A 57,239-nucleotide genomic window follows, 5' to 3' on the forward strand; every position below is an offset into this window, starting at 1 on the left:
TTGGAGGATTAGCTCAGCTGGGAGAGCATCTGCCTTACAAGCAGGAGGTCACAGGTTCGATCCCTGTATCCTCCATATTGAGCCGTTAGCTCAGTTGGTAGAGCATCTGACTTTTAATCAGAGGGTCGGCGGTTCGAACCCGCCACGGCTCATTATTTATATAAATAGCATGTATGCCGACTTAGCTCAGTTGGCAGAGCACCTGTCTTGTAAACAGGGGGTCGGAGGTTCGAATCCTCTAGTCGGCATTTATGCGGAAGTAGTTCAGTGGTAGAACGCCACCTTGCCATGGTGGAGGTCGCGGGTTCGAATCCCGTCTTCCGCTTATGTCAATTTATAATGCCGGGGTGGCGGAATTGGCAGACGCACAGGACTTAAAATCCTGCGGTCAGTGATGACCGTACCGGTTCGATCCCGGTCCTCGGCATATTATTATGCACCTATAGCGCAATTGGATAGAGTGTCTGACTACGAATCAGAAGGTTGTAGGTTCGACTCCTACTAGGTGCATTCATCGGGAAGTAGCTCAGCTTGGTAGAGCACCTGGTTTGGGACCAGGGGGTCGCAGGTTCGAATCCTGTCTTCCCGATTAGATACTTTTATGTATCTTAAATCGCGGTGTAGCTCAGCTGGCTAGAGCGTCCGGTTCATACCCGGGAGGTCGGGGGTTCGATCCCCTCTGCCGCGATTAGGTCTTGGACCTTTAGCTCAGTTGGTTAGAGCAGACGGCTCATAACCGTCCGGTCGTAGGTTCGAGTCCTACAAGGTCCATCCGAACGCTGTTTGGTGGGCGTTGAGGTTTATTGACTTATATGTTACAATTACTTTGTTGTTTTTGGAGGATTACCCAAGTCTGGCTGAAGGGAACGGTCTTGAAAACCGTCAGGCGAGTCAAATCGCGCGAGAGTTCGAATCTCTCATCCTCCTTTATATTATCGCGGGATAGAGCAGTCTGGTAGCTCGTCGGGCTCATAACCCGGAGGTCGTTGGTTCAAATCCAGCTCCCGCAATTTTGGTTCGTTGGTCTAGTTGGTTCAGGACGCCTGCCTGTCACGCAGGAGATCACGAGTTCGAGTCTCGTACGAACCGCTTAAATGGCTCGGTAGCTCAGTTGGTAGAGCAACGGATTGAAGCTCCGTGTGTCGGCAGTTCGATTCTGTCCCGCGCCACTTAATTTAATATTTTTATGCGGGTGTAGTTTAGTGGTAAAACCGTAGCCTTCCAAGCTACTGTCGCGAGTCCGATTCTCGTCACCCGCTTTTATTTGTTTTATTTGGGTCTATAGCTCAGTCGGTTTAGAGCGCACGCCTGATAAGCGTGAGGTCGATGGTTCGAGTCCACCTAGACCCATTGGAGAAGTACTCAAGTGGCTGAAGAGGCGCCCCTGCTAAGGGTGTAGGTCGCGCAAGCGGCGCGAGAGTTCGAATCTCTCCTTCTCCGTTTATTATGACCCGTTGGTCAAGTGGTTTAAGACACTGCCCTTTCACGGCAGTAACATGGGTTCGAATCCCGTACGGGTCATCATTATTTTTACTATATAATTATCGCGGGATAGAGCAGTCTGGTAGCTCGTCGGGCTCATAACCCGGAGGTCGTTGGTTCAAATCCAGCTCCCGCAATTTTGGTTCGTTGGTCTAGTTGGTTCAGGACGCCTGCCTGTCACGCAGGAGATCACGAGTTCGAGTCTCGTACGAACCGTATCATTATCATATAAAAAAAGAGATGAATTATTCATCTCTTTTTTTATATCTATTAATTATTTGTTGGTGCAACCCGTTGATAACTGGCTGAGCGGTAATCAATGTTAGGATCGTTTTTAAATTTAGAAACAATACTTTCAGGACGATTAGCCCAATCATTGTATGCGTATGCTCCACGCCATAAAGTGAGAATAATACGCTTAGTATGATCCTTTGAATCTGACATATAATACCCCGAAAACATTCCGCTTGGTAATTCAGGACTGCTCATGAAGGTGTTCATGTTTGCATCTAAAACTTTACGTTGGTCATCTGATGGTGAAAGTTCTACATAATTAATGAAATAACTCCAGTTGTCTTCGCCAACATGTGAAAGGACGTCATAAGTGATGGGACTTTTGAAAATTGATTCCTTTCCACTGTAATCTAGGAGCTGGAGGCCTGAATCATTATTGTTGGTGGAGAATAGTGCTAAATCCCTTTCAGGATTACTTTTCATGATGTGCACTAATACATTCTTCGTGCCAAATGTTACAGAAATTTGTCTTATCATATTATTAACTTCCTTTTGATGTAAATTGCTTCATAATTAGTTTAGAATAAATCCTAATGAGTTAAAAGGAAAATGTCCTAATTTTTGGAAATGGGGGATAAAAATGAAACTTACGGTTTTAGGTGATTATGGTGGTTATCCTTATGATGGAATTGGTACTAGTGGATATTTAGTTACTAGCGGTAACTTTAATTTGTTAATTGACTGTGGGAGCGGAGTAATGCTTTCATTAGAAAGGGTTTTAGATCCACTAAAATTAAATGCAGTTATCTTGTCACATTATCATGCAGATCACATCGCTGATGTTGGGGTGTTACAGTATTATTGGCAGTTAAGTGATAAACGTTATGACACCGATGTTTTGCCAATTTACGGAAACACAGCTGATCAGATTCATTACAACCAGTTAGATTGGCCCAATTCGACTGAAAAAGAACCCTTTAGTGTCGATAGTGAACTTGAAGTGGGACCATTTACAGTCACATTTTTAAAGACAATCCATCCCGTGCCAGCCTTTGCGATGAAGATTGTTGAACGATCATCTGGAAAAGTATTGAGTTATACAGCTGATACACGTTATTTTGATGGTCTAATTAATTTTGTTAAGAACTCTGATATGTTAATATCAGATACGAATTTCTTTGAGGACGTGGATGGTAAGTTGTGGCATATGACCTCTAAACAATCTGGTCACTTAGCTCGATTGTCTGATAGTAAGAACCTGTTAATAAGTCATCTCCCTCAAAGTGGTAGTCACGTAAAATTGTTACAGCAAGCACAAAAAGCCGCTGGCAAAAAGGTTAATGTTGAATTGCCTAGAATAAGAAAGGCAATTAGGATTTAGGAGGCGATTCATTTTATGAAATTCCATCGTGTTAACAAAGATACAATCCGTGTACTGATTAACAAGGAAGACTTAAAAAAACATGGAATTGGAATGCTTGATCTTTTAGGAAATCGAGAAAAATGTGAACAATTTTTCTATAGCATTCTTGATGAAGCTGACGTTGAAAAAGACTTTACGGATACAGATACGGTTTTGTTTCAAATTCTTCCTAGCCAAGATGGATTAGAGTTATTTATTAGTAAAGATAAGAATATTTCGAATCAAATTGGCGATAATGGTGGGATGTTACCTCCATTAAATGAAAAAGGAAAACAAAGAACCAGCAAAAACGTTAATGAAATTCGCAAGATGTATGATATCTTTGATAAAAAGACTGGTAAACGACTAATTCCAATCAAATTCAATTCATTTGATGATTTAATTGGTCTTGCCAATAAATGGAAGGAAGTTACTCCCCGCCATTCAGTAGAATTAAAAACTGATTTGTATCAATATCAAAATTCGTATATTATTATGTTTAGATACTATTTGAATGGTCAATACGATAGTGAGGGTAATTCTAATCTTGATGACCTTAATCATATGATTAATGATGAAATGGGAATTGTTTATGAGTATGGGAAAATTGCGCCGCTGACTGAAGACAAATTAAAGAAGTATGGTAAGCAAATTACGGTTGGTGATGCACTTGAAACAATTGCATATTATTTTAAGTAAAAAGATTCGCATTTAGCGAATCTTTTTTCGTATATTGCGAAGGGTCTTTTTTATGTTAATGGCTTTAGAAAATGGAAAGCTTGTTATGGCACGAGATGCCAAAAAGAATCATAAATATTATTGCTGTGATTGTGGTGAATTGGTAGTTTTGAGAAAGGGTATTAATAAAATTCCACATTTTGCTCATCAAGCAAATTCGAAGTGTAAAACGGGAGCCGGTGAATCTTATGCGCATACACTTGGCAAAGACATCATATTAAACTCGTTACCATGTGATGCTGATGTAGAGGTATATTTACCAGCTTTAAAGCAACGAGCAGATATTCTTTTGAGTAATATGGCAATTGAGTATCAATGCAGTCCTATTAGCTTTCAACAGTTGAGTAAGCGGGTAGCTGGTTACCATTCAATTGGTCTGGAATCTTCTTGGATCTTGGGAATGAAATATTATAAAAAGAAGGTTTCGAGTCCTTCGGTACTTCAATTCATTAGATATCATAAAAACACGGGGTACTATCTTGTTTATATGAATTCTTTTAGATCACGATATTTTATCCGCTACCAAATTCATCAAGTTGATGGGGTCTATCGTTACCGAGAGAAGTCATTTAAACGCTGGTATTCAATGTTTGAATTTTTTAACAAAAAGCAATCTGATAAATTAAAGCAGCCTAATTTAATCAAAGTATGTAAACAAATTGAGAAGAAAGTTCGCTATCGTGATCAGGGGATGATGGCTTTACAGGAATACTGTTACCTAAATGGAAAAACGGTGACTGGATGTCCACTTATTTGTCATCATTATCGGATGTTGCCTCCAATTTTCGGTCACCAGTGGTTGACTTGGGAAATAATTTTCATCTGTGAACTAAAAAAGTGGGTTGGTAAAAGTATTTTTCAATTTATGGATAAAGTATATCAAGAAAGCCATTTTGCTGATCCAAATGATCAATTTGTTTTTCTAACCAATGTTGAAAATGTAAGGAAGGCTTATATTCAAAGGTTTGTGGCTTGTTTGATTCATAATAAGCTGTTGGTGATTGATGATGGAAAGATTGAACGAGTTGAAGAATTTACGTGGTATAGAGATGTTTATGCTAAGATAAGCATGATTAAGAAACGTTCATGAAATGGAGATTGTAAAATGTCAAAGATAAATGATTTGCCAAATCGAAACGAGGTTCCAAAAGAATTAACTTGGGATTTGACTACTGTGTATAAGGATCATGCGGAGTTCGAACGAGCATATAGTGAAGCTAATGATTTAGTTGGAAAGGTTAGTCAATTAAAGGGGCAACTTGGCTTAAATAGTGAGTCGCTTTTAAATGTAATTAGGCAAGTATTGGACTTGAATCGAAAATATGAAAAATTATATGTTTATGCTCAGTCAGCTAGTGATGTTGATACTACTAATAATGAATTACAGAGTGACATGGATCGGGTTGAAAAACTAGGAAGTAAGGTGGGACAATCACAGTCTTGGTTAGAGCCCGAAATCATTTCCTTAGGGTCTGAAAGCATCGAACAGTTTATTAAGGAAAATCCAAAGTTAAAAGAATATCGAAGACTTTTTGATAAGATTTTAGTTAATCAGGATCATGTCTTACCTGAGGACCAAGAAAAGTTGATGGCTAGGGCTTCAACAATTTTTGAGGCACCCGAAAAGACATTTGGAATCTTAGATAGTTCTGACCTTAAATTTCCTCAGGTGGATGATGGGTCAGGTAAAAACGTACGACTTTCTAACGGTATTTATAGTTTACTCTTGGAGTCGCAAGATCGAAAAGTGAGAAAGAATGCTTTCAAATCCTTTTACTCAACCTTTGATCAATTTCAAAACACACTTGCTTCAACTTTGTCAGCCGAAGTGTCTGTTCATAACTTTGAAGCACAGACGAGAAAATATGATTCAGCAAGACAAATGGCAATGAATGAAAATGAGATTCCTGAAACTGTCTATACAACCTTAGTAAAAAGTGTTCATGAACACTTACCGTTATTTCATCGGTACGTTGCGCTTAGAAAAAAAGCTTTAAATGTTTCTGAATTACACATGTATGATATGTACGTGCCATTAAGTGGAAAACCAAGTCTTAAGTATTCCTTTGGTCAAGCCAAGGATGAAGCTTTAAAAGCACTAAGTGTTTACGGTCCGGACTACGTTAAACATGTTAAAGAAGAATTTAATAATCGCTGGATTGATGTAGTTGAAAATAAAGGAAAACGCACGGGAGCATACTCATCTGGGATGTATGATACGAATCCATTTGTTTTGCTTAATTGGCAAGATAATCTTGATAATTTATACACTTTGGTGCACGAGACAGGACATAGTATGCATAGTTACTATACTTCTCATAACCAACCATACCAGTACGGCGATTATTCAATCTTCGTAGCTGAAATTGCGTCAACAACTAATGAAAACATCCTGACGGATTATTTACTTAAGAATAATTCAGATCCAGAGGTTCGCAAATACATCCTTAATTCCTATTTAGATGGAGTAAAGGGAACAATTTTTCGGCAAACCCAGTTTGCTGAATTTGAAGAGTTTATCCATCAATCAGAACAAGAAGGAAAGTCGTTAACTGCGGACTTTATGAACAAATATTACTTTAATTTGAACCAAGAATATTATGGAAAAGACGTTGTTTCTGATCCTGAGATTCGACTTGAATGGTCCAGAATTCCTCATTTTTACTATGATTTCTACGTTTATCAATACGCAACTGGTTTTGCGGCTGCTTCCGCATTAGCGGATCGAGTTATGAGTGGAGATCCTAAAAAGATTGATTCGTATCTGAACTATTTAAAATCAGGAAGTAGTAAGAATCCTATTACTATTATGAAAGCAGCTGGAGTTGATATGACTAAACCGGATTATTTAAATCAAGCCTTTGATAAGTTTGAAAAACGCTTAGATGAACTGGAAAAAATGCTTTAGATTTACTATAAGCACAATGTTTGAAATATTATGTGAGAGGAATATGCTGTACTTGTAATTAATTGAGGAGGGGTGTTTGCATGACAGCTAGAGATGAAACATTTACATTAAACAATGGGATTAAGATTCCCAAGATTTTTTTTGGAACCTATGAAATTCCAGCTAGAGAGACGGAAAAGAGTGTCGATCAAGCATTAAAAGATGGTTATCCTGGGATCGATACTGCACGTGATTATGGAAATGAACGTGAAGTTGGAAATGCAATCAAGAACAGTGATGTTAACCGTGATGATATTTTTCTGACCACTAAGATTGAAAGCCCAGAATCTTATGATGAAGCAACTAAAATGATTGATGAAGCATTGGAAAAATTACAAACTGACTATATTGATTTAATGTTGTATCATTGGCCTGCAGGTGATTTAACGGAAACTTACAGAGCAATGGAAGATGCCGTTAAGGCTGGTAAACTAAAGAGCATCGGTTTGTCCAACTTTTATGGTGATGATCTCAGTACCATTTTGAAGAGTGCAACCATTAAACCAGTTGTCGATCAAGTTGAGACTAACGTATTTCGGCAACAAAGGGACTTTTTGCCGGTTGCTAAAAAAGATGATTTACGACTGGAAGCTTGGTCACCATTTGCACGAGGTCGTAACGGCTTCTTTACCAATGAAACGTTGGGAAAGATTGCTCAAGCTCACGATAAGACCATTGGTCAGGTGGGCCTTCGCTTCTTAATTCAAAATGGAATTATTGTTTTACCACGATCCACTAAACCAGATCGGATTAAGAGTAATTTGGATATTTTCAATTTTGAGTTAACACCCGATGAAATGAAAGAAATTAATAAGCTAGATACTGAAAAGAGCCAGTTTGGTTGGCTTTAGTAATAAAAAAGTGGTCTCGCACTATTAGGTGCGAAACCACTTTTTTTTATTCTAGAGAACCCTTAGATTATTTGTTTGTTTAATTTTACCATCAAGTTCTCGTGATTCCTTTTGAATTATGTGATTACAAATATCAAATAACTCTTGGTAGTCAACTTTATCAATTAGTAAACCGTTGTCTGAAGAATCACAGTCGAATATTACTAGATTACCATGATTTGAGATATTCATTTCTGAAATCATTTGTTGATCAGATTGAAAGGTGCTCTCAGTTAATTTTGAACGACGGTCTTCTTTAAACATTTCCAAGTCTAGATTAGCTTTTTGGGCAATGTCGTAAACTAAGCTATCACAGTAAGTCATGTTTCTTTTTAGAATGTCGTGCTGTAGTGCAAATAAAAATGTTCGACCTTTTTTTGCTCCTTGAAATAGGGCTGCTTTATAATCAAGGATTAGTTTATATGGAAGAAGTTGTGAGTGAGCTTCCTTATTACCAGATATAACGCTAAGGTTCATGATCGGAATGATTCGAAATGATGTCTTACAGGGTAATTGCTTTGATAAACGATCAATAGTTCGTTCAGACTCAGCACAATCACTGCAAGTTGGGTCTACAAATAAATATAGTTCAATCATAACTTTTTCCTTTCCTAGTTTGTTATCTTTCTCTTCTATAACGACGCACTTACTAGATTATCATTTTTTTATAAAAATTCAATAAATTTGTTTTAGTACTCTTATTATACTGGGATGATAATTAAGTGTGGTATTATGTTTCTGGAACAATATGACAGACTGGAGATTGTTGTTTTATGGTAAAGAATTGGGATGACTTTTTATTTCCATATCAAGAAGCTTCAAAGGAATTAAAATTAAAATTACGTGGGATTCGCTCAGAGTACTTAGAACGCGGCGAACGCTCACCAATTGAGTTTGTTACTAGTAGAATTAAACCAATTGATAGTATCAAAGAAAAAATGCAGCGACGTCACATTGAGGAAGCGCGCTTGTCTGAAGACATGGAAGATATTTGTGGATTGCGCATTATGTGTGAATTTCTTGATGATATTTACACAGTAGTAGACATTCTTAGAAAACGAAATGACATTAATATTTTAGAAGAACGGGATTACGTTAATAATGAGAAAGCCAGTGGCTACCGTTCATACCACATTGTATTTAGTTATCCCTTGCAGTTAGTCGATGGGCAAAGGGATATTCTGGCTGAAATTCAAATTAGAACTTTAGCAATGAACTTTTGGGCTACCATTGAACATTCTTTAAATTATAAGCATCCTGATGTTTTTCCTCCTGAAGTTCATAAGAGGTTACAGGGGGCATCGGAAACCGCTTATAAGTTGGATGAAGAAATGTTAGAGATTAAACAAGAGTTAGATCGAGATCTTAAGGCTCAAAACGATAAACACGATAAACACGAATCGAGGGACCAAAAATGAAAATTGCAATTTATAGTAACGATGGTGAGACCTCGAGTCGAATTGCATCGGAATTATCAAAAGAGATTGAAAATGCAAAAGATTTAGAAATTGATGAACTTAATCCTGAAATTGTAATTTCCGTTGGTGGAGATGGTACGTTACTTTCTGCTTTTCATCATTACGATGATTTGACTGACAAGATTAGGTTCGTTGGAATTCACACGGGTCATTTGGGATTTTATACTGACTGGCGTGATACTGAAGTGACCCAGTTGGTTGAAAGTTTGAAGCATGATAATGGTCAAAGTGTTAGCTATCCCTTATTAGATATCGAAGTAGATTATGCTGATGGTGGCCAACCAGATTATATGATTGCGCTAAATGAAGCGACGTTTAAAAAATTATTTGGAACGATGGTGGCCAAAGTCTTCATCAAAGGAGAACTTTTTGAAAACTTTCGTGGCGATGGATTATGTATTTCAACTCCCACTGGATCAACCGCATACAATAAATCAGTAGGGGGAGCAATTATTTCGCCTAAGTTCAATTCAATTCAAGTGGCTGAGATGGCTTCAATTAATAACCGGGTTTTTCGAACGATTGGTTCACCGATCATTATTCCACCAACTGAATCTATTACGATTGTGCCAGAGGTATCACTCCATAACGTTCTAACATACGACCAGTTATTAATTAAAGATCGTCCAATTAAGTCCATTAAATTCAAAATTTCCAAACGAAGAATTTATTTTGCCAAATATCGTCACACTCATTTTTGGCAGCGGGTAAGTAATTCATTCATTGGGGAAACCCTTGACGATGATTAGTTTTGATTGGATTTATGATGAATATAAACCCATGAAAGTCAGAACGTTTGTGATGAAAAATGGGGTTACCAGATCGCTACTTAAAAGTATTCGTTATCATGGTGGTCACTTGATGGTGAATAGCAGGGATGTCTATACTAGTTTTGAATTATCACGTGGTGATCGAGTTAAGGTTATTTTGCCACCTGAAGAACAAAATGATTTTTTGCAGGTTTCAAATTCACCGATTAAGATTTTATTTGAAAATGATAATTTTTTGGTAATTGATAAGCCGGTCGGAGTTGCTTCAGTTCCTTCACATATTTATCCTAATGACACAATTTTAAATCGTGTTTTAGGTTATTATGTTCGTAATGATTATCCAAGTAAGAAGGTTCACATCGTTAATCGGCTTGATCGTGATACGAGTGGTCCGGTTATTTTTGCTAAGAATCATTTAGCTCATTCGGTACTTGATAAGCAACTGAAAGACCGACAGGTAAAAAAATATTATGTTGCCGTTGTGTTAGGTGAACTTAACATCAAGCACGGGCAGATTGTGCTCCCAATTGGTAGAAAACCAGGATCGTTTATCGAACGAGAAGTCAGAAATGACGGCAAATATTGTCGAACTGAATTTTGGACATTGAAGATTAATAATGGAATGTCATTGGTCAAAATTAGGTTGCATACGGGGCGAACACATCAAATTCGGGTTCATTTTGCAAGAATTGGATATCCGCTTGTGGGAGACTGGCTATACAATCCTTACGAACACAGCAATAAACGGCAAAAATTACATTGTTATCAGACAATTTTTTTTGATCCGTTTGAAAAAAAAGACGTCAAAGTCGAATCCCAAATTCCTAGTGATTTTAAAGAGTTGTTGAATTAAGATTTATTGATTTTTATAATATTTGGTTAGCTAAAACGTATAATTCTAGGACACCAGTGTCCTAGAATTTTATTTTTTCATGAGTTAAAGATGAGCCAAAATAAATAATTAAGTAAATTGGGGTAGACATTTTTAAGATTTCACTTTAGAATAATTACTATTAATATTGTTTATATTTTTATTAATTTTTGATCGTTAGATGTTATACTTAATTATGATGTTACAGTTTTGAAAAGGAGAGATAATTGATGAAGAAGCTCATTAAGAAGCACAACCAAATGGCTCTTAGTACTGGAGAGACTAAACGCCGTAACAAATTGGTGAAAACCAAAAAGGGCTGGATGAAAGTAGCTATGGGTACGGTCTTTGCCAGTGCGGCATTGTTCACGTTTAACTTAAATAGTTCAGTAAATGCTGATAAGGTAAGTACTGTCCCAGTTTCTGAAAGTGAACCGGCTTCAAATGTTCAACCAAAGAAGGAAATTGTTCAAGAACAACCAACAGTTGCAAACACTAATCAAACCCAAAACGATAGTGGTTCAACCCAAGTGGAAAACACTAATAAGACTGCCACACAGTTACAACAAGCAGGATCAGTAAATGGTGAGACAAATACAGAAGTTAAGAATTCTTCTGAAACAAATGTACATACACCAACATTACAATCAAGTGATTCTAAACAATCTCAGAACGAAAATGAAGTTACTACTGATAATCAACAACCAACTAAGACTGATCAATCAGTTCAAACTAACTCATTAAATGATAGTAATGCTGTTTCAAAATCGACCGAGACTAATAATGTCAAAGATCAGAATAATTCTAATGAACGGCAACAATCACCAAAAGTTTCAGAGACTAGTGATCAAAAGCAAGTAACTAAAACTCCTAAGGCTGATGATAGTCAACAATCAGTACAGAATTCTGAAGTTGCTCTCAAGGCAGCTGATAATGCTGAAAACGAGAACAAAGTTTCTGAAAATAATAATGAGCATCAACAGAATGCAGATCAAAATCAAAACGTTAACTTAAAGGCTGACGTTGCCACTCCAGATAAGCAGATTGGTCCTGGTTATTATGATTCAAGCGTTGAAAACAACGTAAATCAAAACGTGCAACGCCCATCACAATATACTAATTTTAATGTTTCAAATAACACTAATTTTGCCAGTTATACTCAGGACTTTATTAATAAGGTGACTCCTGGTGCAATTGCTGGATGGAAGAAATATGGTGTTTTACCATCAATTTCAATCGCTCAGGCCATCATTGAAAGTGGTTGGGGGAGATCTGGATTAGCCGTTAAGGGTAACAATTTATTTGGAATCAAAGGTTCTTATAACGGTCAATCAATTTACTTTCCAACTCAAGAATACATCAATGGACACTGGGTTACTGTTCAAGCAGCCTTTAGATTATACCCAAGCTGGGCTGCAAGCATTGAAGACCATGGTGCTTTCTTAAGAGACAACCCACGTTACAGCAACTTACTTGGCGTACGAGATTACGTGAGTGTAGCCTATGCTTTACAAAATGATGGATATGCGACTGATCCTAGTTATGCTCAGACACTTATTAACTGTGTCCGTAACTATAATTTAACTAGCATCGATCAAATCGCCTTTCAAGATGAAGGTAATCCACTACCAGCTCCTGATGTTAAGCCAGCTTCTGGTACTTATACCTTCAGTCAAACCACCAATATTAGAACTTCACCAAGCCTAAGTGCTCCAGTTGTAGGACAATATAAGGCTGGAGAAAGTGTCATTTACAATGGGACTGTTGATGCTGATGGATATACATGGTTAAGATACAAATCATATTCTGGTGATGATTTGTATGTTGCTAAGGTAAGCGACGTACCAGCCTCAAATCCAGAGTCAAATGTCACACCAGCTTCTGGAACCTATACATTCGGTCAAACTACTAACATTAGAACTGCTCCAAGTACTAGTTCTCAGATTGTAGGTCAATACGATGCCGGTGAACGAGTTGTTTATGATGGTACTATCCAAGCCGATGGATACACATGGCTAAGATATCGTGGTGGATCAGGTGCCTATCGTTATGTTGTTAAATTAAGCAATACTTCCACTCCCGCACCTAATCCAGATGCAAACGTTAAGCAAGAATCAGGGATGTATACCTTTAATCAAACTACCAACATTAGAACTGCTCCAAGTACTAGTGCACAAATTGTGGGACAGTACGATGCCGGTGAGCGAGTTGTTTATGATGGTACTGTTAATGCCGATGGATACACATGGTTAAGATATAAGGCAGCTTCAGGTGCCTACCGTTACGTTGCTAAACTAGATAACAATACTTCAACTCCAAATAACCAACCAAATGTCACTGAAACTTCAGGTACTTATACATTTGGTCAAACTACAAACGTCAGAACTGCTCCAAATACTAATTCACAGGTCGTAGGCCAATATAATGCTGGTGAACGAGTAGTGTACGATGGCAAAGTAATTGCTAATGGATACACATGGTTAAGATATCGTGGTGGATCAGGTGCCTACCGTTATGTTGCTGAATTAGGAAATGGTTCTGTTTCTGGTAACAACCAATCAGACGTTACTCCCACTTCTGGCCGATTTACTTTCAGACACGCTACTAACATTAGAACTTCACCAAGTACTAGTTCACAAGTTGTGGGACAATATGATGCTGGAGAAAGCGTTGTTTATGATGGCAAAGTAATTGCTAATGGATACACATGGTTAAGATACCGAGCAGCTTCAGGTGCATATCGTTACGTTGCCGACTTGAACTAAAATTAATTAGGTGAAAATAATTTTTAGAAACACCCTTAAACATTTTCAAATAAATGAAATGGAGTATGGATTATGAACTTAAAGAAAGTAACCTCACTAATTTTAATTAGTTTTGCAGTGGTCACCATTGGAGTGTTTGTGCCTAATGTGGGACATGTTAATGCGCAAACTACTCAATTTGCGCAGGGTAATAGTGGTCAAGGGGAGATTGTAGTTCACTACGTTGATCAAAATGGTCACGTAATTCGTCCTGCAACCACCGCCATGGGAGCAACTGGTAGTACCTATATTGCGTCGATTCCTAACATTCCTGGATACAAGTATTCTAGTATTCAAAATGGACAAAATAATAGTAATGGTCCCCAAATGACATTTGGTGGTAGTGATAGTTCGACAGATATTATGGAAATGACGATTATTTATTCATCAACTGGTAACAGTACGGCAAATAATAAACAACCTAACCGTGCTAATGCTGGTGTGAGTTCCAATGGTAGTCAGACTAATGGTAAAAATAATAACGGGACTAGTGATAGTTCAGCTACTGGCACCCAGAAAAATGCTACTAGTAATAATCAGACGAATGAAAAAAAGCAAAATGAAAAAGCCAAGGATCAATCAAAGGCCAAAGGTAATTCCCAAAAACCCAATGCTGATAAGAATGCCAAGGATAAAAAGAATCAATCTGATAAGAAGAATCAGAAAAACAAAAAGGCAAAAAAAGATCATGACAAAAATGATGCTAAGCACGAGAAAAAAGATGGGAGCATTACTCCCTGGGTAGTTGGAGGAATTATTGTGGTGGTAGTTGCTGGAGTTGGTGCTTTTCTATGGCACAAGTTCAGAGGACCACGTCATTTTGAACATTAAGAAAGTTCATTGATTGGAGAAAAACAAATAATCCCGTAACGCTAGTTTTTAGCGTTACGGGATTATTTTTATAGCTGAAGCTATTTTTTGTTAATTATAATATTGGGATCAGCAATCTTTTGGACCTTATCCAATTCATCTTTGGACTCTACGAGTGGAATTAACTGAAGATTCTGATAATTTTTTATTTTTGCAGATAAACTTTCTATTCTGGTTGATGCAACTACTCCAGCAAAGTTATTGTTATCAATCCAGTTCAGAGTATCAGTCCAATTTTTTTCAATTATTTGATCAAATACAGGTGAAAAATACAGTTGCATGCCGCCTGCGGCCGCCATCAAAATTTCCATGGCCTCTAAGCCGACTTTATTTTGGTCATTTAAAGCACCAATAATGACACCATCAACACCTAACTCTTGGCATTGAAAAAGATCATCTTCCATGATTTTTATCTCAGAATCATTAAAGGTACTAGTATTATTATTTGATGAAATTAAGACGTCGATGCTTCGCTTTTTTTCGTGAGCATATTTACATGTTTCTGCGATAAATCCACGACTGGGGGTCATCATTTCCTGATTAATTGCAATTTTTAATTGAGAACTTTCAAGTTCAGCAGATACCTCTCTAAATTTTGATACAAGTGGTTCAACGATTGTCATATAAACTACCTCCTGCAACAATTATAACTATTATGGATCTGAATTGACATCGATTTTGCGCTTAAATGGAATTAGACGCGTGATATAATTGAAAAAGAAAGTTATTGAACGAATTATTGGAGGATGTAAATGACTAATCATATTGCATTATTTGAACCATTAATGCCAGCTAATACTGGCAATATTGCAAGAACATGTGCGGGAACTGATACCGTTCTTGATTTAATTAAACCGTTGGGTTTTTCGGTTGATGATAAACACTTAAAGAGAGCTGGATTAGATTACTGGGATAAGGTTAAGATCAATTATCACGAAAATCTTCCTGAATTTTTAAAAACCATTCCAGACAAGCAAAGGTTGTTTTTGGTTTCAAAGTTTGGGAAAAAGGTGTATACAGATCCTAATTATAGTGATGATAACGTGGATTATTATTTTTTGTTTGGAAAAGAAACGACGGGATTGCCCGAAAACTTTGAACGTCAGTATTCCAAACAAGCTATTAGAATTCCTCAAGATGATTCTCATATTCGAGCATTGAATTTATCGAACACTTGTGCGATTGTAATATATGAGGCTTTAAGGCAACAGAAATTTGCTGGACTTGAAGTGACTCATACTTATGAGCACGATAAATTAAAATAATGCGAAGGGGTGCCTTAGTTGGCTCAACGAAAAACAAAACGTAAAACTACAAAGCGTAAAATAACGAGAAAACGTCGTCCAAGGAAAAAAAGAAATTCTGTGTGGACCAAATTAAAAAACTTTTGCGGTGAAAAGAAATTAAATATTATTGGTTTGATTTTTCTATTGATAGCCGTTTTAGGATTTTTCAGCTTAGGAATGGCGGGGACCCTGTTTGCTAATGTATTTCGGTTAGTGGTTGGGAACGCCTACCAGGTTTTGACAATTTTTCTAGGTGTTTTTGGCATCTTATTGCTTCTGGGAATTAAGATTCCTCGAATCGATTACCATTATATTTTGGGTTTTTTGATAGCATTTATTGGTTGGATTTTAAACTTATCCATTACCTTTTCGAATTCTTTAAATTCCCATGTTAACTTTGTGTCCACCACCTTCAATGCGTTACTTTCTGATATTACTAACGGTGTCTCTACTAGTAACGTTGGGGGTGGGATGATTGGCGCTACGTTATTATCTTTTTTCGATACCCTTATCTCGTTAGTTGGGACTTTGATCCTTGCTTACAGTTTAATGGTCGTTGGAGCGATCATCTTCTTTAAACTACCAGTTATTAAGTGGCTCAAAGGCTTTTTGACTTGGTCAGCTAAGTGGTTTACTGCGATTATTGCGTCATTTAATCGGGCGCACCTGAATAATCAAGAGCGACGAAATAATCGAAAATTACAAAAGCAGCAATCAGCAAAGACAAATCAGTTTCAAGATTATCTAGGACATCAAAAAGAAAATGAGAAGAACAGTTCGAAGTCTCAAGCATCCGTTAATTCACCAACTGTTCTAGTCAATAAGCCAACGGAACATGTTGGTGTTAAACAAGATGAGAATACTCCTCACATAACGGTTGCAAGTAAGAAGCCTAAACGGAATCATTTTGATAATGAAACCAAAACGAGTTTACCAACTTTTGAAAATAATTCTTCTGGTAACCACTATCAACTTCCTTCAACTAATCTCCTTACTAAAGTGCCAGAGCAAGATCAGACTGCAGAATATAATGCGATCGATAAAAATACGAAAATTCTACAAAAGACTTTAAAGAGTTTCGGGGTTGATGCTGAGGTAAAAAATGTAAGCTTAGGACCATCGGTTACCGAATATGAGTTGCATCCAGCAATTGGTGTAAAAGTTTCTAAAATTGTCAATTTGAGTGATGATATTGCACTTGCATTAGCAGCAAAAGACATCAGGATTGAAGCACCAATTCCAGGCAAATCTTTAATTGGGATCGAAGTTCCTAATAAAGCAATTTCGACCGTTTCGTTTCGGGATGTATTTGAAAATCAGACTGGTAACAACCATGGTATTCTAAATGTTCCTTTGGGTAAAAACGTTAACGGTGACGTTGTTTCTTGCGATATTACCAAGATGCCTCATTTGTTAATTGCGGGATCAACTGGAAGTGGTAAGTCGGTTGCAATTAATTCAATTCTCACTAGTATTCTTTTAAAAGCTACTCCCGACCAGGTTAAATTTATGTTAATTGACCCTAAGAAAGTTGAGTTGGGTGTTTATAATGGGATTCCTCATCTTTTAAGCCCAGTGGTTTCAGATCCTAAGAAAGCCGCTCGCGCTCTTCATAAAGTGGTTGATGAAATGGAACATCGTTATGAGATGTTTGCCCAGACAGGTCAACGTAAAATTAGTGGATATAATAAGTATATTCAAGAAAAGAATCGGACTGAAGGTACGGCTCTTCCAACTCTCCCATACATTGTAGTGGTTGTTGATGAACTAGCTGATTTAATGATGACGGTCTCAAATGAAGTGGAGAGTGCCATCATTAGACTAGCTCAGATGGGAAGAGCAGCTGGGGTTCATATGATTTTGGCAACTCAACGTCCGTCAGTTGATGTTATTACCGGATTGATTAAAGCTAATGTCCCATCAAGAATCGCTTTTGCGGTATCAAGTGGAGTTGATTCAAGAACAATTTTAGATACGAATGGAGCTGAAAAATTACTTGGGAGGGGTGATATGTTGTATCTCCCGATCGATCAAAACATTCCAGCGCGTGTCCAAGGTTCCTTTATTTCTGATAGTGATGTTGAAAACGTGATTGATTTTGTCAAGAAACAAGCTGAGCCAGAATATGATGACTCAATGATGGTTACTGATGCTGAAATTAAAGAAGAAGAAAAAGACGATGATGAGGATGATCTATTTGATGATGCTCTGAAATTTGTTGTAAAAGAACAAAAAGCCAGTACGTCGATGATTCAACGTCAGTTTCGAATTGGTTATAATCGTGCGGCTCGGATTGTTGATGATATGGAACAACGTGGGTATATTGGACCACAGCATGGAAGTAAACCTAGAGACGTCTATAAGAAGCCTTCTTCTGATGATGAAAAATAAAAAGACACTCTGAATTTGCTTCAGAATGCCCTAAAACGATATTATTAATTTACATGCCACCAAAGAAAGCAGCTGCTGATCCAGCAACCACTGATAAAATGGTTGCAATAATCATTAACCAAACAAAGATCATTAAGATCTTTTGAAACGTTGTTTTATCTTTCCATTTATTCAAAGTATCCACCACTTTCAATATTCATACTGTCATAATTCTAACTTTGAACTAAAAATATTGCAAATCACTTATTATACCTAATTTACGAGGTTAAAAATGGTCAATTATATATCTAATCTACATTTATTAGTAGAGTCATTAATTAAGCCTTTATTACTTTTCATTATTATTGGTTTTATTATTATTTTTTTTAAGCGCATTACTAAAAATCGGATGTTTCAACGGCTGAGTGTTCTTGATTCATTTCCAATCATTGGAATTTGGTTAGTTCATGTCATTACTATGACGAGTCATGGATTTTCGTTTTTGCCATTATTCATTTTGGCTTGGATGATAATTGGGATTATCTTTTTGTTTTACCGAGTGATCGATGAAGGACAGTTGTTGCCAAAACAATTTTTAGTTAATTTTTGGCGAATAAGTGACATTTATTGGATAATTATTTTTATATTTTCTTTGATTGTAAAAATTATTATAATACACTGATATAAAAGCATTCCTGGGATTTGTTTTCCGGAGTGCTTTTATTTTTTGTGGATTTTTATGGAGGCAAAGTGGTAGGAAGTGGTTTATTGTGGTAAACTAAATTTATATTTAGGGGAGAAGGGAATGATGAATTATGTTCATGGGCGAATATCGACATAACATCGATGCCAAGGGACGTCTCATCATTCCCGCTAAATTTAGAGATTTATTAGGAGATAAATTTGTCATTACTCGTGGTTTAGATGGCTGTCTTTTTGGGTATACCGAGAATGAATGGCAAAAAGTTCAGGATAAGATTAATGAACTGCCCTTTAACAAAAAAGATGCGCGAATGTTTGCACGTTTTTTCTTTTCTGCGGCCACTGAATGTGATATTGATAAACAAGGCCGAGTCAATATCCCGACCGCGCTTTGTAAGTATGCCGACCTGACCAAAAGCTGTGTTTTGGCTGGGGTATCGACTAGGTTTGAAATTTGGGATGCTTCTAAGTGGGATAGTTATACGGATGAGGCTGCGAGTGAGTTCAGCGATATTGCTGAAAATTTACTTGATGTCTAACTTGAGGTGAATTTTAATGTCTACGTTTAAACATCAAACGGTTTTATTAAATGAGGCTATTCGTGGTTTGGATGTTAAGCCCAATGGAATCTATGTTGATTGTACTCTTGGAGGTGGAGGCCATAGTTCTAAGATCTTGTCGGAACTAAAAAATGGCCATTTATACGCTTTTGATCAAGATCAAGTTGCCATCGATTATAATCAAACCCATTTAGAAAAGTTCTTAAAAGATAATGAAATCACTTTTATTCATGATAATTTTAGAAATTTTAAACGTGACTTGAAACGTTATGATGTCGTTGGAATTGATGGGGTTGTCTATGATTTAGGAGTTTCTTCACCACAATTGGATGATGCCAAGCGGGGCTTTAGTTATCAAAAGGATGCTCGTCTTGATATGCGGATGGATCAAAGAAATGATCTAGATGCTTGGGAAGTTATTAATCACTGGTCGTATGAAAAGTTAGTGAAAATTTTTTATCGTTATGGTGAGGAAAAATTTTCTAAGCAAATTGCTCGTAGTATTGAAAAAAATAGAGCTGATCATCCAATTGATACTACAAGTCAGTTAGCTGAAATCATTAAGAATGCCATTCCAGCTCCAGCACGAAGACATGGTGGTAACCCAGCTAAGCGTGTTTTTCAAGCCGTACGAATTGCCGTTAATGATGAGTTAGGCGCTTTAGAAGATTCACTTGAGCAGGCGTTAGACATGTTAAATGTTCATGGTCGGATTAGTGTAATCACATTTCAATCGCTTGAAGATCGTTTGGTAAAGGGGATTTTTAAAGAAAAAACCACCATTCAAGATTTACCCCATGATTTACCGGTCATACCGGATTCAATGCAACCAAAGTTTAAAATGGTCCAAAGAAAACCAATTTTACCCAGTGCTGATGAACTTAGTCAAAATCATCGATCGCACAGTGCCAAACTCAGAATCATTGAGAAAATTAAATAGGAGGTGGGAACTTTGGCACAAAATGGTCTAGCAAAAAAAGAATATTCAAATGGAAACGCGTATGAAACATATCGAAGAAATCAGATCAATTCAAAGCGAGTTACTACTCCCCAAAGAGAACATAAGTTCAGTCCTAAGCTGGAAATTACAATTTTAGTAGTTGGATGTGCGATGATATTCTTAATGTCGGTCGCATTGGTTTGGACAAGAATTTCACTTTCAGGGGCCGAGCAAACGTTGCAAGATACTGAGAGTCGATCAACAAGAATACATAATACCAATACCGGACTTAAGCAACAGATTGATGAACTTCAAAGTAGTTCACGTTTAGATAAGGTTGCTAAAGGATCGGGATTAAAACTTTCAAATGATCAAATAAGGAACGTCACAAAATGAATAAAAAACAAGAGCAGATAAAAAATCGGAAAAATGCGATTGCTAATCGAAAAAAATTTGGGATGTATTTTCGGATTTTAGTAATTGTAGTTTTCCTGTTGATTTTCGGCTTTTTTTTTAAAAAAGCAATTTTCAAAAGTGCGAATCACGTTAATTTGGCACAGCAAACAAAGAGTTTGTATGCCCAAACTAACGTGATTAAGTCTAAACGTGGAACCATCTATGATAACAATAATCAAGCGTTGGCTGAGGATACCAGTACTTACTCGATTTATGCTATTTTAAACAAGTCGCAAAAGACTAAAGATGATAAACCAGATTACGTAACTAATCCTGAAAAAACCGCTAGGGTCCTTTCTGAAAACTTGCCGATTAGTTACAAAGATGCCCTTAAGGCCCTTAAACCAAAGAAACAAGCCTTTCAGGTTGAATTTGGAAATCCGGGAAAAAACATTTCTTTAGTTGATAAACAAAAAATTGTTTCTCATCATTTGCCCGGCATCAAATTTGTTCAACAACAGAGTCGATTATATCCAAATGGGGTCTTTGCATCTCACATTGTTGGGTTGGCTTCTCCAGTTACCAATAACAAGACTAAGGAGACAAACTTAGTGGGACAAATGGGCCTTGAAAAGTCATTTAATAAAGTTCTGAGTGGGACAAATGGGTATGAAGAAGTAAGACATGATAATTATGGTTACGAAGTACCTGATGATAATAAAAAGGAACGACCAGTGGTTAACGGGAATAGTGTTCATACCACAATTGATTCTCGATTAGAATTTCTACTTGAAAACCAGATGAGTGAGGTACAATCACAGGTTCATCCAAAGAGTATGAATGCCATGCTGATTGATGCTAAGACTGGGAAAGTTTTAGCCGCTGCTCAACGACCAACTTTCAATGCTACAACTGGCAAGGGATTAGGTGGAATTTGGCGGAATACATTAACCCAAGATGCTTTTGAGCCAGGTTCAACCATGAAGATTTTTACGCTAGCCGCTTCAATTGATAGTGGTAATTTCCATGGAAATGAGCGCTATCTATCAGGTAAATATGATATTGATGGTAAGATTGTGCCAGATTGGCTACCAACAGGATGGGGAATGATCACTTATAATAAGGGATTTGCCTTGTCTAGTAACGTTGCCATGGCACATTTGGAACAACAGATGGGACCAAATACTTGGAAAGATTACATTAATCGGTTTCAGTTTCTGAAGAATACTAATTCAGTTTTTGGTGATGATGATTCGGGGAATATGCAATTTAAGTTACCAATTGAACAGGCTAATACTGCCTTTGGTCAAGGTATTCAAGTAACTGCTTTGCAGATGGTGCAAGCCATGACTTCAGTTGCTAATAACGGCAAAATGATCAAGCCAAGGTTTGTTGATGATATAACCAATGATCACAATAAGGTGGTTAAGAATTATAAGGAAGAAACGTTGGGACATCCCATTAAACCCTCAACTGCTAAAGCTGTTCGAAAGCATATGGAAGATGTTGTTTATAAGCCATATGGGATCGGTCAAGATTACAAGATTCCTGGATATCGAGTAGCTGCAAAGACTGGTACTGCTCAGGTAAGTAATGGATCTGGCGGTTATGAGAATGGTGACGATAGTTACTTGTATTCGGTTGCTGGAATGGTACCTTCTTCAAACCCAAGATACATTATGTACGTAAGTATGAAACAACCCACTTTAAATGGTGGAAAGACCGCTACCCAATTGATGGCGCAAATCTTCAATCCAGTTATGCAGCGGGCATTAACCCAAAATACAGCTGATGATGCGCAAGTTCCAGATGTCGTTAGTCAAAAGACTGATGGGGCTAAAGACCAACTTAGTAAAAGTCATCTGGAGCCAATTGTGATTGGTGATGGTGACACGGTTACTAAGCAAAGTCCAACGGCGATCGGTGCTGGTTCAGGAGATAATCACGTTATTTTGATCACTAGTGGAGTATTAAAGATGCCTAGTCTTAAAGGTTGGAGCGAAAAAGACGTTCAAACGCTTAGTGATCAATTGGGTATCAAATTAAATACCAGCGGTAAAGGAAAAGTAGAAAGTCAGAGTATCAATGTAGGTCAAAGAATTACCCCCAAAACTACGTTGACAGTTAAATTAAAATAAATTTTGAGAGGATGAAAAGTGATGGATTGGTTAATTCCACTAATTGGAGGATTTATTATTACACTGGGACTAACGCCAGTATTAATAAGTTATTTTAGATCAAAGCATGAAGGTCAGATGATCAGGGAGGAAGGTCCCAGCTGGCATGAAAGTAAGAGTGGAACGCCCACAATGGGAGGATTAGGTTTCATAATTGCAATCGTTATTACGTGCTTGATCTATGGATTAGTAGTTAGCCAATTGAAGTCAACGCTGCTCATTTTAATCTTTGTTCTTGTGTTTTATGGACTAATTGGGATGTGGGATGACTCAATTAAACTGTTTAAGCGTCAAAATGAAGGATTTAAAGCTTGGCAAAAGTTCTTGCTTCAAGTCATTGGAGCGTTGGTGTTTGCTTGGGTTTACTATGCTGATGGATTTCCAATGTCAATTCGCTTTTTTAACCTCGGCGAGATTCCATTGGGGTATTTCTATGTTTTGTTTATCATTTTTTGGCTAGCAGGCTTTTCTAACGCCGTTAACCTCACGGATGGGTTGGATGGATTGGTAAGTGGACTATCAATTATAGCCTTTGGAGCGTATGCCGTTGTCGCTCATTTTCAACACCAGTTTGAAGTTGAAATGTTTTGCATGGCAGTTGCGGGTGCGCTTATCGCGTTTCTGCTTTTTAATCACAAGCCTGCTAAAATCTTTATGGGTGACATGGGTTCTTTAGCACTAGGTGGCGCTTTAGCTGCCGTTTCAATTTTGCTTCATCATGAACTTTCGTTATTATGGGTTGGATTGGTATTCGTTGTTGAAACTGCCAGTGTCATCTTACAAGTTACATCATTTAAACTAACTGGAAAAAGAATCTTTAAGATGACCCCCATTCACCATACTTTTGAGATGATGGGATGGAGTGAATGGAGGATTGATATTGTCTTTTGGCTAGTAGGTTTGTTTACTGCAATCACTGGCGTTATTACAATGATTTAATTTTTAGGGAGCTTAATTTTAATTATGAAAAACGTGGACAATTATAAAGATAAAAATATTTTAGTTTTTGGGGCTGGAATGAGTGGAACCAATGCTGCTAAACTATTGGTTAAGTTGGGAGCAAATGTCACTTTAACCGATGCAAAGCCAGCTGATCAAATTAAAGAATACGATGAATTAAAAGCGGATGGTGTAAGAGTAGTAGCAGGTGAATCACCTCTTTCCCTATTAGATGGAATTGATCTGATGGTCAAGAATCCTGGCATTCCATACGATAATGATTTGGTTAAGGCTGCTCAAGATAAAAACATTCCGATCATTGTGGAATTGGAACTTGCAGCAGAAATATCAGATGCTCCAATTGTGGGAGTCACTGGTAGTAATGGGAAAACTACCACTACCACTATGATCACTAAAATGTTACAAGCGGGTAAAAAAGACGGAACGGCCCTAGATGGAGGAAATATTGGAATTCCCGCCACTAAAGTGGCTCAAGAAGTTAATAAGAACGATGTCCTAGTATTAGAAATTTCGAGTTTTATGTTACTGGGGACTCCAAAAATTCACCCGCATATTGCTGTCATCACTAATATTTTTTCCAACCATTTGGATTACCACAAAACACGTGAAAATTATGTAAATGCTAAGATGCAGATTACTAAAAACCAAACCAAAGATGATTTTCTTATCATGAATTTTGATAGTGCTGAATGGCGAGAATTAAGCAAGCGTAGTCAAGCTCAAATCGTTCCGTTTTCACTCACTGATAAGTACAAAAATGGAGCCTACGTTTCTGAGGGCGATATTTACTTTAAAGATGAATTTATCATGCATGAAAAGGACATTCGGGTTCCGGGTGAACAAAACGTTCAAAATGCCTTAGCCGCAATTGCGGTAGCTAAACTATATAAGATATCTACTGAAGCGATTGTTTCAGTATTAAAGAATTTTGGTGGAGTTAGACATCGTGTTCAATATGTTTTAACTGCTGACGATCGTGAGTTTTATAACGATTCTAAGGCAACCGACATTGAGGCCACCCAAATGGCTTTAAGAGGGTTTGATGAACCGATCATTTTGTTAGCAGGTGGATTAGATCGTGGCTATACCTTTGATAAACTGGTTCCTGATTTTAAGTCTAATTTAGCTGGAATTGTTTTGTTTGGTGAGACCGCTGACTTGTTAGAAGGTGCTGCCAAAAAAGCTGGTGTTCCACAAATTAAAAAAGTTAAAGACCTTGATGAAGCCGTACCGGAAGCGATTAAAATGAGTAAACCAGGAGATATCATATTGTTGTCACCGGCTAATGCAAGTTGGGACCAATTTGCCACTTATCGTGATCGTGGGGATGAATTCATCAAAGACGTTGAGAAGCTAACTGGGAAAAAGGAGACTAAATAATGAGAATGATTGTATCTGGGGGAGGAACTGGTGGACATATCTATCCGGCGCTTGCCCTAATTGACGCGTTAAAAACTCAAAAGCCTCATTCAGAGGTTTTGTACGTTGGGTCCGATCGCGGATTAGAAGGTAAAATTGTTCCAGAAAAGGGAATTAAATTTGATGCCTTAAAAATTCAAGGATTCAAACGGAAGTTGTTTAGTCTGTATAACTTTAAAACGATCTGGTTGTTTTTAAAAAGTGTCCAAGAATCAAAAAAAATCATTAAAAAGTTTAAACCAGATGTTGTGGTCGGAACCGGCGGGTATGTTTGTGGAGCCGTGGTATATGCTGCAGCTAAGTTAGGAATTCCTACCGTTATTCATGAGCAAAATAGTGTTGTTGGTCTCACTAATCGTTTTTTGAGTCGTTATGTAGATGAAATTGCCATTGCTTTTGACGATGCCCGAAAACAGTTTCCCGAAAATAAAGTTGTTTTCACTGGCAATCCACGGGCACAGCAGGTTGCTAATATGAAAAGCGACTTTAAGTGGAGTGAGTTTGGTTTAAAAGATGATGTTCCGACGGTTTTGATATTTGGTGGAAGTCAGGGTGCACTAAAGATTAATTCATCAGCGATAGAAGCGATCCCTGAATTTGACCGACGAAAATACCAAGTTGTTTTTGTTACCGGCCAGAAGCGATATCAAGGGGTTAAAAATGATTTAAAAAACGTTAAAATTAACGATAATATTGCCGTTTTACCTTATATTTCAAATATGCCAGCGGTTCTGCCTAAAGTTGATTTAATTGTTGGACGTGCTGGTGCCACTAGTATTGCAGAAATAACTGCCATTGGAATTCCGGCCATTTTAATTCCAAGTCCCTATGTTACGGCGGATCATCAAACTAAGAACGCAATGAGTCTCGTAAAAAATAATGCCGCTATGATTTTGACTGAAAAAGATTTGAATGGGCAATCTTTAGTGACAAAAGTCGATTCTTTAATGCATAACACCGAATTAAGAAAGCAAATGGCTACTAACTCATATGACATGGGAGTTCGTGATGCTGCTGATAAACTTTTAGGCGTTTGTGATCAGGCAATTGAGAAGCATCATAAAAAAGCTTAACGGGTGATCTTAATGAAAACTAGCGATAATGATTCCAATTCATCAGGTCGGTTGGAAAGGTACCAGGAGAGAAAACAAAGGAAGAATAGTCGATATCGAGTCGGACACAAAATTCCTGGGATTAGAAAGCAACAGCGCAAGCAATTAATTAGAGGTTTTTTGCCGATCCTATTATTGTTTATAGTAGTAGCTTTAGTTTCGCTCTATTTGGTACTGCCATACAGTCGGGTTTCATCGATTAACATTCAAACTAATCATCAACTCAAGGGCGAAAACATTAAAGATCAGATTCCATTTCAAGTCGGGGATTCGCTGATAATGGTAAAGAGAAACAAAGCTAAAGCCCAAAGTTATGTGTTAGCTCATAATGCGCAGGTTAAACACGTTGATTTTTCTTTTAAAAAGCATAATCAATTAATGGTGAAGGTAGATGGATATTCGAATCCGGAGTACATTTTTAAAGCCGGAAAGTATTATCCCGTCTACCCATCAGGTCATATCTCCGATGAAGCAGTGAAAATTAATGATCCTAGCGATGTCTGCATTGTTTCTGGATTTAAACAGGGCAATGAAATTAGGAATGTGTTAAGACAATATAAAAAAATTAGTCCATCAATTAGGAATCAGATTAAAGAGTTAAAAAATGCTAATACTAAAAGTAATCCGGAGCGAGTTCAGATTTTGATGAAAGATGGAAATGAGATTTACGTCAAAATCAGTACCATGGCAAATAAAATGGCTTACTATCCTGCAATTGCTAAGGACCTAAAACAAAAGAGCGTGGTTAACATGGAGGTGGGGGCATACTCCTATCCTTTGGGGAAATGAGAGCTCTTTATTAACGTTCATCATGTGTGTTAAAATTAAGTGAGATTATGGTATATTGGATCATCTTTTTCAATAGACCCTATATGGAGGTTCCAGATAATGAACGATTCAAATATGTACATTGGTTTAGATATTGGAACTACTTCGATTAAAGTGATTGTAGCTGAGAAGGCTAACGGTCAAATGAATGTAATCGGAGTTGGTAATGAAAAATCAACTGGTGTTAGTCGTGGAGTTATTGTTGATATTGATAAGGCGTCAAATGCTATTGAACGAGCTGTTAGTCAGGCTGAGGAAAAGGCAAGTGTCAAAATTAGCAATGTAATTGTGGGCATCCCGGCTGATCAGATTAAAATTGATAAATGTTCTGGGATGATTGAGCTCCCCGACCAGTCTGAGGAAATCACAAACGATGATGTTGTGGATGTGTCTGAGTCTGCTATTGATACTAACCTTCCACCCGAACGTGAAGTGATCGATTTAACTCCAGATGAATTCATGGTAGACGGTTTTGACGGTATTCAAGATCCAAGAGGAATGGTTGGAAATCGTTTGAAAATGAATGGTCGAATGATTAGTGGGCCTAAGACTATTATTCATAATATTAAAAAGGCCGTTACTAATGCTGGTTTGAATATTGAAGCATTGGTTGTCGATCCCCAGGCTGAAGGAAAATATATTTTAAGTGAATCAGAGCAAGAGTTTGGAACAATATTGATTGACCTAGGTGGAGGACAATCAACGGTTGCGGTTATTCATGATTTTGAACTCAAATACGCCAATGTTGATCTTGAGGGTGGACAATACATAACTAAAGATATTTCTTCAGTATTAAACACTTCTGCCGCTAACGCTGAAAAGTTGAAACGGGGATATGGATATGCTGATGTTGATCAAGCTAGTGAAGATAATGAGTTTCCAGTCGAAGTTGTTGGCCAAGGACAACCAGTTAATGTAAGTGAAAAATTATTAGCTGAAATTATCGAAGCACGAATTGATCAAATCTTTGGCAGACTCAAAGATGATCTTGATGGAATTGATGCATTAAGTCTCCCTGGTGGGATTGTGCTAACTGGCGGGGTATCCTCTATGCCAGGAATTGCTGAATTAGCCGCTAATACCTTTGGCGTTAATGTCAGAGTTTATATTCCTGATCAAATTGGTTTAAGACACCCCTCACTATCGTTAGCATTATCATTAGTTAATTATGGTGGTAATTTAAGTCAAATTGAGCGTTTAGTACGTTCAGCATTTGACCATGGTGAGTTCGCCTATGATGACAACGGAAATGCCAGAGAAATTGAACCTCGATCTGAACCAAGCGTATCTGGATCCATTCCCTTTAAGCAAAAACGTCAGAATAAAACGGCAAAAAAGAAACGTGAAAAGAAACCAAAGAGTGATAAGAATTTAGGCGAAAAATTAAGTGGCATTGTACACCACTTTTTCGAGTAACGCGGGGGTATTTATAAAATATGGACTATTCAATGGATGCAAATAAAAATAATGGTGCAACAATTAAGGTTATTGGAGTTGGTGGCGGTGGTGGAAATGCCGTTAATCGAATGATCGAAGAAGGCGTTAAAGGGGTCGAATTTATTGCCGCTAACACCGACCTACAGGCTTTAGGAAGTTCTAAAGCAGAAACTAAGATTAATCTTGGACCCAAGCTCACCAAGGGACTAGGAGCCGGTTCAAATCCAGAAGTTGGATCAAAAGCAGCTGAAGAAAGTGAAGAAGCCATTACTGATGCCTTACACGATGCTGACATGGTGTTTGTTACATCAGGAATGGGTGGTGGAACTGGAACTGGGGCAGCTCCGATTGTTGCCAAGATCGCTAAAGATGCTGGTGCATTGACAGTTGGGGTTGTGACTCGTCCCTTTGTTTTTGAGGGACCAAAACGTGATCATAACGCTACTGAAGGAATTGAAGCCCTTAAGCAAAACGTTGATACTTTAGTGGTGGTTTCAAATAACCGCTTGTTAGATATGGTTGATAAAAAAACTCCAATGATGGAAGCCTTTAAGGATGCTGATGACGTTTTACGTCAGGGCGTTCAGGGAATCACTGATTTGATTACTAGTCCTGGGGTTGTTAATTTGGATTTTGCTGATGTAACAAGTGTAATGCAGAATCAAGGATCCGCTCTTATGGGAGTGGGCGCAGCAACCGGCGAAAACCGAACTGAAGAAGCAACTAAGAAAGCCATTAATTCGCCATTATTGGAAGTTTCAATCGACGGAGCCCAACAAGTCTTGCTGAATGTAACTGCCGGACCAGAGTTATCACTTGCTGAGGCACAAGATGCCGCCAATATCGTATCTGATGCAACGTCAAATGATGTTAATATCTTCTTTGGAACCTCAATTGATGAAAATATGGGTGATGAAGTTAAAGTTTCGGTAGTTGCAACTGGGATTCAGACTGGAGATCCAGACCGTTCTGCTAGCCCAGCACTAACTAGGAAGAATCGTTCGAGTACCTTTGCTAGTCCTAAGACTGATAATGCTACTAAAGATAATTCAGCTGATTCTAGTAATGATGATCCGCTTCACAACTGGGACATTAGTGATAACCAAAACGAAGTTAGAAATGCTGATTCATCAGATAATGACAAGTTTTCGAACGTGGAAAAGCAAGACTTTGAACCATTTGAAGATGGAAATAATTCTGATTCAAATAATAATGATAGTGGAAACGACAATGATGATGTCCCTCCATTCTTCAGATATCGGAACCGAAATAATAAGCAATAGTATTCGGAGAGGAGCTAGTAATGTCATATAATTTTAAACGTTTTTTTGGTATCGATGATAATGCCGATACTTATGAAAACGATGACCAAAACCCAAATAACGTTGATAGCGTTCGATCTGTAAAAAATAATCCGCGTAAGGTCGTATCAATGAGTAAAAGTGATATTTCTAATAGTAAAATTGCTGTTATGGAACCCCGAATTTATGCTGACGCAAAAAGTATTGCCAGTAAATTAATTGGTGGGAATGCTGTGATTGTTAAAATGGACGGGGTTAGTAATGAGTCCGTCAAAAGAATCGTTGATTTTTTAAATGGGACTATTTACGCTATCGATGGAAAAATAAGACGAATTGATGAGAAAATTTTTCTCTGTGCTCCTAACAATTTTGATATTGATGGCGCAATGGACGAAAAGTTCAATAGTAGGTTAGGATGATTTAATTGGTAATGGTAATTACTTGGATTGCACAGATTATTAATTATGCAATTCAGATTTATATGTTGGCAATCGTAATCGATGCTTTACTGACATGGTTTCCAGGTGCCTCACAGTCTCGATTTGGTCAGTTTTTGGGTCGGATTGTGAATCCCTTTTTAGAGTACTTTAATTTTGCTCACATTGGGATGTTAGGATTTGGGCCAATATTGGCCTTAGTTGTACTTCAACTTTTACAGTTTGGGGTAACCTACATTGGAAATATTATCATAAGTTTGGTCGCATAAAATGGGTGTTGAAAAGAATATTGAACAACATTTTAGAAAATCCGAATTACCGTTCCTCCAAACTGCAAGTGATTGGATTGATAGTGCGAATTCTGAGTATCGTCCAGTTCTTACTAGTTTTCTCAACTCAAGGGAGTGCTATTTACTTCAGACTTTGGTAAATCGTTATCCTAGTTTGAAGCTGTCGACGTTTGGTGGATATCAAAATGCTGAGATGAAACGAGGTCTGATTTATCCAGACTATTTTGTGCCGAAGTTTGATGATTATGAATTATCACTAATTGAGATTCAATATCCAGAAAAGTTTGCGTCTATCCACCACAATCAAGTTCTTGGAAGTTTGATGGGAAGTGGAATTGAACGTAAGGTTCTCGGCGATATTTTGACCGACGGAGAACGTTGGCAATTTATTTGTGAGAATGAAATGGCTAAGTATTTGATAAGATCAGTTGATCGTATTGGTAAAGTAAAGGTTGATTTAAGCCAAATTAATTTTAGTCAAATTGTTCAGCAAAAAGATGACTGGATAGTAGATTTTGTTACTTTACCATCATTTCGTTTAGACGTTGTTATTTCGATTGGTTTTCATATCTCTAGAAGTATGGCTAAGAGTCTGATCGAGCATGAAAAAGTTCGCTTAAATTGGTTTGAGTTTACTAAATCAAATTATGAAATTAAAGTTTCTGATATGATTTCTGTCAGAGGATACGGTAGAATAAAGGTAGTGGGATACAATGGCCACTCGAAAAAGGGAAAATTAAAAGCTGAATTAAACGTAATAAAAAATAAATGAGGAGGGATATTATGACGCTAACGGCTCAAGATATTCATGATAAAAAGTTTTCACTAAAAATGAGAGGATACAGCATTGATGAAGTCAATGACTTTTTAGATCAACTCACTAAAGATTACCAAATTCTGCAAGATGAGAATGAGGAGCTTAAAAGATCATTAAAGAAAACCAAAAAAGACCTCACTTACTATGATGACCTAAAGAATTCTTTGAACCAATCGATTTTAGTTGCCCAAGAAGCAGCTGATAAGGTTAAAAAGGATGCAGAAAGTGATGCAAATGAAATCAAACAAAAGGCTCAAGAGCAAGCCGATTCTATTTTAACTGAAGCTACTGCTCAATCAAATGAAATCATGGGTAACACTTCGAAACAGGCTCAAAGTCTTTCGATTGCGACTGATGATTTTAGAAATAGTGTGAAGGATTTCCGTCAAAAGATGATTGGAATGCTTAAAAGTCAGTTAGACTTTGCCCAGAGTGAAGATTGGAATAAATTACTCGATTCAAGTAATTTTAGCAATTATGATGAGATTCAAGATGCTGTGAAGAATCTTGACAAGCAGGCTATTGGCAGTGTAAACTCATCTAGTAATGATTCTTCAAAGGGTGATCAATTTGTTGTGGAGTCGGTTTCAGGACCATACACGGATCCGACAGTTGAAATTTATCCCAATGATAAGCTACATAAATAATGATAGATTGAAGATAGAAAGTTGCTAATGGTCTTTTCAGCGAATTAGGGTTAGTGTGAGCCTAAAAAAGTAATTATTAGCAAAAGATCACTTCGTTAATAGTCTATGATGCAATGAGAAAATTAACGGTTGTTAATTTTGAATTTGGGTGGTACCACGAAGACTTCGTCCCTATTAGGATGAGGTCTTTTTATTTTGAGGAGGATACTATGAGAATTAAGGATACGCTAAACTTGGGTAAAACTAAGTTTAAAATGAGAGGAAATCTTCCCGTTAAAGAGGTTGAACGGGAAAAAGTATGGGAAGATAATCAACTTTATCAACAACGGCAAAAACTGAATGAAGGCAAACCATCGTTTGTATTACACGATGGACCTCCGTATGCTAACGGTGATATCCATATGGGACACGCCATGAATAAAATCACCAAAGACATTATTGTTCGATTTAAATCCATGAATGGATACCGTGCTCCTTATGTTCCGGGATGGGATACTCATGGACTACCAATTGAACAGCAACTTAAAAAGAAGGGCTATAATCGCAAAGAGATGTCTACGAATGATTTTCGTAAACTTTGTCACGATTATGCCTTAAAACAAGTTGACCAACAGCGTGATGAATTCAAACGTTTAGGCGTTTCAGCGGACTGGGATAATCCATACCTTACTTTAATGCCCGAATATGAAGCGGCTGAAGTACGTGTCTTTGGTAAAATGGCTGATCGGGGCTTGATTTATAAAGGACTTAAGCCGGTAATTTGGTCTTGGTCATCGGAATCGGCACTAGCGGAAGCAGAAGTTGAGTATCATGATGTGACTTCTCCGTCGGCATTTTTTGCTGAAAAAGTGATTGATGGAAATGGAATTTTAGATGACGATACTTATATGGTTGTCTGGACTACGACGCCATGGACGATTCCTGGTTCTGAGGGAATTACTGTTGAACCCGACTTTAACTATTCGATTATTCAACACGATGATGACCCGAAAAAATATGTTATTGGAACCGATTTACTTGATAAAGACGCAGAAATGTTCGGCTGGGAAAATATTAAAACCTTAAAGACGGTCAAAGGGAAGGATCTAAACAACATTAAAGCCCAACATCCGTTTGACAAAAATCGTCAATTGGTTGTAATGAACGGTGATTTTGTTACTAATGACTCCGGAACTGGGTTAGTTCACACCGCTCCTGGATTTGGTGAGGACGACTATAACATTGGGATGCAGTACGGCTTGGATGTATTTGCACCTGTGAATGCAAAGGGATATCTCACTAAAGAAGCCGGTCCTGATTTTGAAGGTGTCTTTTATGAAGATGCTAACCAAATTGCTTTGGATAAGTTAAAGGAACAGGGACAGTTAATTCATTACATGCCTTATAAACATAGTTATCCCTTTGACTGGCGAACCAAAAAGCCGGTCATTTATCGTGCTACCCCGCAGTGGTTTGCCTCAGTTGATAAGATTAGAAAAGAAATCTTGGATGCCATCGATACGGTTGGATTTAACCCTGATTGGGGACAAAAGCGACTCTATAACATGATTCGTGATCGTGGTGACTGGGTCATTTCCAGACAGCGAGTTTGGGGAGTTCCACTACCAATTTTCTATGGTGAAGATGGAGAACCAATCATTACTGATGAGACGATTGAACACGTTGCTAGTTTGTTTGGTAAATATGGCTCCGATATTTGGTTTGAAAGGGAGGCCAAGGATCTTTTACCAGAAGGATTTACTAGTGAACATTCACCGAATGGTAAGTTTACCAAAGAAAATGACATTATGGATGTTTGGTTTGATTCGGGTACTTCTCATCAGGGTGTTTTGGCAGAACGACCTGAATTGACGTACCCATCTGATCTCGTTGTTGAAGGATCCGATCAGTATCGTGGTTGGTTTAACTCTAGTTTGATTACAAGTGTTGCGTATGCTGACATTGCACCTTACAAACATGTTTTATCACAAGGATTTACTCTGGATAAGAAAGGTCACAAAATGAGTAAATCACTTGGAAATACGATCGCTCCAAGTGATGTTATCAAGCAAATGGGAGCTGATATTGTTCGTTTGTGGGTTACCACTGTTGATACTTCAGCTGACGTGCGGGTATCAATGGGTAACTTTAAGGTCGTTTCTGATAGTTATAAAAAGATCAGGAATACAATTCGGTATATGTTAGCTAATACAAGTGATTTTGATTCTGAATCAGATTCGGTTAAGTATGAAGACATGAACCCTGCTGATCAGTACATGATGCTTCGCTTGAATCAATTAATTCAAAACGTTAAAGATGCCTACAACAAGTACGACTTCATGAGTATTAATAAGGAATTACTGTCATTTATTACTAGTGACTTGTCGGCTTTCTACTTGGATTTTGCAAAAGATATTTTGTACATTGATCCTAAGAATGGTCACAGACGTCGTTCGATGCAAACAGTTTTGTACGAGGTCTTAGTTGCTTTAACGAAATTAATGACTCCAATCATCCCCCACACGACCGAAGAAATTTGGAATTTCTTAAATGAACCAGAAGAGTTTGTTCAATTGGCTGAAATGCCAGAAGTTAAGCACTTTGACAATGAAGATGAAATCAGGCATCAGTGGGATCAATTTATGAAGTTGAGAAAGAACGTGTTGAAAGCCATGGAACTGGCTCGAGATAGTAAAGTCATTGGTAAACCGTCTGAAGCTAAATTGACTTTGTATGTTGATGATGCAACTAGGAAGCTGTTTAACGATTTAGGTGTTGATATTGCCCAAATCTTGATGGTTTCTCAATTAGAAGTTAAATCAATTGATGAAGTTGACCCAGATGCAGATCGATTTGATGATAATTTAGCAATTAAAGTAGAGCATGCCAAAGGTGAGACCTGTGTTCGTTGTCGTCTCATTAAGCAGGATGTTGGTTCTGACCCAGATTACCCAGAGTTCTGTGGTCGTTGTGCTAAGATTGTTAAAGAAGAGTTTCCAGAAACAGCAACAGACGGATTTGAAGAAAAGTAATGGAATCGGGATTTGATCCCGATTTTTTATTAACAAAGGGGTAAAACGAAATGAAAGGTACGATTAAAAGTTACGAAAGGGATAAGGGATTTGGGTACATTCAGGTTCCTAATTCTGATGATGTTTTCATGCATATTACTGGAATTATTTCTGGAAATCCAAAGCAAATTAAGCCTGGTGACCAAGTTGATTTTGTGAAAGCCATGGGACAACATGGCTTTCAGGCTGCTAAGGTGGTTTTACATCAAGATTAAAGCAATTGCATTGGGGTTATATTATGGTTAAACTATTTTTGGAAGGTGATTATTATGGATTTTGAAGAAAAAGTAATTAGTAGTAAACCGGTTTATAATGGACCAATTGCTCAAGTAGAAGAACAGCAAGTTAAGCTTCCAAATGGACAGCTGGCCTCTAGAGAGATTATTCACCACTGTAAATCAGTAGCAATGCTTGCAATCACCTCAGACAATAAAATGATTTTAGAGAAACAATGGCGCGCCCCAGCAAAACAAGTGATGATTGAAATCCCTGCAGGTAAATTGGATGATCGCGACAATGATTCACCGATTCATGCCGTTAAAAGGGAATTAAATGAAGAAGTTCGATATAACGCTAAGGAAATTAAAGAGCTTTATTCATTTTATCCATCAGTTGGAATTTCTGATGAGTATATGTATTTGTACTTAGTGGAGGGATTAACCCCAGTGAAGACAAAGTTACCTAGAGATCCTGGTGAATTTTTAGAAATTAATGAGTATACGCTAGATGAAGCCAAACAAATGATGAAAAGTGGCAAAATCATTGATGCTAAGACAATTATGGCAATCCAATACTGGGAACTGATGCAGAAATAGGCGGTCAATATATGGTAGTTAATGATAGGGAAAAAGATCGGTCTGAAATGACTAGATCTGAGTATCAGCGCATGTATGGTGATAGCGGGAGAAGAGATCCCCGTACTCGTTATGATAATGAATCAGAAAATCAAGAGACTCGGCATGCCCGTTTGAAAAAGCGAAGCTGGTTTGACCGATTGTTTCATCGTGCTAATAAGGGTCAATCCGATGAATCTTTGGGGAATTATTATACCGATCAACCGGACTCATATGAAAGAGAAAGACAAGATGCTTCGGAGTACAAACGTAAACGACTCGGAAGAAGATTGAATATCGTTATATTATTATTATTGTTATTAATTGTGCTCGTGCTAGCAATTATGAGATTCGTCGGATAATTTAGGAGAATTTAGGAAAATGAAAACATTTGGAATTATTTGTGCAATGGATGAAGAAATTAAATCTTTAAAATCAGCATTAAAAAATGAGAGAGAAAAAGATATTAATGGCATCAAGTTTTATGAAGGGACCATCGATGGTCAAAAAGTTGTCTTAGTAAAATCTGGGATTGGCAAAGTTGAAGCAGGAATTACAGCGGCTCTTTTACTTGAAAATTTTGATGTTGATGTAATCATTCATTCTGGATCAGCAGCTGGCATTGGGGAAGGACTGAGCGTTGGGGACTTAGTAATCTCTACTCAAACTGCTTATCATGACGTTGATGCTACTGCTGCAGGATATGAATACGGTCAATTACCCGGTCAGCCAGCTCGATTTGACGCTTCTAACACTTGGATTAATAAAATTACCGATGCTTCAAAAGATACCGGAATTAACCCTAAAAAGGGTTTGATTGTTACCGGAGATCAATTCATTTCTGGACAAAAAATGATCGATGAAATTCTGAAAAACTTTCCAGATGCCTTATCGGCCGAGATGGAAGGGGCTGCAGTAGGACAAGTTGCCCACCAGTTTAATATTCCGTACGTCGTTATTAGAGCGATGTCAGATGTTGGTGATGAAAACGCTAATCAGAGTTTTGATGAGTTTGTTGTTGACGCCGGAAAACGTTCGGCACAGATGCTATTAAATTTATTTAAGAATACTAAAGAAGCTCAGAGGGATGATTTAATTGGGTGAGATCTATTTAGATAACGCCGCAACCACACCAGTCTCCAGTGAAGTGTTGGATGACATGTACGATAAGTTTAAAAACAACTTTGGAAACGCTTCTACTTTGTATCAACTTGGAAGACAGTCAAAAGAAATCTTGGAAGATAGTCGACATGTGATTGCTAAAAGTATTAATGCGGATGATAACGAAATTGTATTTACAAGTGGTGGAACTGAGAGTGACAATACAGCTGTGATTAGAACGGCTGAAGCTCGAAAGAGTCTTGGTAATCACATTATTACAACTGCAATTGAACATGAAGCAATTTTAAAGCCAATGAAATATTTAGAAGATCATGGATTTAGAGTTACTTATTTACCGGTTGACAAGCAAGGTAATATTTCTTTAACTGATCTGAAGAATGCGCTTGATGATGACACGATTTTGGTTTCAATCATGATGGGAAATAATGAAGTGGGTAGTAAGAATCCGATTCATGAAATTGGGGAACTACTTAAAGATCATCAGGCTTGGTTTCATACTGATGCTGTGCAAGCTTATGGTCTACTTGATATTGATGTCAAAAGGGATCATATTGATTTACTATCTACATCGGCTCATAAGTTAAATGGTCCAAAAATGATTGGTTTTTTGTATCGACGAAATGGAATTAATTTTACCAGTTATATTATGGGTGGCGATCAGGAAGACAAACGACGTGCCGGAACCGAAAATATTCCCCAAATATCAGGATTTGCTACGGCCGTTAGAAACCTTCCTAGTGAAAAGAAAAAGCAACGAAGAGAAGATTTTAGGCGATTTAAGCGCGAAGTGGTTGATGGATTAACTAATAACGGAATTGACATTGATGTAAACGGATCGATGAGTGATAATACCCTGCCACACGTCTTAAACATTTGGATCAAGGGAATTTCTACCTATGTTATGCAGACTAATTTAGATTTAGCGGGGATTGCCGTGTCGGGTGGATCAGCATGTACCGCTGGTAGTTTAGAACCTTCTCATGTCTTAACTGCAATGTTTGGAAAAGATAGTCCTAGACTTTCAGAATCCATTCGAGTTAGTTTTGGGGCATATACCACTGATGAAGACATTCAAAAATTAGTTACTGAGATTACGGCGATTGTTCATCGCTTGAAGAAGGGAAACAAGAAGTAATGGCATTTTCAAAGGTAGTCCAGTTAAAGGGTGGAACTGACAAATATGAGTTGAACCCAGAAATCAAACAATACACTTTACTTGACCTTGGTTTTAACACCACTAAAAGTGGCAATTTTTCCTATAAGAAATCCATTGACCCTGAGTCCCCATTCAATAAAAGGGCGATCAAGCTTAAGATTACAATCAATTCTGATATGAGTGAATTTAAGATGGCAGTCGTTGATGGTAATGAAATGAATGATGTGGATATCTTTTCTAATGATAATCATCAAGAAGAACGTGATCAGTTTAATTTCATTATGCAGAATATGATTTTAAGAAAAGTATTTCAAAAAGTGTAGAAGAGTGAAAAGTTGCAAGAATGTTAGTTAGTAGAGTATGATAGTAAATACTGGAATTGCGACCTTCAAATCGTAGATTTTCAGAATCTAAAGAATGATGGTGATGTTATGCAAGATAACAGTAAAACACGTGTTGTTGTTGGTATGAGTGGTGGAGTTGACTCTTCAGTTGCCGCCTACCTCTTAAAACAACAGGGATACGATGTGGTTGGAGTCTTCATGAAGAACTGGGATGACACCGATGCTGATGGTGTTTGTACCGCTACTGAAGACTACAAGGATGTTGCTCATGTTGCTAACGAAATCGGCATCCCATATTATTCTGTTAACTTTGAACATGAGTATTGGGACCGGGTCTTCAAGTATTTTTTAGCGGAATACAAACGCGGACGTACTCCTAATCCTGATGTAATTTGTAATACTGAGATTAAGTACAAAGCTTTTCTCGAGTATGCAATGGATCTTGGTGCCGATTATATTGCAATGGGGCATTATGCTCAGTTGAAACGTGATAAAGAAGGACACAACCACTTATTACGTTCCGCAGATCTTAATAAAGATCAAACTTACTTTTTAAGTCAACTTTCAGCGGATCAATTGGATCGAGTAATGTTTCCAGTTGGTGGAATGACTAAACCTGAGGTTAGAAAAATTGCTAAAGAAGCTAACCTTTGGGTAGCCGACAAAAAGGATTCAATGGGAGTTTGTTTCATTGGTCCAAACAACTTTAATAATTTTCTTAGCAAATACCTTCCTGCTAAACCAGGTAAAATGATGACCTTTGATGGTGAAGTTAAGGGTCATCATAATGGGCTGATGTATTATACAATTGGTCAGAGGAAAGGTCTCGGTATTGGTGGAGATGGTTATGATAATCGACCTTGGTTTGTTGTTGGTAAGGATCTTTCTAAGAATATTCTGTACGTTGGAAAGGGTTATGACAATGAACATTTATATGCTGATTATTTAACTGCTTCTGGTCTTTCTTGGATTGATTCCAATACGCGAGGAAATGATTTTCACTGCACGGCTAAGTTTAGGTATCGTCAAAAGGATACTGGGGTTACCGTTCATATTGATGACGATAATAATCATGTTAAGGTAACTTTTGATGAACCAGTTCGGTCAATTACTCCCGGACAGGCAGTGGTTTTTTATGACGGTCAAGAATGTTTAGGAACCGCTACGATTGATGCCGCGTTTAAAAATGATCATGAACTACAATATGTATAATATTTAAACAAAGTTCGACTCGTTTTGAGTCGGACTTTTTTGATAATTTAATTCTAAACTGGCATAATAAAGCTATATCAATGTGTGTGAGGGATTTAAATGAGACTTTATTTTGTGAGACATGGGAAGACCGAATGGAATCTTGAAAGTAGGTATCAAGGTGCCGGAGGTGATTCACCGCTTCTTGACAAAAGTTACCATGAAATGGATCAAGCGGGTAAATTTCTTTCTGGTGTTCAATTTGCACATATTTATGCAAGCCCTATCAAAAGAGCACGAATTACTGCTTTCCATATTCAAAAATGGTTAAAATCTCCGGTTTCAATTTCACTGGACAGTCGCTTGGAAGAGTTTCATCTCGGTAAGATGGAAGGGATGAAATTTACTGATGTGCAAAAGAAATTCCCAGAAGAATTTGATGCCTTTCGTAACCATCCAGATCAATATCGTCCTGAAACGATTGGTGGGGAGGATTTCCCTGAATTAATCAAACGAATGCAAGGTAAAATTAATGAAATTACGCAAAATTATAGTAATAACGATAATATCTTAATTGTTAGTCATGGAGCAGCTCTAAATGCTTTGATTAATTCATTATTAGGAATCCCTCTGAGAGATTTACGGAAACGTGGTGGATTGGCTAATACAAGTACTACCGTTATTGAAACTAGTAATCATGGCAAAACGTATCGATTGGTGGATTGGAATGACACCAGTTATTTAGATAGGGAAATTGAAAAATCAGATTTAGTGTAATAGGAGGATGGCTATGACAGATAATGGACGAGAAAATAAACCAACGGAAGATCCCCGTCAAAAGCAAGCGGAGGAAACACTTCATAAGTTAGTAAAAGATATTGATGATCACCCAAAGGACTACCGAACTTACTATGATTTAAGTGTGTTTTTAGTTGAGCTTAAAAGTTATACCCAGGCTGAAGAGTTATTAATGAAGGCTTTGGGTTTATTTGGCGATTCAAATAAAAAAGCAAAAAGCACGCTGTTATATGGTTTAGGTAACGTATATTATTCTGCTGGTGAATATGAAAAAGCCATTCAACAATTTCAGCAGGTGAATGATCCTGAGTTAAAAAAAGACGCTTACGTGATGTTGGCTCAAAGTTATATGGGGAAAAAGGACTATAAGAGAGCTTTAGTGTTTTTATTAACGGCTCAAGAATTAGCAAAGCAAGATTCTGAAATTAATCGAATGATGGGGGAGTGCCTAATGGCACTTGGTGATTTCGATCAAGCAGCCGATTTTTACGATCGAGTTCTAAAAAGTAATCCAAATGATGGGAAAGCTAATTTCGATCGGGGATTAATTGCGATGGTGATTGGTGAACCATTTGATGATTATTTCAAGAAAGCCGAAAAGTACGATAAGAAAAATTTTGATGCCAAACAAAGTCAGATAAAAGACATTGAAAAAGTAATTCAATTAAATAAACAAAAAAATGAGCACCCTGATGACTCGAAACCAAATGATTCCAAAAAATAGGAGAAAATAATTGTCTGAATCCATGGATTTATTTCAAACGAACGGAAAATTGAATAATTCATCTCAAAATGAGCAACCATTTGTGAAAGGACAAGTTCAGACAACTTTTTTTGAAAGTTCAGATAGTTTCTACAAAGTTTTGCTGGTAAAGGTTAATGAAACCAATGTAGATTGGCATGAAGATGAAATTGTTATCACTGGTAACTTTGCGGATATTAGTGATGATATCACCTATCGTTTTATTGGTAAGTTGGTTGACCATCCCAAGTATGGAAAGCAATTTCAAGCTGAAAACTACGAGCGGGTTGGTCAAACTTCCAAAAAGGGTTTGGTTAATTATTTATCAGGTGATGAATTTACTGGTATCGGGCCGAAGACTGCCGAAAAAGTTGTTAGCAAATTGGGAACGAATTTAATTGAGAAGGTTTTAGAAAACCCGGCGGTTTTAAATTCAGTTGGATTAACCAAGAAGCAAAAAGATGTAATTACAAAAGCAATTCACGAAAATAATGGGGTTGAACAAACCATCGTTGGGCTGAATAGTTATGGCTTCGGTAGTAGCTTAGCTTCCGCCATCTTTAAAAAGTATAAAGAGCAGGCTTTAGAAGTCATTAAGAATAATCCTTACCAACTTGTTGAGGATATTTCTGGAATTAGCTTTAAGCGTGCTGATCGAATTGCGAATAAGGTTGGAGTAGATTACAACGATAAAGGACGGTTGCGTGCCGGATTACTGACAGCTCTTGACTCTTTATCCATTAAAAGTGGTAATACGTATTCTGACACTAGAGAATTGATGCAAGAAAGCACTCGAATTCTTGAAACCGATCGAACGCAGAGTATTGACGATAAGAAGCTAGGTGAAGAGTTGTATGATTTAGCTAAAGATCAAAAAATTGTCGTTGATGAAGATAAGATTTATTTAAAAAATCTATACGATGACGAGATACGCATTGCTGAAAACATCAAGCGAATTGAGCAGGGTGGCAAAAAGGCGGAGGATCAACCTAATGATTTTTCTAAGATAATTGGCAAAGTTGAGAGTGAGGTCGGAATTGAGTATGACGACTCTCAGAAAAAAGCCATTAACGAAGCAATGATAAACCCTGCATTTTTGCTTACTGGTGGTCCTGGAACTGGGAAAACGACTATTATCAACGGAATTGTTAGAACGTTTGCCGAAGCTAATGATTTATCTTTAGATATTAATGACTATAAAGAACAAGCATATCCGGTATTATTAGCAGCTCCTACTGGGCGAGCTGCCAAGAAAATGAGTGAGTCAACTAAAATTCCTGCCAGTACCATTCATCGCTTGCTAGGTCTTACTGGTCATGGCGATGAAGAAGCTGCCAATGATTTGGAAGGTGGTTTGTTAATCGTTGATGAAATGTCGATGGTGGATACAGACTTATTTAAAATTTTATGCCAGGCGGTTCCAAACGGTATGAAGGTGATCTTTGTTGGTGATAAAGATCAGTTACCGTCGGTTGGTCCCGGTCAGGTTTTTTATGATTTACTCCGTTCTCACACAATTCCTAGCGTGGAATTAAACCAAATTCACCGTCAAAATGACGGATCAACCATTGTAGAATTAGCCCATGATATCAAGAATGGTGAGATGCCCAAAACACTTTTAAAAAACCAAAGGGATCGTAGCTTTATTAATTGTAATACCCAACAAGTTGATTCGGTAATTAAGCAGATTGTTAATAAGGCCAAAACGAAAGGATTTAGTTCTACGGATGTACAAGTACTGGCTCCAATGTATCGTGGAACTGCAGGGATTGATCGTTTAAACGTTGAGATTCAAAACATTATGAATCCTAAAACGGCTGACTCTCAGAAAGAAGTTGACTTTAGGGGAACCACTTATCGAATTGGCGATAAGGTTCTTCAACTTGTAAATGTCCCTGAGAATAACATTTTTAACGGTGATATTGGTAAAGTCGTTGGAATTGAAGTTAATAGCGATAATAAGCATTATCTAGATAAACTGGTCATTGCGTTTGATCAAAATGAGGTTACCTATACTCGAAATGACTGGAATCAGTTAACACTTGCCTACTGTACCTCGATTCATAAAGCTCAGGGTAGTGAGTTCGAAATGGTTATCTTACCGATTGTTCCTCAGTATAAGAGGATGCTTAAAAGGAATTTATTGTATACTGCAGTTACTAGAGCTTCGAAAATGTTGATTATGATTGGAGATCCAAATTCATTTGAAGAATGTATTGAAAATGAATCGGTTAATCGGAAAACGACTTTGAAGCAACGGTTACAATACGTGATTGACGAAGAGTTTACTCCAAAGGTAATTGGAAATTCAAAAAGGGGTAGACCGACTTTTAAAAAGAAAACTCCCTCAGATTTTATTTTATCGGAGGATCAGATTATTGAAAATACAATTGATCCCATGATTGGGATGCAGGGAATTACCCCTCAAAATTTTAATAATGATAAATGAATTAAATTCGATTATAATGTAGGTAGTAATTAGTTGGTTATGAGGGGAAACTTGATGGTGAAAACAAAAAAAGAAAAAAAGTCGGCAAAGATATTTGCGTTGAATTCGAATCGTCCGTTAGCAGAAAAGATTTCTGAATATAGTGGAATGGACCTTGGTAAAGCAACCATCAATCATTTTAGTGATGGTGAAATTCAAATTTCAATTGATGAAAGTATTCGTGGAGATGATGTGTACATCGTTCAATCGCTTTCTGATCCTGTTAATGATAATTTGATGGAACTGATGATTATGATTGATGCGGTTCGAAGAACTAGTCCCCATACTATTAACGTGGTAATCCCGTACTATGGATATTCAAGATCTGACCGAAAAGCGCGTTCAAGAGAACCAATTACTGCAAAATTAATTGCTACTTTTCTTGAATCTAGTGCGGTAGATCGAGTCATTACTCTTGATTTGCATGCGGCACAAATTCAGGGATTTTTTGATATCCCAGTGGATCACTTGCGGTCACTTGAATTAATGGGTAATTACCTAAAAGAACATGATATTAGTAATGACGCCGTTGTGGTTTCACCCGATTATAATAGTGTCGCCAAGGCACGAGGAATGGCTGGCTACTTGAACCTTCCGATTGCAATTGTTGATAATCGAAATCCTGAGGATCTAAGTCAGGTTCCTAGTACGATTATTGGTGATGTAAAGGGTAAAAAGGCAATTGTTGTTGATGATATGATTGTGACGGGTGAGAAGATGAAAATCACTGCTCAAGCGATTATGAATGCGGGAGCAAAAGCGGTTTATGTAGTTGCTACTCATCCTGTTCTTACTGAAGAAGCGAGACAAAATCTTTCCGATCCAGCCATTAAACAGGTGATCGTTTCCGATTCCATTGTCGTTCCACAGAATAAGAGAGTTGACAAAATGGTGATCGTTTCAGTTGGCAAGCTGATTGGTGATGCCTTAAAATTAATTGAGAACGAACAATCAACAAGTAAATTGTTTAAGTAATATAAATTTGGAGGGATTCTAATGGTATTTAGAGCAAAAGATGATCGTTACGATAATATGAAAGTAAGACGTGCAGGAACAACGGGACTGCAGTTACCCGCATTATCATTTGGAATGTGGCACAGCTTCGGTGACGATGCTAATTTTAAAGATAGTGAAAAGGTAATGCTCCATGCTTTCAACAAGGGAATCTTTAGCTTTGATTTAGCTAATAACTATGGGCCCGGTTCAGGTGCTGCTGAAAGAATGTTTGGCCAAGTTTATCGACGCGATTTAAAGCCTTACCGTGATGAATTAATTATCACCACTAAAGCTGGATTTCATATGTGGCCAGGTGTTTATGGTAACTATTCTTCAAAGAAGACCCTCGTTACTGCGCTAGATCAAAGTCTTCAAAGAATGGGACTTGATTATGTGGATATTTATTATACCCATCGATTTGATCCTAATACTCGATTAGAAGAGACTGCTGAAGCCCTTGATGGATTAGTTCGTGCAGGTAAAGCACTTTACATTGGAATTTCTAATTATGATGGCCATCAGACTGCTGAAATGATTAAATTATTTAAGGAACTGAAGACTCCGTTTGTAGTTAACCAGAGTTCATATAATATGCTTAATCGAGAGCCGGAAGATGATGGGACCCTTAAGACCTTAGCAGATAATCATGATGGCTTTATTGCTTACGGTCCTTTGGCAGAGGGCCTTTTGACTAGTAAGTATCTAAAGGGGATTCCAAGTAACATTAAATTGCATAAGACTAACAAGTTTATTTTGGCTAATGGTGATGAAAGTGCTGTTAATAAACTAAATAAATTAAACGATATTGCACAGAATCGTGACCAGACACTTGCCCAAATGTCATTAGCATGGCTATTACACGATCCAACGATTGCCAGTGTGGTCACTGGTGCGTCAAAAGTCGATCATTTAGATGATAACCTGAAGGCATTAGATAATCTTGACTTTACTCAAGATGAATTAGATGAAATTGACAAAATCGTTAAGTATAAATAATTAAAAAAGGTATGCTTACTAAGCGTACCTTTTTGTTATTAAGACTAATAATAATATATGAGACTAAAATAAGGGCTGAATCCAAACAATTGGATTCAGCCCTTATTGTTAATTGTTCATGATTAGCATTGGCAAGATTAGGGGACTTCTTTGTGTTTTTTCATATAAGAAGTTTGATAAATCATTGACAATTGCTTTACTAATTGATTTTTCGTCTGCATTTTTATTCTTCATGGCACGACGGATGGTTCTAAAGACTAACTTTCGTCCTTCATCAAGTAATTCACCTGATTCGCGCATATAAACGAATCCACGTGAGAGAAGGTCAGGACCAGATTGGATTTCCTGGTTCTTTAAGTTGATGGTAGCAACCACCACTACTAAACCTTCTTCTGAAAGAAGTTGACGATCTCTTAGGACTTTGTCTCCAATATTTCCAACGCCATTGCCATCAATATAAACATCACCAGCATTGAAGTATCCAGCAACACGAGCACTATCTTTTGTTAAAGCAAGTACTTCGCCATTTTTTAGGATAAAACAATGGTCGGCAGGGACCCCACATTCTTGCGCAAGTTTAGTGTGGATCTTTAACATTCGGTATTCACCATGGATCGGAACAAAGAACTTTGGCTTCATTAAACGAAGCATTAGTTTTTCTTCTTCTTGGCCACCGTGTCCAGAAGTATGAATGTTATTAATCTTACCGTGGATGACTTTAGCGCCGTCTTCTTCAAGCTCATTAATGACCCGGTTGACACTTAATGTGTTACCTGGAATTGGGTTACTTGAAAAGACAACCGTATCACCTGGTTGAATCGAAATTTGTCGGTGAGTTCCGTTAGCAATTCGAGCCAAAGCAGCCATTGGTTCACCTTGAGAGCCGGTACACAGGATCATAACCTTATCTGCCGGTAAGTGCTTTAACTCTTGAGCATCGACGAAGGCACTGTCAGGAACGTCTAGATAACCAAGCTTTCTACCATTGACAATGGCTGCTTCCATACTTCTACCAAATACAGCAATTTTACGATCATGAGCTAGTGCCGTATCAATAGCCGTTTTAATTCTTGAGAGGTTGGAAGCAAAGGTAGCAAAAATAATACGGCCCTTGACTTCGTCAAAAATATGACGAACGGATTTTCCAACCCATTTTTCTGACTTAGTCCAAACCGGCTTTTCGGCATTTGTACTGTCAGCCATCAAACAGAGTACACCTTCCTCACCCAGTTTGGCCATGGCTTGTAAATCAGGGGGCTGATTAGTGACAGGCGTGAGATCGAACTTATAATCTCCCGTTTCCACAATGACACCGTCAGGCGTATGAACAGCGACTCCCATTGTATCTGGTATCGAATGAGTGGTTCTAAAAAAAGAAACACTCGTCTTTTTGAATTTCAAAACTGACTTATCATTAATCTCGTGAAGTTCAGCCTGTTTTAACAAGCCGTGCTCTTCCAATTTATTTTTGATTAATGCTAATGCTAGCGGGCCAGCGTAAATTGGAACGTTGAGAACCTTTAAAAGAAAGGGCACACCACCGATATGATCTTCATGACCATGGGTGATTACAAGTGCCTTAATTTTGTCCTTATTATCAATTAAGTACTGATAATCTGGGATGACATAGTCAATTCCCAATTGATCATCTTCTGGGAACTTGATTCCAGCATCAATTAAGATGATTTCATCCTGGAATTGTACACCATAAGTATTCTTACCAATTTCTCCGAGTCCACCAACACCATAAATAGCAGTTTCGTTATTTTTGATGTTTAATTTCTTCATAACTAGTTAAACTCCGTAATTTTAAAACCGGGATCATTTTTTTCAAATTCAAGGTGCTTCCCTTCGAGCGGTTCAATGAATTCAATGTTGTACTTTGTGTGTTGTTCAAGTTTAGTTCTAACGTCAGCAACGGTTTTAGCTTCTAAGTAAATCGTTTTAGTTGCTTCACGTTTAGGGTTAGAATTATTTTCATCTTGATATAAAACCTTGTAAATCAATATAATTACTCCTTTTTTGTTGATTTAATGTTATTTTTCGTACATTAGGTTGCAGGAACGCAACAATTAATCATATTTTAGCATATTATGGTAAATAAGTATAGAATCATGTGAATCGACAAACATGTTTCATGTTAGAATTGATCTATAAATTTACCTAATAATCAATAATGGGAGAAGAACAGTGAAAATATTTTTAGAATTGGTCGTTGCAATTGTCGTTGCTTTTTTAATTTATAACTGTTTGCACTATTTTTTTGTCACTTTACCGACCAAAAGGTATCAGTTAAAAATGAAGCATAGCGTTGATGGCGAAATCTATAAAGTGGTCAAATACTTTGAGGTTGAAGACAAACGTGAAATTGTGCAAAGTTACGTTGGGTCACAAGTACTGTCTGATTTCTGGGGTAGGGGAGTGATGGTTTTTGAATATCGTTGCGTTGTAAAAGAGGGCTATGATGATGCGGATCTCTTACGGGACCTTTTTAATCAAAAACTATCTGAATATGCCATTTCAGATGATTTTATTGACTCCAATCATAAAAAAACGTTGATTGTGACTGACTGTTGGTTGAACAAAAGTGTAATGGTTTTTGATGTAGCCAATGTTATTAATCCTGCAACTCATGAATATTTAAGTGATTTGGATAAGTTAAATGAAAAAGAAAGGGAGACGTAGTAACGTCTCCCACAAAAAACACGATATTAATCAAAAAATACTTCATCTTCGGTTTTGGAAAATGGATCATCTTTGTCGATATGATCGTAAAACAAAGTTCCGTGAAGATGATCAATTTCATGTTGAGCAATGATGGCTGGATAGTGTTTTAACCTGACTTGATGAACTTTACCATTCAAATCCTGATATTTAATCGTAACACGGTCTGCCCTCGGAACAAAACCAGGGACATCACGATCGACCGATAAGCATCCTTCACCTTCAGTTAATGCACCACGTTGAACGGAGTTTGAGATAATAACTGGATTTATCATAATTGCCTTGAAGGGCGATTTTTGGTCTTCGCCTTCTGGTGGGGTTAAAACAGCAGCCATTGATTTGGATTGTCCAACTTGTGGAGCTGCCAAACCAACTCCTGCTCGCAAATGGTATTTGTTACATTGTTCAGGATCCTGACTAACTTCCAAGTAATGCATCATTTTTTCGCCTAATTTACGATCTTCATCGCTAAGTGGAAATTTAACGGGTTGACTTTGTTCCCGTAACACAGGATTTCCCTCTCGAGTTATGTCTTTCATTAAGTACATAACGTTTTACCTCCTAATTCATGTCAACTTCTACCAGTTATTTTATCATAAATCGCAAAACCAGTTAATTTCATGGTATTTCAGTATTTTAATTTATTCTTATGTGCAAAAAGAAATTTGAAATGGTATTTTATTAACAAGCAAAAAATTAATAAATTCTTTAAAAACAAAGAATGGAGGAATTGGAATGCAACCAAAAATATTAATTAAAGGAAGCATAACCAGGATCTTATCACTTTTGAACGCTTTAATTGTTTTAGATTTTCCCGTTACTATCCAAGTAGACGACAGTGAACAAGTTCGATCAACCGTCTTTTCTAGTAAGATGTGTCATAACTTGTCAATCCAGATTGCAAGTAAGCCAGAATTAAATAATTTCGATGCATTATTGTATTTGCCAAACATTGATTTCTATAATCCCAAGTTGACGGATGCTACTCAAATTGCAGAAGACTTGAGACCGGAAATTGATAAACTAAGGAATTTAATCAATGACTGTGTCTCAAATGGATTTCGCGGTAAAATAGTGATTGATGCCCCACATGATGAAGTTTTTACGTATTTTGCAGCAAGTTTTTCTGGACTTGATAATCAAAATATCATTGGCGTTGGAACTCTTCCCCAAGAAATGCTACTAAAGAATGAGCTCCAGAGGAATTTTGACGTTAGTGCTGATGATATTAATGTCAATGTCTTAGGATTAAATACTAATAATTTAGTCGCGTGGAGTAGGGTTTACATTGGTCCTGCAACCTTGCTTTCATACCTGGCTGATGATAGTAACAACTATAGTAGTGACATCATTACTCAAGTTCAAGAAGTGATTGATGATCAGGGGGTTGTTATTAATGAAATGATCCAAAGTAAAGCTATTGTCCGACTACTTTTTTCGATGTATGAGGGTCAATCGTTAATTTGTTCAGTTGTAAATGTTGATAAAGAAAAAGATGAGCTAAGGCTGGATGTTAGCCCCAAACTAATTAATCGAAATGGAGCAGCTCAATCGATTCGACTTCAGCTTTCAGAGGACGAACAAAAAAAGTTAAACTCAGACGTTGAATGGGCCAATAATATTATTGCAGCCGTGATTAATGGAGGAAAAAATGCCTCGAAAAACTAATGATAGTTATTCTTATCCCATTGTTGATGATTGGAGTCGAAAAGAATTAATTGATGTTTGTCATTTCTTTGAAAATATTGAAATGGCTTATAATAATAAGGGAGTTAATCGAAAGAAACTAATGGATAGTTATCGACGCTTCTGTGAGATTAATCCGGCAAGAGTCGAACAAAATAATTTACAAAGAGATTTTGAAAAGCAGTCTGGTTTAGATGTGTATCATGTTGTTAAATTAGCAAAAGAAAACTCGGATTTAAAGACCATTAAGCGAAAGGAATGATTTCCATCACAACAGTAGATGATTTAAATAAAATTGATCAAGATGTTTGCCAAATCTTAAAAACCGCACGGGCGTTTGTCATGGAAAGATTAAATGGTCATTTAGACGTAGATGAAAAAACTGGAAGGAAAGATTTAGTTACAAACATTGATAAAGACAACGAAAAGTTTTTTGTAAAACAGCTAAAAGCACTTAAACCTGACAGTAAAGTTCTCGGTGAAGAGGGCTTAGGTGACAAAATTGACAATTTAAACGGACGGGTTTGGATTGTAGATCCAATCGATGGAACGATGAATTTTGTAAAGCAACGTAATCACTTCGCAATGATGATTGCCTATTATGTCGATGGCGTACCAACCCTCGGGTTCATTTATGATGTTATAAATAACAAGTTGTATCATGGTGGTCCTGATATTGGTATCTATGTTAATTCTGAGACAATGAATCCTCCAGTTAACGGTTCTCTTGAAGACGGGTTGATTGGAATGAGTGGTCCGCTTGTTATTAGGGATGTTTATCATATGCAAGAAATTGCAGAGGCTAGTTCTGGTTATCGAATTTATGGTAGTGCTGGGATCGAAATCGTTGCTGCTCTTTGCGGGGAGACAATCGGTTATATTTCGCATTTAAGGCCTTGGGATATTGCTGCTGGTCGTGTTCTTGCTGAAACGCTTGGGATGACCGTTTCTACTATTGACGGCAAGCCCATAAATATGCTATCATCAAACACAGTTTTGTTAGCGACAAAAAAGGCGCAAAAAGATATTCTGAAAATTTCGACGAAGCGTTAATCAAAAGCTGTGATGGACTCACAGCTTTTTTATCGAAGTTGGGTTATTAACTTATCAAATTGCAAATTTTTGAATTGCTTTTTTGAGGAGGAAACATTTTTGAAAACAAGAGACGATATTAGAAACATTGCCATCATTGCCCATGTCGATCACGGTAAGACGACCTTGGTTAATGAATTATTAAAGCAATCTGACACTTTGAATGATCACACTGAGATTCAAGATCGTGCGTTAGATTCTAACGCGATTGAACGTGAACGTGGAATTACCATTCTGTCAAAAAATACTGCCGTTAAATATGGCGACAAACAAATTAACATTTTGGATACTCCAGGACATGCCGACTTTGGTGGAGAAGTTGAGCGTATCATGCGAATGGTTGATGGTGTCCTTTTGGTTGTTGATGCAGCCGAAGGAACAATGCCACAGACCCGTTTTGTTTTAAAGAAGGCTTTGGAACAACATTTGACTCCAATCGTTGTAATCAACAAAGTTGATAAGCCTGGTGCAAGACCTGAAGCAGTTGTTGATGAAGTTCTTGATTTATTCATTGAATTAGGTGCTGATGAAGAACAACTGGAATTCCCAGTGGTTTATGCCTCTGCTATGAACGGAACTTCAAGTTATGATCCTGACGTTTCAAAGCAGGAACACACTATGAAGCCGGTTTTTGATACCATTATCAAAAACATCCCTTCACCAATCGATAATTCAGACGATCCATTACAATTCCAAGTTGCAATGCTTGATTATAACGATTTCGTTGGTCGAATTGGTATTGGCCGTGTCTTCAGAGGTAAGATCAAGGTTGGGGATAATGTTGTTCTCATGAAACTTGATGGGAGCACTCAGAAGTTCCGTGTTACTAAATTGATGGGATTCATTGGTCTTCAAAAAGTTGAAATCAATGAGGCTAAGGCCGGAGATTTAATTGCTGTCTCTGGAATGGAAGACATTAACGTTGGTGAAACCGTTGTTAGCCCTGATAAGCAGGAACCACTTCCTGTTTTGAGAATTGACGAACCAACCCTTCGGATGACTTTTGGAACCAATACTTCACCATTTGTAGGTCAAGACGGGAAGTATCTGACTGCTCGTCAACTTGGCGATCGTCTGAAGAAGGAACTTCATACGGATGTTTCTCTTCGAGTTGAAGACACTGATGATCCAGGTGCTTGGGTTGTTTCCGGACGTGGGGAACTTCACCTTTCAATCTTGATTGAAACCTTGCGTCGTGAAGGTTACGAACTTCAAGTTTCCCGTCCTGAAGTTATCTACAAGGATGTTGACGGAGTTAAGTGTGAACCATTTGAATCCGTTCAGATTGATACCCCAGAAGAATATTCTGGTTCAATCATTGATACCTTGTCACAACGTAAGGGTGAAATGAAAAACATGGAAAACGTTGGAAATGGTCAGGTTCGAATGACTTTCTTAGTTCCATCACGTGGTTTGATTGGGTACAGCACTCAATTTTTATCATTGACTCGTGGATACGGAATCATGAACCATTCATTCAGTCAATATCTTCCAGCCATCAAAAATTGGAATCCTGGTCGTCGTAACGGAACTTTAGTTTCAATTAATTCAGGTAAGGTAACTACTTATGCCATCATGGCCGTTCAAGACCGTGGTAAGATTTTCACTGATCCTGGTACCGATGTTTATGAGGGTATGATTGTTGGTGAAAACGCACGAGATAATGATATTTCGGTTAATATTACTCGTGGTCGTAATCAAACCAACGTTCGTGCAGCTGGATCCGAAGATATTGCGAAGGTTAAGGAACCAGTTCATATGACTCTTGAAGAATCACTTGAATTCCTAAACGAGGATGAACTTTGTGAGGTTACTCCAGATCATATCAGATTAAGAAAGAGAATTTTAAATACTAATGAACGTGAAAAGGCAGCTAAGAAGCGCCGTCACAATTAATTAAAATAATTAAGACTATTTAACCATTGTTAAATAGTCTTTTTTTATTTGGTGATACTAGTATAATGAAAGGTATTAATTCATGAATTTTACATATTCAGTTGGAGATTAATATGATTAAATACTTAAAACAGCTAGACTGGTACATTATGGTGCCATACCTATTACTGAGTTTGATTGGGATCGTCATGGTCTTTTCATCTAGTGAAGGGTTAAGCGCTCATGCGGAAATTGCTTTCCATTATTTAGAATATCAAGTTAGTTTTGTAATTGCTAGTTTCTTTGTATTGTTTTTTTTCTCAACGTTAAAAAGTAAATTACTTGAGGGAAATATAAAGTTCTATATAATTGCAATGATAATTATGACTGGAGTGTTGATTTTTTTAAAATTTTTTGGATCTAGTACAAATGGGGCTGCTGGATGGATTAGACTTGGACATCTTAGTATCCAACCGGCTGAGTTTTGTAAGCCGTTGTTCATTTTGTATTACGCAAACGTTTTGGCCAATGAAAAGCAATATTTTGAGAATGTTGGATTAAGGTATGAATTTATGAAAGTAGCTATGCCTAGTATTCTCCCAGCATTTATGATTTTTTTAATTGCTTTTCAGCCTGATACTGGTGGTGCAGCGATTAATATATTCATTATTTTAATGATGATTCTGGCAGCCGGAAGTAACTTTAAGGCTTCAAGAATTTGGATTGTTGTAATTGGCATCTTTATTTTAGGGGTTAGGATTTGGATTAAGCCATTTGAAGGAATTTTAAGTAGCATTCATGCTTATCAAATTCAAAGATTAATTAGTTTTTCAGATCCTTTCAAATATGCGCAAACTAGTGGACATCAATTGATTAATTCTTATTATGCAATTAGTAACGGAGGATTGTTTGGTGTTGGGATTGGTAACGGTATTCAAAAGATGGGTTACTTGTCAGAGCCAAATACTGATTTTATAATTGCAGTTATTGGTGAGGAACTCGGGATCGTTGGTATTTTAGTTGTTTTGGGACTCTTGTTGTATCTTGTTTTAAGAATCATCGCAGTTGGTAGTCGAACTAACGATACCTTTTATAGTACGATTTGTTATGGAACTGCAGCTTACATTTTTATTCAGACCTTATTTAATGCTGGTGGTGCGGTCGGTATGATTCCTTTAACTGGAGTTGCACTTCCATTTATCAGTTACGGGGGTTCAAGTATAATGGCACTTTCCATTTGTCTTGGACTAGTCCTTTATATTAGTAGAGTGGAAAAAAGAGAACGTAGTAATAAAAAAGTGAAGTAAGGTGAAATCATGGCCAAATTAACTGACCGAACGGAATTGATTGTTTCAACATACTCGATTCGTCAAATTAAAAACCTAAAGAGATTTGGTGATATTCGATTTGTATCGAAAAAGATGCATTATGTTATTATTTTTGTTGATAGTTCTGATTTAGATACGACTATCCAAGAAATTAGTAAACTTAGGTTTGTTAAAAAGGTTGGGGTATCTCCAACCGTTGACTTGGCACTTGCCTTTGGTGAGATTAATGCTGAAAATAACGTTGAAGAGTAGGAAACAAAAATGAGAATAATTTCAGGCAAATTTGGAGGACGTAAAATTAAACCAGTCCCTGGGAATCGGACGCGTCCAACAACCGACAAAGTGCGAGAAGCGTTATTTAACATGATTGGACCATACTTTGATGGCGGTAGTTTTCTGGATTTATATGCCGGGTCAGGGGCTGTCTCCCTTGAGGCCATTTCTAGGGGAATGGATCATGCCGTTTTAGTTGATAAACAGTATGCTGCGTACAAAACTATTAAACAGAACGTAGCGATTGATCCGAATACTGCTGATTTTTCTGTGTGGAAGATGAATGCTGAATCAGCGCTGCTTAAATTAAAAAAAGAAGGTCATTTCTTTGACTATATTTTTTTAGACCCCCCATATAAGAAACAACAGATGGTTAAACAACTGGAAGAGATTAGCGATAGTGGTTTATTAAATCATAGTGGGATGGTAATCTGTGAGACTGACAATCAAACTGATATGTCTGATGATGTTAAAAATTATCGCCTCATTAAACAAAAAGATTATGGTTTAACGGTGATATCAATCTATCAAATTTTAATATAAAGGGAAAAATTATGAAAAAAGCCATTTATCCGGGTAGCTTTGACCCCATTACCAATGGACATTTGAATATTATTAAGCGAGCAACGCAACTATTTGACGAAGTTGTCGTTGCCATTGGCGACAATTCGAGTAAAGTGGGGTTGTTTACCCCTAAAGAACGGAAAGAAATGGTTGAAACGTGTGTGGCTGGCTATTCAAACGTTACTGTTAAGGTCTATTCTAATTTAACGGTTGATTTCTTAAAAGCAGAACATGCCAATATCCTGATCCGAGGGATTCGGGATACTAAAGACTTTGAAAACGAACAGGAAATTGCTAGTTTAAACCAAATGTTGGATTCGCAAATTGAGACCGTGTTGTTGTTTGCCAACCATGATTATGAATTGATTTCGTCTTCAATGGTTAAAGAGATTAATCATTTTGGTGGAGATGTATCAAAATTTGTTCCTAACGTTGTGTGTGAGGCATTAAAGGAGAAGAGAAATCAGTGAAGACAATCTGGAAATGGATTAAACATAACCAATTTTTTTTGATTTTCCTAGGGATCATTATTTTTATATTGTGGTTCCTTTTTTGGCCGCTTAATGCTTTGATTGAAGCGCCTGGTGAAGCCGTTAACATTCAACCAATGGTTAAAATTCAAGGAATTAAACCAAATAAGAAGAATAAGTTTATGATCACTGCAGTTTCAATGTCGCAGGCTAGACCAATCACTTACTTGTATTCAAAAGTGAATCCCCATGTTTCAATTGAGAAAACGTCAGATGTGATGGGAAATCAAAGTAATCAAGAGTATGATAACGTACAAGATATTTATATGAAGACGGCTATCAATAATGCAATTTATGTTGGCTACCACAAAGCTCATGGTAAAATTAAGCAAAGTTATCATGGTGTGTATGTATTAAACGTTTATCCGCAATCCGATTTCGCCAATAAATTGAAGCCTGGTGATTTAGTTGAATCAATAAATGGGAAAAAATTATATAAGGGTCCCGAATATGTAAAGTACATTCAAAGTTTACCCAAGCATGCGCAACTTAAAATTACTTTTAAACGGAATGGAAAAGATAAACAGGCGATCGGCACAAAGAAACAACTGGTCAAGGGGTTTTATGGGATTGGAATCGGAATGATTGATGATATGAGTGTTAAAACTGATCCTAAGGCCAATATTAACCCAGGAAAAATTGGTGGACCCTCTGGTGGTCTGATGTTTGCCCTGCAAGTATATAGTGAATTAAAACATACGAATTACGATTACAAACGAATTGCAGGAACTGGGACGATTGCCGCCAATGGTCAAGTGGGCGAAATTGGTGGAGTGGATAAGAAAATAATTGCTGCTAATAAGAGTGGCGCACAGGTTTTCTTTTGTCCATACGTTAAACCGACTGAGCCAATTTTGAGAATGGAGCAAGGTCATAAGACTAATTACCAAGTGGCTAAAGCAACTGCCAAAAGGTATGCCCCTAAAATGAAAATTGTTCCGGTCACATCTTTTGATGACGCTTTGAATTATTTAAATCAAAAACACAGCTAAAAGCTGTGTTTTTTTCGTATTTAAATGTGAAAGGAGAGAAAGATGGATAAGTTATATGAATTTATTGAGGAATACAAGTACAGAATTATTGGAGGATTGATAATTATTGTGGTAGGACTGCTGGGATATTGTGTTTTTGCATCTCAAAATAGTAGCGGGCAAGCACCACGGACTAATTTGCAAACAACAGCCAAAGCAAATCGCAGAAAAAACGTTACTAAATCAACCGCAGAGAATTCGGCAGGCAATGGGAATGATGATCACCAACAAGTGTATGTTGATGTAAAGGGAGCA

The 57,239-nt window shown here is 37.4% G+C and carries 58 protein-coding genes and 19 tRNA genes (1 of these 77 running past the window's edge); 70 read left to right on the top strand and 7 right to left on the bottom strand.

Features of this window, described 5'->3' with window-relative positions; genetic code table 11:
* Window positions 1–2 precede the first annotated feature (2 nt).
* The 19 genes from AC6UDE_RS02900 to AC6UDE_RS02990 all read left to right on the top strand — a co-directional run bounded on the left by AC6UDE_RS02900 (window position 3) and on the right by AC6UDE_RS02990 (window position 1,698).
* Window positions 3–75 (top strand) — tRNA-Val (locus AC6UDE_RS02900).
* Window positions 76–79: 4 nt separating this feature from the next.
* Window positions 80–152: transfer RNA gene (locus tag AC6UDE_RS02905), tRNA-Lys, on the top strand.
* Between the two features lie 23 nt (window positions 153–175).
* Window positions 176–248 (top strand) — tRNA-Thr (locus tag AC6UDE_RS02910).
* Between the two features lie 5 nt (window positions 249–253).
* A tRNA-Gly gene (locus AC6UDE_RS02915) sits at window positions 254–325 on the top strand.
* Window positions 326–341: 16 nt separating this feature from the next.
* Window positions 342–427, top strand: a tRNA-Leu gene (locus AC6UDE_RS02920).
* A gap of 9 nt (window positions 428–436) precedes the next feature.
* A tRNA-Arg gene (locus AC6UDE_RS02925) sits at window positions 437–510 on the top strand.
* 5 nt (window positions 511–515) lie between these two features.
* A tRNA-Pro gene (locus AC6UDE_RS02930) sits at window positions 516–589 on the top strand.
* Window positions 590–614: 25 nt separating this feature from the next.
* A tRNA-Met gene (locus AC6UDE_RS02935) sits at window positions 615–688 on the top strand.
* Between the two features lie 9 nt (window positions 689–697).
* A tRNA-Ile gene (locus AC6UDE_RS02940) sits at window positions 698–771 on the top strand.
* A gap of 66 nt (window positions 772–837) precedes the next feature.
* Window positions 838–927, top strand: a tRNA-Ser gene (locus AC6UDE_RS02945).
* Window positions 928–936: 9 nt separating this feature from the next.
* Window positions 937–1,010 (top strand) — tRNA-Met (locus AC6UDE_RS02950).
* A 4-nt stretch (window positions 1,011–1,014) separates the two neighbouring features.
* Window positions 1,015–1,089, top strand: a tRNA-Asp gene (locus AC6UDE_RS02955).
* Between the two features lie 7 nt (window positions 1,090–1,096).
* Window positions 1,097–1,169 (top strand) — tRNA-Phe (locus tag AC6UDE_RS02960).
* 19 nt (window positions 1,170–1,188) lie between these two features.
* Window positions 1,189–1,259 (top strand) — tRNA-Gly (locus tag AC6UDE_RS02965).
* 16 nt (window positions 1,260–1,275) lie between these two features.
* Window positions 1,276–1,350, top strand: a tRNA-Ile gene (locus AC6UDE_RS02970).
* 2 nt (window positions 1,351–1,352) lie between these two features.
* Window positions 1,353–1,440 (top strand) — tRNA-Ser (locus AC6UDE_RS02975).
* 8 nt (window positions 1,441–1,448) lie between these two features.
* A tRNA-Glu gene (locus AC6UDE_RS02980) sits at window positions 1,449–1,521 on the top strand.
* Window positions 1,522–1,545: 24 nt separating this feature from the next.
* Window positions 1,546–1,619: transfer RNA gene (locus tag AC6UDE_RS02985), tRNA-Met, on the top strand.
* Window positions 1,620–1,623: 4 nt separating this feature from the next.
* Window positions 1,624–1,698, top strand: a tRNA-Asp gene (locus tag AC6UDE_RS02990).
* A 54-nt stretch (window positions 1,699–1,752) separates the two neighbouring features.
* Here AC6UDE_RS02990 and AC6UDE_RS02995 read toward each other — a convergent pair.
* On the bottom strand, window positions 1,753–2,253 hold the full coding sequence (locus tag AC6UDE_RS02995; RefSeq protein WP_500693954.1) for a hypothetical protein: 501 nt from the start codon (window positions 2,251–2,253) through the stop codon (window positions 1,753–1,755).
* 103 nt (window positions 2,254–2,356) lie between these two features.
* On the opposite strand from AC6UDE_RS02995, the gene AC6UDE_RS03000 reads away from it, so the two are divergent.
* The 5 genes from AC6UDE_RS03000 (at window position 2,357) to AC6UDE_RS03020 (ending at window position 7,654) form a co-directional block, all read left to right on the top strand.
* Window positions 2,357–3,097: an MBL fold metallo-hydrolase gene (locus AC6UDE_RS03000; RefSeq protein WP_500695515.1), complete on the top strand. Its 741-nt coding sequence runs from the start codon at window positions 2,357–2,359 to the stop codon at window positions 3,095–3,097.
* 15 nt (window positions 3,098–3,112) lie between these two features.
* The gene (locus tag AC6UDE_RS03005; RefSeq protein ID WP_500695516.1) at window positions 3,113–3,817 is read left to right on the top strand and encodes an adaptor protein MecA; all 705 of its coding nucleotides are present in this window, start codon (window positions 3,113–3,115) and stop codon (window positions 3,815–3,817) included.
* A gap of 58 nt (window positions 3,818–3,875) precedes the next feature.
* On the top strand, window positions 3,876–4,946 hold the full coding sequence (locus AC6UDE_RS03010) for a competence protein CoiA (protein WP_500695517.1): 1,071 nt from the start codon (window positions 3,876–3,878) through the stop codon (window positions 4,944–4,946).
* 15 nt (window positions 4,947–4,961) lie between these two features.
* On the top strand, window positions 4,962–6,764 hold the full coding sequence (gene pepF, locus AC6UDE_RS03015; protein WP_500695518.1) for an oligoendopeptidase F: 1,803 nt from the start codon (window positions 4,962–4,964) through the stop codon (window positions 6,762–6,764).
* An 80-nt stretch (window positions 6,765–6,844) separates the two neighbouring features.
* Complete coding sequence (locus AC6UDE_RS03020; RefSeq protein WP_500696576.1) at window positions 6,845–7,654, top strand: aldo/keto reductase; 810 nt, start codon at window positions 6,845–6,847, stop codon at window positions 7,652–7,654.
* A gap of 51 nt (window positions 7,655–7,705) precedes the next feature.
* Here AC6UDE_RS03020 and AC6UDE_RS03025 read toward each other — a convergent pair whose 3' ends face one another.
* Window positions 7,706–8,290, bottom strand: a complete 585-nt coding sequence (locus tag AC6UDE_RS03025; RefSeq protein ID WP_500696577.1) for a DsbA family protein — start codon at window positions 8,288–8,290, stop codon at window positions 7,706–7,708.
* Window positions 8,291–8,466: 176 nt separating this feature from the next.
* On the opposite strand from AC6UDE_RS03025, the gene AC6UDE_RS03030 reads away from it, so the two are divergent.
* The 5 genes from AC6UDE_RS03030 (at window position 8,467) to AC6UDE_RS03050 (ending at window position 14,447) form a co-directional block, all read left to right on the top strand.
* Window positions 8,467–9,111: a GTP pyrophosphokinase gene (locus AC6UDE_RS03030; protein ID WP_500696578.1), complete on the top strand. Its 645-nt coding sequence runs from the start codon at window positions 8,467–8,469 to the stop codon at window positions 9,109–9,111.
* Window positions 9,108–9,920, top strand: a complete 813-nt coding sequence (locus AC6UDE_RS03035) for an NAD kinase (RefSeq protein WP_500693946.1) — start codon at window positions 9,108–9,110, stop codon at window positions 9,918–9,920. The genes AC6UDE_RS03030 and AC6UDE_RS03035 overlap by 4 nt, the downstream gene beginning before the upstream one ends.
* On the top strand, window positions 9,913–10,794 hold the full coding sequence (locus AC6UDE_RS03040) for an RluA family pseudouridine synthase (protein WP_500696579.1): 882 nt from the start codon (window positions 9,913–9,915) through the stop codon (window positions 10,792–10,794). The genes AC6UDE_RS03035 and AC6UDE_RS03040 overlap by 8 nt, the downstream gene beginning before the upstream one ends.
* 248 nt (window positions 10,795–11,042) lie before the next feature.
* Entirely contained in the window at window positions 11,043–13,577 is a 2,535-nt protein-coding gene (locus tag AC6UDE_RS03045; protein ID WP_500696580.1) for an SH3 domain-containing protein, read from the top strand.
* Window positions 13,578–13,649: 72 nt separating this feature from the next.
* Window positions 13,650–14,447 carry a MucBP domain-containing protein gene (locus tag AC6UDE_RS03050; RefSeq protein ID WP_500696581.1) on the top strand — a complete coding sequence of 266 codons (798 nt, stop codon included), beginning with the start codon at window positions 13,650–13,652 and terminating at the stop codon, window positions 14,445–14,447.
* A gap of 80 nt (window positions 14,448–14,527) precedes the next feature.
* On the opposite strand, the gene AC6UDE_RS03055 is transcribed toward AC6UDE_RS03050, so the two are convergent.
* Window positions 14,528–15,109: a copper homeostasis protein CutC gene (locus tag AC6UDE_RS03055; protein ID WP_500696582.1), complete on the bottom strand. Its 582-nt coding sequence runs from the start codon at window positions 15,107–15,109 to the stop codon at window positions 14,528–14,530.
* 129 nt (window positions 15,110–15,238) lie between these two features.
* Here AC6UDE_RS03055 and AC6UDE_RS03060 point away from each other — a divergent pair, with 129 nt between their 5' ends.
* Together AC6UDE_RS03060 and AC6UDE_RS03065 are read left to right on the top strand one after the other, a co-directional pair.
* Entirely contained in the window at window positions 15,239–15,751 is a 513-nt protein-coding gene (locus AC6UDE_RS03060; RefSeq protein ID WP_500695525.1) for a tRNA (cytidine(34)-2'-O)-methyltransferase, read from the top strand.
* An 18-nt stretch (window positions 15,752–15,769) separates the two neighbouring features.
* Window positions 15,770–18,163, top strand: a complete 2,394-nt coding sequence (locus AC6UDE_RS03065; RefSeq protein ID WP_500696583.1) for an FtsK/SpoIIIE family DNA translocase — start codon at window positions 15,770–15,772, stop codon at window positions 18,161–18,163.
* 49 nt (window positions 18,164–18,212) lie between these two features.
* Here the strand turns inward: AC6UDE_RS03065 and AC6UDE_RS03070 are convergent, their stop codons facing one another.
* Complete coding sequence (locus AC6UDE_RS03070; protein WP_500693939.1) at window positions 18,213–18,338, bottom strand: DUF4044 domain-containing protein; 126 nt, start codon at window positions 18,336–18,338, stop codon at window positions 18,213–18,215.
* Between the two features lie 96 nt (window positions 18,339–18,434).
* Between AC6UDE_RS03070 and AC6UDE_RS03075 the strand changes: the two genes are divergently transcribed.
* From AC6UDE_RS03075 to AC6UDE_RS03210, 28 genes are all read left to right on the top strand, one after another.
* A complete protein-coding gene (locus AC6UDE_RS03075) occupies window positions 18,435–18,824 on the top strand; it encodes a DUF3397 family protein (RefSeq protein ID WP_500693938.1) in 390 nt (129 codons plus the stop codon).
* Between the two features lie 133 nt (window positions 18,825–18,957).
* Window positions 18,958–19,383, top strand: coding sequence for a division/cell wall cluster transcriptional repressor MraZ (gene mraZ / locus AC6UDE_RS03080; protein WP_500696584.1), 426 nt, complete (start codon window positions 18,958–18,960; stop codon window positions 19,381–19,383).
* A gap of 16 nt (window positions 19,384–19,399) precedes the next feature.
* Window positions 19,400–20,344, top strand: coding sequence for a 16S rRNA (cytosine(1402)-N(4))-methyltransferase RsmH (rsmH, locus tag AC6UDE_RS03085; protein ID WP_500693936.1), 945 nt, complete (start codon window positions 19,400–19,402; stop codon window positions 20,342–20,344).
* A 12-nt stretch (window positions 20,345–20,356) separates the two neighbouring features.
* Complete coding sequence (locus tag AC6UDE_RS03090; RefSeq protein ID WP_500693935.1) at window positions 20,357–20,740, top strand: cell division protein FtsL; 384 nt, start codon at window positions 20,357–20,359, stop codon at window positions 20,738–20,740.
* The gene (locus AC6UDE_RS03095) at window positions 20,737–22,878 is read left to right on the top strand and encodes a penicillin-binding transpeptidase domain-containing protein (RefSeq protein ID WP_500696585.1); all 2,142 of its coding nucleotides are present in this window, start codon (window positions 20,737–20,739) and stop codon (window positions 22,876–22,878) included. The genes AC6UDE_RS03090 and AC6UDE_RS03095 overlap by 4 nt, the downstream gene beginning before the upstream one ends.
* Before the next feature lie 21 nt (window positions 22,879–22,899).
* Window positions 22,900–23,856, top strand: coding sequence for a phospho-N-acetylmuramoyl-pentapeptide-transferase (gene mraY, locus AC6UDE_RS03100; RefSeq protein WP_500696586.1), 957 nt, complete (start codon window positions 22,900–22,902; stop codon window positions 23,854–23,856).
* A gap of 24 nt (window positions 23,857–23,880) precedes the next feature.
* On the top strand, window positions 23,881–25,257 hold the full coding sequence (gene murD / locus AC6UDE_RS03105) for a UDP-N-acetylmuramoyl-L-alanine--D-glutamate ligase (RefSeq protein WP_500696587.1): 1,377 nt from the start codon (window positions 23,881–23,883) through the stop codon (window positions 25,255–25,257).
* Window positions 25,257–26,369, top strand: a complete 1,113-nt coding sequence (gene murG, locus AC6UDE_RS03110; RefSeq protein WP_500696588.1) for an undecaprenyldiphospho-muramoylpentapeptide beta-N-acetylglucosaminyltransferase — start codon at window positions 25,257–25,259, stop codon at window positions 26,367–26,369. The genes murD and murG overlap by 1 nt, the downstream gene beginning before the upstream one ends.
* Window positions 26,370–26,381: 12 nt before the next feature.
* Window positions 26,382–27,197, top strand: a complete 816-nt coding sequence (locus tag AC6UDE_RS03115) for a cell division protein FtsQ/DivIB (protein ID WP_500696589.1) — start codon at window positions 26,382–26,384, stop codon at window positions 27,195–27,197.
* A gap of 99 nt (window positions 27,198–27,296) precedes the next feature.
* Window positions 27,297–28,652: a cell division protein FtsA gene (gene ftsA, locus AC6UDE_RS03120; RefSeq protein ID WP_500695536.1), complete on the top strand. Its 1,356-nt coding sequence runs from the start codon at window positions 27,297–27,299 to the stop codon at window positions 28,650–28,652.
* A 20-nt stretch (window positions 28,653–28,672) separates the two neighbouring features.
* Window positions 28,673–29,956: a cell division protein FtsZ gene (gene ftsZ / locus AC6UDE_RS03125; protein WP_500696590.1), complete on the top strand. Its 1,284-nt coding sequence runs from the start codon at window positions 28,673–28,675 to the stop codon at window positions 29,954–29,956.
* 20 nt (window positions 29,957–29,976) lie between these two features.
* Window positions 29,977–30,393 (top strand): cell division protein SepF, encoded by a 417-nt coding sequence (locus AC6UDE_RS03130; RefSeq protein ID WP_500696591.1) that lies wholly within the window; start codon window positions 29,977–29,979, stop codon window positions 30,391–30,393.
* Between the two features lie 11 nt (window positions 30,394–30,404).
* Window positions 30,405–30,680 (top strand): YggT family protein, encoded by a 276-nt coding sequence (locus tag AC6UDE_RS03135; protein ID WP_500695537.1) that lies wholly within the window; start codon window positions 30,405–30,407, stop codon window positions 30,678–30,680.
* Window position 30,681: 1 nt separating this feature from the next.
* Window positions 30,682–31,473, top strand: coding sequence for a YlmH family RNA-binding protein (locus AC6UDE_RS03140; RefSeq protein ID WP_500696592.1), 792 nt, complete (start codon window positions 30,682–30,684; stop codon window positions 31,471–31,473).
* Between the two features lie 11 nt (window positions 31,474–31,484).
* Window positions 31,485–32,165 (top strand): DivIVA domain-containing protein, encoded by a 681-nt coding sequence (locus tag AC6UDE_RS03145; RefSeq protein ID WP_500693925.1) that lies wholly within the window; start codon window positions 31,485–31,487, stop codon window positions 32,163–32,165.
* A 209-nt stretch (window positions 32,166–32,374) separates the two neighbouring features.
* The gene (ileS, locus tag AC6UDE_RS03150; RefSeq protein WP_500696593.1) at window positions 32,375–35,176 is read left to right on the top strand and encodes an isoleucine--tRNA ligase; all 2,802 of its coding nucleotides are present in this window, start codon (window positions 32,375–32,377) and stop codon (window positions 35,174–35,176) included.
* Window positions 35,177–35,226: 50 nt separating this feature from the next.
* On the top strand, window positions 35,227–35,430 hold the full coding sequence (locus AC6UDE_RS03155) for a cold-shock protein (RefSeq protein ID WP_500696594.1): 204 nt from the start codon (window positions 35,227–35,229) through the stop codon (window positions 35,428–35,430).
* Between the two features lie 54 nt (window positions 35,431–35,484).
* Window positions 35,485–36,030: an NUDIX hydrolase gene (locus AC6UDE_RS03160; RefSeq protein ID WP_500693922.1), complete on the top strand. Its 546-nt coding sequence runs from the start codon at window positions 35,485–35,487 to the stop codon at window positions 36,028–36,030.
* Window positions 36,031–36,041: 11 nt separating this feature from the next.
* Window positions 36,042–36,410, top strand: coding sequence for a hypothetical protein (locus AC6UDE_RS03165; RefSeq protein ID WP_500696595.1), 369 nt, complete (start codon window positions 36,042–36,044; stop codon window positions 36,408–36,410).
* 19 nt (window positions 36,411–36,429) lie between these two features.
* On the top strand, window positions 36,430–37,152 hold the full coding sequence (locus AC6UDE_RS03170; RefSeq protein WP_500696596.1) for a 5'-methylthioadenosine/adenosylhomocysteine nucleosidase: 723 nt from the start codon (window positions 36,430–36,432) through the stop codon (window positions 37,150–37,152).
* Window positions 37,145–38,305, top strand: coding sequence for a cysteine desulfurase family protein (locus AC6UDE_RS03175; RefSeq protein WP_500696597.1), 1,161 nt, complete (start codon window positions 37,145–37,147; stop codon window positions 38,303–38,305). The genes AC6UDE_RS03170 and AC6UDE_RS03175 overlap by 8 nt, the downstream gene beginning before the upstream one ends.
* On the top strand, window positions 38,305–38,649 hold the full coding sequence (locus tag AC6UDE_RS03180) for a DUF1831 domain-containing protein (RefSeq protein ID WP_500693918.1): 345 nt from the start codon (window positions 38,305–38,307) through the stop codon (window positions 38,647–38,649). Before AC6UDE_RS03175 ends, AC6UDE_RS03180 begins: the two co-directional genes overlap by 1 nt.
* A gap of 108 nt (window positions 38,650–38,757) precedes the next feature.
* Window positions 38,758–39,882: a tRNA 2-thiouridine(34) synthase MnmA gene (gene mnmA / locus AC6UDE_RS03185; RefSeq protein WP_500696598.1), complete on the top strand. Its 1,125-nt coding sequence runs from the start codon at window positions 38,758–38,760 to the stop codon at window positions 39,880–39,882.
* A gap of 99 nt (window positions 39,883–39,981) precedes the next feature.
* Window positions 39,982–40,638: a histidine phosphatase family protein gene (locus tag AC6UDE_RS03190; RefSeq protein WP_500696599.1), complete on the top strand. Its 657-nt coding sequence runs from the start codon at window positions 39,982–39,984 to the stop codon at window positions 40,636–40,638.
* 13 nt (window positions 40,639–40,651) lie between these two features.
* On the top strand, window positions 40,652–41,383 hold the full coding sequence (locus AC6UDE_RS03195) for a tetratricopeptide repeat protein (protein WP_500696600.1): 732 nt from the start codon (window positions 40,652–40,654) through the stop codon (window positions 41,381–41,383).
* 10 nt (window positions 41,384–41,393) lie between these two features.
* Window positions 41,394–43,850 (top strand): SF1B family DNA helicase RecD2, encoded by a 2,457-nt coding sequence (gene recD2, locus AC6UDE_RS03200; protein WP_500696601.1) that lies wholly within the window; start codon window positions 41,394–41,396, stop codon window positions 43,848–43,850.
* Between the two features lie 54 nt (window positions 43,851–43,904).
* Window positions 43,905–44,864 carry a ribose-phosphate diphosphokinase gene (locus AC6UDE_RS03205; protein ID WP_500696602.1) on the top strand — a complete coding sequence of 320 codons (960 nt, stop codon included), beginning with the start codon at window positions 43,905–43,907 and terminating at the stop codon, window positions 44,862–44,864.
* 21 nt (window positions 44,865–44,885) lie between these two features.
* Window positions 44,886–45,881: an aldo/keto reductase gene (locus AC6UDE_RS03210; protein WP_500693912.1), complete on the top strand. Its 996-nt coding sequence runs from the start codon at window positions 44,886–44,888 to the stop codon at window positions 45,879–45,881.
* A gap of 108 nt (window positions 45,882–45,989) precedes the next feature.
* Here AC6UDE_RS03210 and rnjA read toward each other — a convergent pair whose 3' ends face one another.
* Both rnjA and AC6UDE_RS03220 read right to left on the bottom strand, forming a co-directional pair.
* A complete protein-coding gene (gene rnjA, locus AC6UDE_RS03215) occupies window positions 45,990–47,669 on the bottom strand; it encodes a ribonuclease J1 (RefSeq protein WP_500693911.1) in 1,680 nt (559 codons plus the stop codon).
* 2 nt (window positions 47,670–47,671) lie between these two features.
* Entirely contained in the window at window positions 47,672–47,887 is a 216-nt protein-coding gene (locus AC6UDE_RS03220; protein ID WP_500693910.1) for a DNA-directed RNA polymerase subunit epsilon, read from the bottom strand.
* Window positions 47,888–48,071: 184 nt separating this feature from the next.
* Between AC6UDE_RS03220 and AC6UDE_RS03225 the strand changes: the two genes are divergently transcribed.
* Complete coding sequence (locus AC6UDE_RS03225) at window positions 48,072–48,566, top strand: hypothetical protein (RefSeq protein ID WP_500696603.1); 495 nt, start codon at window positions 48,072–48,074, stop codon at window positions 48,564–48,566.
* A 26-nt stretch (window positions 48,567–48,592) separates the two neighbouring features.
* Here AC6UDE_RS03225 and def read toward each other — a convergent pair whose 3' ends face one another.
* The gene (gene def, locus AC6UDE_RS03230; protein ID WP_500695546.1) at window positions 48,593–49,153 is read right to left on the bottom strand and encodes a peptide deformylase; all 561 of its coding nucleotides are present in this window, start codon (window positions 49,151–49,153) and stop codon (window positions 48,593–48,595) included.
* Between the two features lie 187 nt (window positions 49,154–49,340).
* On the opposite strand from def, the gene AC6UDE_RS03235 reads away from it, so the two are divergent.
* The 10 genes from AC6UDE_RS03235 to AC6UDE_RS03280 all read left to right on the top strand — a co-directional run.
* Window positions 49,341–50,273, top strand: coding sequence for a Rossmann-fold NAD(P)-binding domain-containing protein (locus AC6UDE_RS03235; protein WP_500693907.1), 933 nt, complete (start codon window positions 49,341–49,343; stop codon window positions 50,271–50,273).
* Window positions 50,257–50,553: a UPF0223 family protein gene (locus tag AC6UDE_RS03240; RefSeq protein ID WP_500693906.1), complete on the top strand. Its 297-nt coding sequence runs from the start codon at window positions 50,257–50,259 to the stop codon at window positions 50,551–50,553. Before AC6UDE_RS03235 ends, AC6UDE_RS03240 begins: the two co-directional genes overlap by 17 nt.
* Window positions 50,553–51,344: an inositol monophosphatase family protein gene (locus AC6UDE_RS03245; RefSeq protein WP_500696778.1), complete on the top strand. Its 792-nt coding sequence runs from the start codon at window positions 50,553–50,555 to the stop codon at window positions 51,342–51,344. Before AC6UDE_RS03240 ends, AC6UDE_RS03245 begins: the two co-directional genes overlap by 1 nt.
* A gap of 99 nt (window positions 51,345–51,443) precedes the next feature.
* Complete coding sequence (typA, locus tag AC6UDE_RS03250; protein ID WP_500693905.1) at window positions 51,444–53,279, top strand: translational GTPase TypA; 1,836 nt, start codon at window positions 51,444–51,446, stop codon at window positions 53,277–53,279.
* Window positions 53,280–53,392: 113 nt separating this feature from the next.
* Window positions 53,393–54,565 (top strand): FtsW/RodA/SpoVE family cell cycle protein, encoded by a 1,173-nt coding sequence (locus tag AC6UDE_RS03255; RefSeq protein WP_500696604.1) that lies wholly within the window; start codon window positions 53,393–53,395, stop codon window positions 54,563–54,565.
* Window positions 54,566–54,574: 9 nt separating this feature from the next.
* Complete coding sequence (locus tag AC6UDE_RS03260) at window positions 54,575–54,838, top strand: YlbG family protein (protein ID WP_500696605.1); 264 nt, start codon at window positions 54,575–54,577, stop codon at window positions 54,836–54,838.
* A gap of 9 nt (window positions 54,839–54,847) precedes the next feature.
* Window positions 54,848–55,402, top strand: a complete 555-nt coding sequence (rsmD, locus tag AC6UDE_RS03265) for a 16S rRNA (guanine(966)-N(2))-methyltransferase RsmD (RefSeq protein ID WP_500696606.1) — start codon at window positions 54,848–54,850, stop codon at window positions 55,400–55,402.
* A gap of 11 nt (window positions 55,403–55,413) precedes the next feature.
* Window positions 55,414–55,893: a pantetheine-phosphate adenylyltransferase gene (gene coaD, locus AC6UDE_RS03270; protein ID WP_500693901.1), complete on the top strand. Its 480-nt coding sequence runs from the start codon at window positions 55,414–55,416 to the stop codon at window positions 55,891–55,893.
* Window positions 55,890–56,945: a SepM family pheromone-processing serine protease gene (locus AC6UDE_RS03275; RefSeq protein ID WP_500696607.1), complete on the top strand. Its 1,056-nt coding sequence runs from the start codon at window positions 55,890–55,892 to the stop codon at window positions 56,943–56,945. Before coaD ends, AC6UDE_RS03275 begins: the two co-directional genes overlap by 4 nt.
* A gap of 42 nt (window positions 56,946–56,987) precedes the next feature.
* Window positions 56,988–57,239, top strand: partial view of a helix-hairpin-helix domain-containing protein gene (locus AC6UDE_RS03280; RefSeq protein ID WP_500693899.1) — the beginning only. It continues 432 nt past the right edge of the window; only the first 252 of its 684 coding nucleotides appear in the window; it begins with the start codon at window positions 56,988–56,990; its stop codon lies beyond the right edge, outside the window.

This window comes from Fructilactobacillus sp. X2R5C3 (assembly GCF_059901325.1).

What these genes read in the sequence shown, in the direction of transcription:
- AC6UDE_RS03025 (WP_500696577.1), bottom strand. Translation starts at nt 8,290, where the DNA reads ATGATTGAACTATATTTATTTGTAGACCCAACTTGCAGTGATTGTGCT.
- AC6UDE_RS03050 (WP_500696581.1), top strand. Translation starts at nt 13,650, where the DNA reads ATGAACTTAAAGAAAGTAACCTCACTAATTTTAATTAGTTTTGCAGTG.
- AC6UDE_RS03000 (WP_500695515.1), top strand. Translation starts at nt 2,357, where the DNA reads ATGAAACTTACGGTTTTAGGTGATTATGGTGGTTATCCTTATGATGGA.
- rnjA (WP_500693911.1), bottom strand. Translation starts at nt 47,669, where the DNA reads ATGAAGAAATTAAACATCAAAAATAACGAAACTGCTATTTATGGTGTT.
- mraZ (WP_500696584.1), top strand. Translation starts at nt 18,958, where the DNA reads ATGTTCATGGGCGAATATCGACATAACATCGATGCCAAGGGACGTCTC.
- AC6UDE_RS03205 (WP_500696602.1), top strand. Translation starts at nt 43,905, where the DNA reads ATGGTGAAAACAAAAAAAGAAAAAAAGTCGGCAAAGATATTTGCGTTG.
- murD (WP_500696587.1), top strand. Translation starts at nt 23,881, where the DNA reads ATGAAAAACGTGGACAATTATAAAGATAAAAATATTTTAGTTTTTGGG.
- def (WP_500695546.1), bottom strand. Translation starts at nt 49,153, where the DNA reads ATGTACTTAATGAAAGACATAACTCGAGAGGGAAATCCTGTGTTACGG.
- AC6UDE_RS03005 (WP_500695516.1), top strand. Translation starts at nt 3,113, where the DNA reads ATGAAATTCCATCGTGTTAACAAAGATACAATCCGTGTACTGATTAAC.
- AC6UDE_RS03075 (WP_500693938.1), top strand. Translation starts at nt 18,435, where the DNA reads ATGGTCAATTATATATCTAATCTACATTTATTAGTAGAGTCATTAATT.
- AC6UDE_RS03140 (WP_500696592.1), top strand. Translation starts at nt 30,682, where the DNA reads ATGGGTGTTGAAAAGAATATTGAACAACATTTTAGAAAATCCGAATTA.
- AC6UDE_RS03170 (WP_500696596.1), top strand. Translation starts at nt 36,430, where the DNA reads ATGAAAACATTTGGAATTATTTGTGCAATGGATGAAGAAATTAAATCT.
- mraY (WP_500696586.1), top strand. Translation starts at nt 22,900, where the DNA reads ATGGATTGGTTAATTCCACTAATTGGAGGATTTATTATTACACTGGGA.
- murG (WP_500696588.1), top strand. Translation starts at nt 25,257, where the DNA reads ATGAGAATGATTGTATCTGGGGGAGGAACTGGTGGACATATCTATCCG.
- AC6UDE_RS03235 (WP_500693907.1), top strand. Translation starts at nt 49,341, where the DNA reads ATGCAACCAAAAATATTAATTAAAGGAAGCATAACCAGGATCTTATCA.
- ftsZ (WP_500696590.1), top strand. Translation starts at nt 28,673, where the DNA reads ATGGACTATTCAATGGATGCAAATAAAAATAATGGTGCAACAATTAAG.
- AC6UDE_RS03045 (WP_500696580.1), top strand. Translation starts at nt 11,043, where the DNA reads ATGAAGAAGCTCATTAAGAAGCACAACCAAATGGCTCTTAGTACTGGA.
- AC6UDE_RS03020 (WP_500696576.1), top strand. Translation starts at nt 6,845, where the DNA reads ATGACAGCTAGAGATGAAACATTTACATTAAACAATGGGATTAAGATT.
- AC6UDE_RS02995 (WP_500693954.1), bottom strand. Translation starts at nt 2,253, where the DNA reads ATGATAAGACAAATTTCTGTAACATTTGGCACGAAGAATGTATTAGTG.
- rsmD (WP_500696606.1), top strand. Translation starts at nt 54,848, where the DNA reads ATGAGAATAATTTCAGGCAAATTTGGAGGACGTAAAATTAAACCAGTC.
- AC6UDE_RS03160 (WP_500693922.1), top strand. Translation starts at nt 35,485, where the DNA reads ATGGATTTTGAAGAAAAAGTAATTAGTAGTAAACCGGTTTATAATGGA.
- AC6UDE_RS03030 (WP_500696578.1), top strand. Translation starts at nt 8,467, where the DNA reads ATGGTAAAGAATTGGGATGACTTTTTATTTCCATATCAAGAAGCTTCA.
- AC6UDE_RS03130 (WP_500696591.1), top strand. Translation starts at nt 29,977, where the DNA reads ATGTCATATAATTTTAAACGTTTTTTTGGTATCGATGATAATGCCGAT.
- AC6UDE_RS03095 (WP_500696585.1), top strand. Translation starts at nt 20,737, where the DNA reads ATGAATAAAAAACAAGAGCAGATAAAAAATCGGAAAAATGCGATTGCT.
- AC6UDE_RS03135 (WP_500695537.1), top strand. Translation starts at nt 30,405, where the DNA reads ATGGTAATTACTTGGATTGCACAGATTATTAATTATGCAATTCAGATT.
- AC6UDE_RS03260 (WP_500696605.1), top strand. Translation starts at nt 54,575, where the DNA reads ATGGCCAAATTAACTGACCGAACGGAATTGATTGTTTCAACATACTCG.
- AC6UDE_RS03145 (WP_500693925.1), top strand. Translation starts at nt 31,485, where the DNA reads ATGACGCTAACGGCTCAAGATATTCATGATAAAAAGTTTTCACTAAAA.
- AC6UDE_RS03060 (WP_500695525.1), top strand. Translation starts at nt 15,239, where the DNA reads ATGACTAATCATATTGCATTATTTGAACCATTAATGCCAGCTAATACT.
- mnmA (WP_500696598.1), top strand. Translation starts at nt 38,758, where the DNA reads ATGCAAGATAACAGTAAAACACGTGTTGTTGTTGGTATGAGTGGTGGA.
- AC6UDE_RS03190 (WP_500696599.1), top strand. Translation starts at nt 39,982, where the DNA reads ATGAGACTTTATTTTGTGAGACATGGGAAGACCGAATGGAATCTTGAA.
- AC6UDE_RS03115 (WP_500696589.1), top strand. Translation starts at nt 26,382, where the DNA reads ATGAAAACTAGCGATAATGATTCCAATTCATCAGGTCGGTTGGAAAGG.
- ftsA (WP_500695536.1), top strand. Translation starts at nt 27,297, where the DNA reads ATGAACGATTCAAATATGTACATTGGTTTAGATATTGGAACTACTTCG.
- AC6UDE_RS03010 (WP_500695517.1), top strand. Translation starts at nt 3,876, where the DNA reads ATGGCTTTAGAAAATGGAAAGCTTGTTATGGCACGAGATGCCAAAAAG.
- pepF (WP_500695518.1), top strand. Translation starts at nt 4,962, where the DNA reads ATGTCAAAGATAAATGATTTGCCAAATCGAAACGAGGTTCCAAAAGAA.
- AC6UDE_RS03255 (WP_500696604.1), top strand. Translation starts at nt 53,393, where the DNA reads ATGATTAAATACTTAAAACAGCTAGACTGGTACATTATGGTGCCATAC.
- AC6UDE_RS03240 (WP_500693906.1), top strand. Translation starts at nt 50,257, where the DNA reads ATGCCTCGAAAAACTAATGATAGTTATTCTTATCCCATTGTTGATGAT.
- AC6UDE_RS03035 (WP_500693946.1), top strand. Translation starts at nt 9,108, where the DNA reads ATGAAAATTGCAATTTATAGTAACGATGGTGAGACCTCGAGTCGAATT.
- ileS (WP_500696593.1), top strand. Translation starts at nt 32,375, where the DNA reads ATGAGAATTAAGGATACGCTAAACTTGGGTAAAACTAAGTTTAAAATG.
- AC6UDE_RS03195 (WP_500696600.1), top strand. Translation starts at nt 40,652, where the DNA reads ATGACAGATAATGGACGAGAAAATAAACCAACGGAAGATCCCCGTCAA.
- AC6UDE_RS03180 (WP_500693918.1), top strand. Translation starts at nt 38,305, where the DNA reads ATGGCATTTTCAAAGGTAGTCCAGTTAAAGGGTGGAACTGACAAATAT.
- AC6UDE_RS03210 (WP_500693912.1), top strand. Translation starts at nt 44,886, where the DNA reads ATGGTATTTAGAGCAAAAGATGATCGTTACGATAATATGAAAGTAAGA.
- AC6UDE_RS03155 (WP_500696594.1), top strand. Translation starts at nt 35,227, where the DNA reads ATGAAAGGTACGATTAAAAGTTACGAAAGGGATAAGGGATTTGGGTAC.
- AC6UDE_RS03055 (WP_500696582.1), bottom strand. Translation starts at nt 15,109, where the DNA reads ATGACAATCGTTGAACCACTTGTATCAAAATTTAGAGAGGTATCTGCT.
- coaD (WP_500693901.1), top strand. Translation starts at nt 55,414, where the DNA reads ATGAAAAAAGCCATTTATCCGGGTAGCTTTGACCCCATTACCAATGGA.
- AC6UDE_RS03165 (WP_500696595.1), top strand. Translation starts at nt 36,042, where the DNA reads ATGGTAGTTAATGATAGGGAAAAAGATCGGTCTGAAATGACTAGATCT.
- rsmH (WP_500693936.1), top strand. Translation starts at nt 19,400, where the DNA reads ATGTCTACGTTTAAACATCAAACGGTTTTATTAAATGAGGCTATTCGT.
- AC6UDE_RS03040 (WP_500696579.1), top strand. Translation starts at nt 9,913, where the DNA reads ATGATTAGTTTTGATTGGATTTATGATGAATATAAACCCATGAAAGTC.